The following is a 57,671-nucleotide window of genomic DNA, read 5'->3' as shown; positions in this document are numbered from 1 at the left end:
GGTCCACCCGGTGCCCGACGGAGACGAACACCGGCTTGACGCCGTGGCGGGTGCGGAGCACCCGGCCGACGACGTCGCCGTCCAGGGTCAGGTCGGTCCACGAGCCTCGTTCGGGAGCAGGGGCGGGATAGGAGCCGACGAACGTGGTCTTGCCGACGCCGATCGTGGGCAGGCCGGTCAGTACGCCCAGGTGGCAGGCGAGGCCGAAACGGCGGGGGTGGGCCAGGCCGTACCCGTCGCAGACGACCAGGTCGGGGGCGGCGCTCAGGCGCCCGAGGGCTTCGAGGAGGGCGGGGACCTCCCGGAAGGCCAGCAGGCCGGGAATGTAGTCGAAGGCCACCCGGCCGCCGACGGCGACCTGTTCGACGACCTCCAGCGTGGCCCCGTCCAGCACGGCGACCGCGGCCGCGAGCCGTTCCCCGTCGTAGGCCACGTCCACCCCCGCGACCCGCGCCGGACGGCGAGGCCCCGGGCCGGTCAGGTCCAGCAGGGACCGGAGCTCGTCCTGGACCGCCTCGGCTTCCTCGATGGTGCGTGGGCTCTGTACCTTCATAGACACATGATCGCTACTTTTGGAACATGACGAGACATGACGGAAGCCTGCGACGGCTGCTGAGGTGGCCGGTGAAGTCGTTGCGGGGTGAGGAGCTCCGGGAAGGACTGTTCGACGACCGGGGCATGGCGGGCGACCGCGCCTACTCGCTCATCGACGGACGGGACGCCCACGCGGGCAAGGTGCTGACCGTACGGCAGCGCCCCGGGATGCTCCACTGGCGCGGAGCCTACGGCGCGGGGAACGCGCCGGAGCTTACCGCTCCCGACGGAACCGTCTGGAAGTGGGACGAGCCCGGCCTGACCGACGCGCTGGCCCGATCACTTGGCACGCCGCTCAGCCTGCGCGCGGCCGACGGGCAGCAGGACCGGGGACCGACCGTGCTGGTCACCTTCCAGGCATCCCTGCTGGCGCTGGAGGAGGAGCTCGGCGCTCCGGTCGACCTGCTCAGGTTCCGGCCCAACCTGCACCTGGACCTCGACGCCCCCGCCTTCGCCGAGGAGCGCTGGGGGCCCGGCACCACGGTCACCGTGGGCGAGGTGGACCTCGCGGTGGCCGGGAACCACACAGGACCGTGCATCCGGTGTGCCGTGCCCAGCTGGGACCCCGGCGGGCGCGAGCGCTGGCCCGAACTGCAGAAATGGCTGATCCAGGAGCACGAGAACAAGTTCGGTGTGATCATGCGGGTGACCCGGCCCGGCGTCGTCAGGCTCGGGGACCGGTCGGTCGTGGAGGTGGCGAGCGGCTCGTAGGGCCCGTCCCCAAAGCCGACCGCGGGTCCCTCCCGGACGGACCGCTCCAGAGGACGGGCTCTCCGGTGGTACGGCGCGGGCGACCGTACCCGGGTCCACGCACGGCGAGCCGGGGAAACTAGGGTGCGGTGAGCAGACCTTCGGGGAAAGGGGCCGGACATGTCGGTGCTCGTGGCGTTCAGCGTGACTCCGATCGGGACGGGGGAGGACGTCGGCGAGCTCGTCGCCGAGGCGGTGCGGGTGGTCCGTGCGTCGGGGCTGCCGAATCGGACCGATGCCATGTTCACCACCGTGGAGGGCGAGACCTGGGACGAGGTCATGGCCGTGGTGAAGGACGCGGTCGCGGTGGTCGAGGCGCGGTGCGGCCGGGTCAGCCTGGTGCTGAAGGCCGACATCCGAGCCGGGCAGGACGGACGGCTGGACGCCAAGGTGGCCACCGTCGAACGGCATCTCGCCCCCTAGACTTCCGGACGCCGTCTTTCCGCAGGCCCCGCGGCCCGGATTCCCCAGTCCGTCGCCGGGTGGGGGACGGCCTTTCCGGTCGGTCGCGGGGCAGGTTCGAGACGGCCTTTCCGGTCGGCGGCCGGGCGGGTGCGGGACGGCCTTTCCAGGCTGTTGCCCGGCGGGTGCGGGACGGCCTTCACCGGCCCGCCGTCCGGCGGGCGCGGAAGGGTCTACTCCGCCGGGAACACCGGCGGGGGCGTGATCGGTTACAGGGGCAGGACTATTCGGGAGCGTGGGCGGGTGGCGGGAAAAGGATCTGTGGGACGTCTCGTTGTGGGCGGACTGGCGCTGGCCGCCGCGGGATGGGCGCTGAGGGACATTCCGGCGGAGCTCGGCGGCCGGGCCACAGGGGAGCGGCTCGCCCGGATGCTGCGCTCTCCGCGGTTCCGCGACGGCGTCTTCCACAACACCGTGCCGGGCTCCTACACGCCGCCGGTGAGCAACGTCCCGGGGATCCTCCGTGAGATGATCATCAACCGTGACGCCCGGCTGCCCGCCGGCCCGGTCCCGCTGGTGACCTCCCCGGCCACCCCGCAGTCCGCAGCCGGGCTGAGCGTCGTCTGGTACGGCCACGCCACCACGCTCGTGGAGATCGAGGGACGGCGCGTCCTGTTCGACCCGGTGTGGAGCGAGCGCGCCTCGCCCTCGCGGCTGGTGGGCCCCCGGCGGCTGCACCCGCTGCCGACCCCGCTGACCGCCCTTCCGGCACTCGACGCGATCGTGATCTCCCACGACCACTACGACCACCTCGACCGGGCCACGGTCCGCGCGCTCACCGCCGCCGGATCCGCGCCCTTCCTGGTCCCCCTGGGCATCGGCGCCCACCTGGAGCGCTGGGGCGTCCCCGCCTCGCGGATCATCGAGCTCGACTGGGAGGAGGAGGCGAGCGTCGCGGGTCTGCGGTTCGTCGCCACGGCCGCCAGGCACTTCTCCGGGCGCACCCTCACCCGCAACACCACCCTCTGGGGCTCATGGGTGGTCGCGGGAGCGACCAGGCGGGTCTTCTACGCCGGAGACTCCGGCTACTTCGACGGCTACGCCGGCATCGGCGCCGCGCACGGGCCGTTCGACCTCACCCTGATGCCGATCGGCGCCTACAGCCCCGCCTGGCCCGACATCCACATGGACCCCGAGGAGGCGGTCAACGCCCACCTCGACCTGGGCGGCAGGCTGCTCCTGCCCGTTCACTGGGCGACCTTCACCCTGGCCGTCCACCCGTGGGCCGAGCCCGCCGACCGGCTGTGGCACGAGGCCAAGGCCCGCGACGTCCGCCTGGCGATCCCCCGTCCCGGCGACCGCGTCGACGTCGACGACGTCCCCCTGCTGGACGGCTGGTGGGAGCTGCTCGGCGCCTGACGGGCGTTTCTAGACGGCCGCCAGGCGGGTGCGGACGACGAGGTCGTGCAGAGCATCGGCCGAGGTCGCGACGGCGGGGAGAGCGGAGGCGTCCCTGGCCTCCGCCAGCTCCGAGGTCAGCCGCGCCACGTCGCGTGCCAGCCGTACCGGATCGGGGGCGCCGGCGGGCAGCAGACCGTGCTCGGCCGATCGCTTGGCGGCCGTCAGGTCGGCGAGATACGGCGGTGCGCCGGCGGCGAGGCCGGTGAGCCGGGTCAGGTCGGCGACCAGGACTCCGGTGCGCATCAGGTGGACGCCGGTGAGCAGCACCCGGAAGGTGTAGAGCAGCGGCTTGAGCTCGCCCGAGCGCTCGAACAGCCGCCACTGGGTGCGGGCGAATCCCAGGTAGTGGTCGGCGTGGTGGCGGGTGAGGCAGCCGGGAGCGGCTGCGGCCATCTCCTGGTGAACCGGTGAGGTGGCCACCACCAGCGGGGAGAGCAACTGCTCCAGCACGTACCCGTTGCGGCGTAGCAGCAGGCGGCAGAACTTGGCCAGGTCATGGGTGACCAGGTCCACTTCGACGCCGTGCCGTACCCAGGAACGGGTGACGGTCTCCTCGCCGGTGCGCAGACCGACCACCTGCTCCAGGGGCAGCACATGCACGCCGCGCAGATCGACGTCGGAGTCGGCCGAGGGGAAGCCGTACAGATGCGCGCCGCTGACCGTCACGAAGGCCGGAGGGCTGGCCTGCTCGGCGGGGATCTCTTCCAGCCAGGCGGGCAGAGTGATGGTCACAGGGCGGCCTTCCTCGTGGTCGTCAGGTAGTCCTCGACGCGTCGCCGGTCCGGCTGGGCGGGGAGCACGCTCGTGCCGTCGAAGCGCGCGGTCAGCTCCGCGCGCCACCGCTGGACCTCGCTCCAGGAGACCTCGCCCCGCCGTACGGCGAGCAGCCGGTCCCGATGGTCGTCCATCCGGACCAGCGGCTCGCCGTGGCGGACCAGGTGCAGGCCGCTGAGCAGCAGCCGGATCATGTGCATCGCCTGCTTCCACCTGGGGCGCTCGGGGTCCAGACGGCGGAACTGGGCGTCGGCGTATCCGGTGAAGGTCTGGTGGGCGCGCCGGGACAGGAAGGCGCTCCGGATCGCCAGCAGGTCCTCACCCGCGGGGGCGGCGTGCTCGACGATCGGCGACCACAGGCACTCCAGGACCGTCGGGTTGGCCTCCAGCGCGAGCCCGCAGAACCGCTCGACCTCCCAGGAGAACTGCTCGGGCAGCGGCCCCTCGACGTGCGTGGGCGGCTTGGTCAGCCGCCAGAACAGCGGGGTCGGCGCCACGAAGACGCCGCGCCGGTCCACGTCGGACTCCTCGGTCTCCAGCCCGTAGGCGCGGGAGCCGACCACCACCGACAGCACCAGATGATCAGGGACGAACCGTGCTTCCATCCGGCAAGCCTGCCAGTCCGGCACCCGGAGCCGCCACGGCCTTTCGCCGGGCGACCGAGGCGGTCTGCCGGCGACGGGGACACGTGTCCCGGCCGCCCCCATGTCCACCGGGCGGCTGCGGCCCGTCGGCGGAGGACGCGTCCTCCGCCCCGGGCCCCCTCCACCTCGGTCGCGAACAGCCACCGGGGTCCCGTCGGAGCATTTTTTGAAAAATCCCCCGATCGCCGGTGTGCATGGGGAATCCGGGCTTACCGGTCCCAATATGATGTTGCACTGTTTACCGATTCATGGGCCGGGACTGACCGCGACTTTGCGCAAACGGCCGACGGGATCCGTCTGGGGGGACAGTGCCGGTCTTCGTTGTGCGTGGTGTGAGGTCGTCGGACCGATGAGCTCGCCGCCTGAGAAGTCGAAGATCATTCTCTATGACTACGAGCGCTTCAGCCAGCTTGCCGGGCCGCTGACCGAACCGGAGCCGGGTGTGCCGTACCGCGTCCGGTACCGCTCGATGCTGGCCAGCGAGCCGCACCGGGTGCGGGCGGTGCTGCTCATGACGGCCGCGCTCGTCGTGGAGTTCACCATGATGGGGTGGCTGCTGCTGCCCGCGCACTGGACGGTCCGCCCCGATCCCTACAACATGCTTCCCTGGCATCTCCTGGCCGCTGACAAGGTGATGCTCGTCTCGATCGCCCTGATCGAGATATTCCGCCTGGTCAGCGTGGTCTCCAATGTGCACGCCATGCTGGCGGCCAGGGATCCGGTCCCGGTGACGCCCGAGCGCGGCAGCCGGGTGGCCTTCATCACCACCTGCGTGCCCGGCAAGGAACCGCTGGAGATGGTCCGGGAGACCCTGTCGGCCGCCCTGCAGATCCGCCATGACGGTGTGCTCGACGTGTGGCTGCTGGACGAGGGAAACGACCCCGAGATCCGCGAACTCTGCGACTGGCTGGGCGTCCGCCATTTCAGCCGCAAGGGCGTGCCCGAATGGAACCAGCCCAAGGGTTCCTTCCGGGCCAAGACCAAGCACGGCAACTACAACAGCTGGCTCGATTCCCACGGCGACAAGTACGACTTCTTCGTCTCCGTCGACACCGACCACGTGCCGCTGCCGGAGTTCTGTGAGCGCATGCTCGGATACTTCCGCGACCCCCGGGTGGCGTTCGTGGTCGGCCCCCAGGTCTACGGCAACTACACCGCCGGGGTCACCAAGGCCGCCGAGAGCCAGCAGTTCCTCTTCCACTCGCTGATCCAGCGCGCCGGCAACCTGTACGGGGCGCCCATGTTCGTCGGCACCAACAACGCCGTGCGGATCCGGGCGCTCAAGCAGATCGGCGGCCTGTACGACTCGATCACCGAGGACATGGCAACCGGCATCGAGTTCCACCGCTCCCGCGACCCGCGGACCGGGGAGCGCTGGATGTCGGTCTACACCCCCGACGTGCTCGCCGTGGGGGAGGGCCCCTCGTCGTGGACGGACTTCTTCACCCAGCAGCTCCGCTGGAGCAGGGGCACCTACGAGACGCTGCTCACCCAGTTCTGGCGGGCCGCGCCGCGGCTGTCGCCCGGACGGTTCTTCAACTACAGCCTGATGGTGACCTTCTACCCGATGTCCGCGCTCAACTGGCTGCTGGCCGGCCTGAGCGCGACCCTCTTCATGGCGGTGGGCGGCTCCGGCGTCACCGTGCCCATGGACGTGTGGCTGATGCTGTACGGCGACGCGGCCCTGCTGCAGATCATGCTCTACACCTGGAACCGGCGGCACAACGTCAGCCCGCACGAGCCGGAGGGCTCCTCCGGGGTGGCCGGCATGGTCATGTCGGCGCTGTCGGCCCCCATCTACGTGGCGTCGCTGCTGGGGGCCGCGCTGCGGCGGCCCAGCAAGTTCGTCGTCACCCCGAAGGGGGACTCGGCCAGCCCCGACCAGATCGCCACCTTCCGCATTCACCTGTGGTGGGCCGTGCTCTTCGGCGGCGGGCTGCTGCTGAGCGTCTTCTGGAGCGGGCACGTCCACCTGGTCATGACCCTCTGGGCGATCCTCGCCCTCACGATCTGCCTGGGTCCGCTGGCGACCTGGGCATGGAACAACCGAGGTAACCGTTGAGCCGTCTACGGAAGAACCTGATCGCCGGAGCGGTGGTGGCCGCGATCGTCGGGGTCAACATGCCGGCTGTCGCCGGCTTCGCCGCCAGGGAGTGGCACAGCTACCAGATCAACCGGGATGACTACAAGGCCCGTTACGGGTCCTGGAGCTTCCTCGACGTCCCCGACGAGTTCAAGGTCAACGCCATCCACGCGGCGCTGCTGCGCACCGGCAAGGTGCTCATCGTCGCCGGCTCCGGCAACAACGCCGCCAACTTCGCCAAGGGCACCTTCAAGACCGTTCTGTGGGACCCGACCAAGCCGGGTCAGGCCGGCGAGTTCAAGACGATCGACACCCCCGTCGACTTCTTCTGCGCCGGACACGTGCTCCTGCCCAACGGCAACCTCCTCATCGCCGGTGGCACGCTCCGTTTCGAGGTGCTCAAGAACAAGGTGAAAAGGGCGGGAGGGGCCCTGACGATCAAGAACGAGAGCCCCCACCTCACCCGGCAACTGCACCCCGGCACCCTGCTGTCGGCCCCCAACGGGAAGCTCTACCGCACCACCGCCCACATCACGGTGCCTCCCGCCAAGAAGACCGAGACCGGCGTGCCGGGCAAGGTCCGGATCAAGCCCAGCGAGACGAAGGTCTTCGCAGAGTCCGTGATCGAGGGCGCTCCCGGCCTCTTCGCCTCACCCGGCGGCCGCTACGTCAAATACGAGATCCAGGGGCTGACCGGCAGGGAGAAGAAGAACCTCTACGCCATGGGCGCGAGCATGACGCTCGAGAAGCAGGACTACCAGGGCATCAGGGACGCCTACGAGTTCGATCCGATCGCCGAGCGTTACATCAAGGTCCAGGACATGTCCGAGGGACGCTGGTACCCGACGATGACCACGCTGCCCGACGGCAAGGTGATGACGGTCTCCGGTCTGGACACGGTGGGGCAGATCACCAGGGACAACGAGATCTACGACCCGGCGACCAGGACCTGGGAGCCCGGCCCCAAGCGGTTCTTCCCCAGCTACCCGGCGCTGTTCCTGCTGGCGAACGACACCCTGTTCTTCTCCGGGATGAACGCCGGGTACGGCCCGGGGCAGCTCGCGCTCCGGCCTCCCGGCATCTGGGACTACCGCCACGACACCGACCGCCTGGTGAAGTCCCCCGGCGGCATCGGCGGCCTGGCACCCGACGAGATGGAGGCGTTCACCCCGGTCCCCGGTCTGCCCGAGTCCGAGCTCAACGAGACCGGGGCCTCGGTGATGCTGCCCCCCGCGCAGGACCAGCGGATCATGGTGATGGGCGGCGGCCCGGTCGGGGAGCGCCAGCCGGGCCTGCCGAACGCCACCGACCGGACCGCCATCATCGACCTCAAGCAGCCCGCACCCCGTTACGTCCGCGGCCCGGACCTCTCCGACCCGGTGCGCTACCCGTCGGCGGTGCTGCTGCCCGACGACACGGTGCTCTCCTTCAACGGATCCAGCGACTACCGGGGCCGGGGCAACAGCGACGTCCTGCGCGCCGAGGTCTACCGCCCGCAGAGCAACAGCTTCCACGAGGCGGCGGCGCCCGCGGTGGGCCGCAACTACCACTCCGAGGGCCTGTTGCTGCCCGACGGCCGGGTGCTCAGCATGGGTTCCGACCCGCTCTTCGCCGACGAGGCGAACACGATCCCCGGCTCGTTCGAACAACGGATAGAGATCTACACCCCGACCTACCTGCACAACGGCGAGAAGCAGCCGATCATCACCGACGGGCGGCGGATGCTGACCCTGGGCTCCAGAGCCGGTTTCAAGACCGCCGACGCCGAGCGCATCAAGGAGGTCCGGCTGATGCGGCCGAGCGCGGTCACCCACGTCACGGACGTGGAGCAGCGCTCGATCAAGGTCGCGTTCACCCGGGTGCCCACCGGTATCGTCGTGACGGTCCCGACCAATCCCGCTCTGGTGCCGCCCGGCTGGTACATGCTGTTCGGCGTCACGGAGAAAGGAACCCCGTCCCCGGCCCGCTGGGTCCACATCGAAGGAGCTCGATGAACAGGTACGGTCGCGCGATCACCGCGCTGGCCTTCGCTTTCGCGGCGGCGGCCTGCGGCGACGACTCCTCGTCCGCCCCGGCCGCCTCCGGGGCGCCGCGGTTCTACGTCGACCCCGGCGGCGCCGCGGCCGGAGAGGTCCGCAAGCTGGAACAGGAGGGGAAGACCGAGGACGCGGCACTGATCCGCAAGATCGCCGACCGGCCGAACGCCATCTGGATCGGCGACGAGGACCCGCAGGGGCGGGTCGCCGACATCACCGCGAAGGCGCAGGAGAGCGGTCAGGTGCCGGTCCTGGTGGCCTACCGCATCCCCGATCGCGACTGCGGCCAGTTCTCGGCGGGCGGCGCCACGAGCGCCGAGGAGTACCGATCCTGGATCGGCCGGTTCGCCGAGGGCATCGGCGACCGGCCCGCCTGGGTCATCGTCGAACCGGACGCGCTGGCGCACATCCTCGACAGCTGCACCCAGGGCGGCAGGGCGGCCGAACGGCTCGACCTGCTCCGCGGAGCGGTGCAGACACTCAAGAAGAAGCCCAAGGCCAAGGTCTACCTGGACGCCGGGAACGCCGGCTGGATCCAGAACGCCGACGACTGGGCCGAGCCGATGCGGCAGGCCGGGGTGACCGAGGCGGACGGCTTCGCCTTCAACGTCAGCAACTTCTTCAGCACCGAGGACAGCGTGGCCGCGGCCCGGCGGCTCTCCGACGGGCTCGGCGGGGTGCACTACGTGATCGACACCTCACGCAACGGCAACGGCCCGCTGCGCGAGGGCGAGGGGACCGATTCGTGGTGCAACCCCCAGGGCAGGGCGCTGGGCGCCGAGCCGACGACCCGGACCGGTCACGAGCGGGTGGACGCCTTCCTGTGGGTCAAGCGGCCGGGAGAGTCCGACGGCGACTGCCACCGGGGGGAACCGAAACCCGGCGACTGGTTCCCGGCCTACGCCCTCGAACTCGCCCGCAACGCGAAGTGACGGTCTGATTCGTTATATCGCGGACCTTGCAGTCGGAGATCACTTGGCAGGAGATTGACCGGAGTCGTCAGATTTTCATCGACCCTTCCGGAGTCCTCCTCGATGAACAGATGGAAGACCGTCCTCATCGCCCTGGCGGTGGCCGTACCCTCCGGCGCACTGCCCGCGGCGGCCGCGCGATCCGCGGCCGCCCCGATCGAGAACAACGAGACCCAGCCCGTCTACTCGCGCGCCGACGCCCTGACCCAGACCGTGTTCGTCGAGGTCGCCGGGGTCGACAGCGACGGCGACGGCCACCCGGACCGGGTCGCGGTCGACATCATGCGGCCGAAGGAGACCGCGGCCGGGCTGAAGGTCCCCGTCATCATGGAGGCCAGCCCGTACTACGCGGGCGGCAACGACGTCCCCAACCACGTCGTGGACCTCGACGGCTCCGACCCGGCGGGCATGGAGTACCGGCGCAACAAGTTCAACGACCTGCGCGACGAGATGTTCGGCCTGGGGGAGGACGCGGCCACGTCCCGCGCGACCGCGCCGCCCTTCAGCGGTTACTACGACAACTACTTCGTCCCGCGCGGCTACGCGGTCGCCCTGGTGGAGAACCTCGGCTCCGGCCGGGCGACCGGCTGCCCGACGACCGGCCTGGACAACGAGACCGCCGGACCCAAGGCCGCCGTCGACTGGCTCAACGGCCGCGCCCGCGGGTTCGACGCCGCGGGCGCCGAGGTCCGGGCCGACTGGTCCACCGGAAACGTCGGCATGATCGGCGTCTCCTACAACGGCACCCTGCCCAACGCCGTCGCCGCGACCGGGGTCAAGGGGCTCAAGACGATCGTGCCGATCGCGGCCATCTCCTCCTGGTACGACTACTACCGGGCCAACGGCGGCGTGCTCGCCCCGGGCGGCTACCAGGGCGAGGACGCCGACGTGCTCGCCCGCTACGTCCTCACCCGCGAGAACGGCCAGCAGGCCTGCGGTGCGCTGATGGACCGGATCGAGCACGACCAGGACCGGGTGACCGGCGACTACTCCGAGTTCTGGGACGAGCGCAACTACCTCAACGACGTGCGCAAGGTCCGCGCCAGCGTGTTCCTGGTCCACGGCCTCAACGACTGGAACGTCAAGACCAAGCAGGCCGTCCAGTGGTGGGACGCGCTCGCCAAGCAGGGCGTGCCCCGCAAGATCTGGCTGCACCAGGGCGCCCACTTCAACCCCTTCTCCTTCGCCCAGCGCAACACCGAGTGGCTGCGCCAGCTCCACCGCTGGTTCGACTACAACCTGTACGGCCTGCGCAACGGCATCATGGACGAGCCGCAGGCGGACGTGGAGTCGGGACCGAACCAGTGGGCCCAGTACGCCTCGTGGCCGCTGCCCGGCACCCGTGACGTACGGCTGCGCCTGGCCGCCGGGACGGACGGCGGCAACGGCACACTGAGCGCGGACCGCCCGCACGGCCACGCCACGGAGACCTTCACCGACCAGAGCGCCCGCACCGCCGAGCAGCTCGCCGAGAACGTCACGGCCGCCGACCCCAACCGGCTGGCCTACCTCTCACCCGTCCTGACCAAGGACGCCCGGCTCTCCGGCACACCGGGCGTCTCGGTCAGGGCGGCGTTCGCCGGCGGGCGCTCGCCGTACCTGACGGCCCTGCTCGTCGACTACGGCACCGACACCCGCGCCTACGGCAGCGTCGTCTACGGCGCCGACCCGGTCTGCTACGGCGAGGGCGTGCCGGGTGACACCGGCTGCTCCCGCCTCGCCGAGCACGTCACGGCGACCGCCCCCTATAAGATCATCACCAGGGGCTGGCTCGACGTCCGCAACCGCCACTCCGCCTCCCGGACGGAACCGCTCCGCGAGGGCCGCTTCTACGACTTCGACCTCGACCTCCAGCCCAACGACTACATCGTCAAGGCCGGCCACCGGATCGGCGTCGTGCTCATCTCCACCGACCGCGACTACACGCTCCGCCTGCCCGCCGGGACCACCGTCTCGGTCGAGCCCGGCGCCAGCTCGGTCGACCTTCCCCTGGTCGGGGGCCGTTCCGCCCTCGGCTGACGGCGAGGACGCAGAGGGTGACGCCGTGGATGACCACGGCGTCACCCAGGCAGCCCGATCGCCGTGCCCGGTCGCCGTGCCGGGGCGTCCCTGAGGGGGTGACCCTGGCTTGTCCCTGACTTCGGCCCGTGACCCTGCCGCCGGGCCGCTCCGCCCCCTAGCGTTGGAGCCATGGGACGAATTCTGCTGATCGTGGCGGCCGTGGTGCTCGCCTTCCTCCTGCTCGGCCCGCTCCTGGGCTTTGTCTTCGGACTGCTCAAGTGGGCTCTGATCATCGGCCTGGTCGCCGTGGTGGTCATGTTCGGGGCCAGGTTGTTCCGCTCCTCCGGCGTCCGGGACTGAGCCGGCGGCCACCGGGCGGGCACCTGCTCCACCGGCCCGCCCGCTCCGGCCGGGGCGGCTCCGGGGACTACCAGCGGCGTTCCGCTCCGAGCCCGAGTGCCCTGGCGACCTCTCCGACGGTGTGGAACTCCGTGTCGGGCAGGTCGCGCAGAAGGGCGACGACGGAGTCGGGGGCGACCGCCGCCTCGGCGTGCGCGATGAGGCCGTCACGGTCCGACGGCCAGTGGGCGTCACTCAGCCATTTCGCGAGGGCACTGCGGCGCGCGACGTCGGCCGGGGTGATCCCGCGGGGAGTGCCGGGCTCGTGACCCGGTGGGTACTTTCGCGGAGCGGCTTCCTTCTCGGGGTCCACGACCGCCTCCGGGTCCGCCCACTCCTCGGCGTGGGTGGGGCCGCCGCCGCGCACGACCCCTTCGGTCTCGTGCTTCTGCTCCTCATCGACGCGTGGGCCGTGCTTGGCGCTGCCACGTTCAGCATCCATGACCTGACCTCCTGAAACGTGCTCGTGATATGTCACGTACCCACTGTCGGCATTCCCACCGCCCTTCCATCAGGTAGCCGTGTAAACGCCTGGGAAAGGGGCAGGTGGCCGGTACGGTCCCTGCCCGACAGCTCCCAAGCCGACCGGCCGCCGCCCGCGGGCGGCGGGCGCCGAGGAGGTAACGATGGCGATCGCGACGGTCAACCCCACCACGGGTGAGACGCTGAAGACTTTCGAGCCGCTGGACGAGCACGAGGTGGAGGAGCGGATCGCGCTCGCCGCCACGGAGTTCGCGACCTACCGGGCCACCGACGTCAAACAGCGCGCGGCCTGGATGCAGAGTGCCGCGAGCCTGCTCGAGTCCGAGCAGGAGCAGGTGGCCCGGCTGATGACCACGGAGATGGGGAAGACCCTGGTCTCGGCCCGCAGCGAGGTGGCCAAATGCGTGAAGGGGATGAGGTACTACGCCGAGCACGCCGAGGAGTTCCTGGCCGACGAGCCGGCGGACGGGCCCGCGGTGGGCGCGCGGCGGGCATACGCGCGGTACCAGCCGCTGGGGCCGGTGCTCGCGGTGATGCCGTGGAACTTCCCCCTGTGGCAGGCGATCAGGTTCGCCGCGCCGGCGCTGATGGCCGGCAACGTGGGGCTGCTCAAGCATGCCTCGAACGTGCCGCAGACCGCGCTCTACCTGGGTGAGCTGTTCGCCAGGGCGGGCTTCCCCGATGGCTGCTTCCAGACCCTGCTGATCGGGTCCGGCCAGGTCGAGGCGGTGCTCCGGGACCACCGGGTGGTGGCGGCGACCCTGACCGGATCCGAGCCGGCCGGCCGGTCGGTGGCGTCGATCGCCGGGAGCGAGGTCAAGAGGACCGTCCTGGAGCTGGGAGGCTCGGACCCTTACGTCGTGATGCCGTCCGCAGACCTGGACGCCGCCGTCGCCACCGCGGTCACCGCGCGGGTGCAGAACAACGGTCAGTCCTGCATAGCGGCCAAGCGGTTCATCGTGCACACCGACGTGTACGACGACTTCACCGCCCGGTTCGTGGCACGGATGGAGGCGCTGCGGGTCGGAGATCCGCAGGACGAGTCGACCGACGTGGGCCCCCTGGCCACCGAGCAGGGCCGCGACGATCTGGAGATGCTGGTGGCCGACGCGGTCGGGCGTGGCGCGCACGTGCTCTGCGGGGGATTCATCCCCGACCGGCCGGGCTGGTTCTACCAGCCGACCGTGATCACCGACATCACGCCGGAGATGCGGATCTTCATGGAGGAGGTGTTCGGCCCGGCGGCCTCGCTGTACCGGGTCGCCGACATCGACGAGGCGCTCGCGCTGGCCAACGTCACTGACTTCGGGCTCGGCTCCAACGCCTGGACCACCGACGAGATCGAGCAGGAGCGCTTCGTCGCCGACCTGGAGGCCGGGGCGGTCTTCATCAACGGCATGGTCACCTCCTCTCCCGAGCTGCCGTTCGGCGGCGTCAAGAACTCGGGCTACGGACGCGAGCTGTCCGCGCACGGCATCCGCGAGTTCTGCAACATCAAGACCGTCTGGATCGGCTGACCCGCTGCCCGCCGTACCGCGGCGGGGGCGCCCGGAGCGGTACGGCGAGCAGCCGAGGTCGAGCGGACCGGCCCGCCAGGGGAAGTGCCCAGGGGGTCGCGGGCCGGTCCGGGATCAGGGGGTGGAGCGGCGCAGCGCGACCGTGTCCTGAAGCACCTTGACCGGGTCCTGGCCGTCGATCAGCAGGCGGCGCATGAGCACCGCGACCTCGCGCATCCTCTCCGGACCGAGGCCGCGGCGGGTCGCCTCCTGGGTGCCGATCCGCAGACCCCGCATGGGCTCGCCCGGAGCTTGGTCGGGCAGGCCGATCGCGCTGAGGTAGACGCCGCCCTCGGCCAGCAGCCGGGCCGCGTCGTCCCCGCCGCCGAACGCGGCGGCGTCCACCGCCACGTGGTGGGAGGCCGTCCAGCCCAGGTGGGACGCCGCCACGGCGAAGCCCTCGCCCTCCAGAGCCGCGGCCAGCGCCTGGGCGCCGGCGATGCAGCGGTCGGCGTAGGCGGGACCGCCGGCGGCGTGCTCGGCGGCGGTGACGGCCAGCGGAGCCAGCCGGGAGGCGTCGTAGTTCGCGGTCAGCCCCGGATACGCGGCGGCGGACACCCGGCGCGCGAGGTCCTCGTCGCGGGTCACGATGGCCGCTCCGGGCGGTCCGCCGAAGGACTTGTAGGTCGACATGGTCAGCAGGTGCGCGCCCTCGTCCAGCGGCTGCTGGAACCGGCCGCCCGCGATCAGCCCGGCCATGTGGGAGGCGTCGTAGATCAGGATCGTCCCCACCTCGTCACACGCCGCCCGGACCCGGGCGACGTCGTGCGGGAAGAGCATCAGGCTCGCACCGATCACCACCAGGGCGGGCCGGTGCTCCCGCAGGAAGGACGGCAGCGCGTCGTCGTCGAGGGCGAACCGCCCGGCGTCGTAGGGCAGATCGACCACCCGCAGGCCCCGGATTCCGGCCGCGCCCTGGGAGTGGTGGCTGGCGTGGCCGCCGGCGGCCTCCGGCAGCACCGCGATCGTGTCGCCCGGCCGGGCGAAGGCGGTGTAGCAGGCGAGGTTGGCCAGTGTCGCACTCTGCAGTCTGACCTCGGCGAACGTGCCGCCCATCAGTGCCGCGACCTGAAGGGGGGCCAGCACCTCCAGCACGTCCAGCTCGTCCAGGCCGGTCTGGAACTTCTCGCCGGGCCAGCCCATGGACGGGCGGCTGCCCAGGGAGATCTCGTGCGCGGCGCGGGCCCGCTCGCTCATCGTGTTGGTGCCCGCGTACAGCACGATGCCGTCCTCGTCGAGGCGCCCCCGGTGCTCGGCCAGCACCGCGTCCACCAGGCGGGTGACCTCCGCAAGGCCCAGCCCACCCAGTTCCGACTCCAGTTCCATCAGGCGTCGCTGTGCCCGGGGCGGGGCCCAGGGGGCGACTCGGCTGCGCTCTTCCACGGCGGTTCCTTCCGGAATGGGGATGGGTGTGACGCTACGGCTCAGGTCGGCACCCGTCATCGGCGCCCAGGTGAAGACCCTTCCTACATCTGTAGGATTCCCGGGTGATCGTGCATGATGTCCAGAACCTCCTCGACTCGCTGGCCGTGACCGTCGGGCGTGGCATGGCCGTGGACGACCTCGAGGGCAGGGTCGTCGCGCACAGCGTCCACCACGGCGAGGTCGACCAGGTCCGGGCCCGGGCCATCCTGTCCAGGTCCGTCCCCGCCGAGGTCGCCGCCTGGCAGGAGGCGCACGGGGTGGCCACGGTCCATGAGCCGATCAGGGTTCCGGCCAACCCGGCGCTGGGGATGGCCGCCCGGCTCTGCGTGCCGCTGCTCCACCGGGGCAGGCGCGTCGGCTCCCTCTGGGTCATCGAAGGCCACGGCCCGCTGAGCCCGGAGGAGGAGACCAGGACCGTGCACGACGCCGTGGCCATCGCCGCCCTGCTCGACGGCGGCGGAGGCTCGCACACCCTGCACCGGCTGCTCGGCGGGGAGATCACCGTACGGCGGGCGGCCGACGTGCTCGGTGAGGGGGCGATACGCGTTCTGGCCGTGCGCGCCGGCCGGGCGGGCCTGGAGGAGGCGGTCGGCGACGAACTCGCCCGGATGCGACGTCCTCCGGCCTTCACCGTCCTGGAGCGGCATGCCGTGGTCCTGCTCAACGGCGGTGAGGACGCGCGGGCACTGGGGGAGTCGCTGGCCGCCAGGACCCATGGTCGGGTGGGGGCCAGCGCCCTGCACCCCGGCCTCGAGTCGGCCCGGGAGGCCCTTGGGGAAGCGGTCGCCTCAGCCCGGGCCGCCGCGGCCGAACCGGCGCTCGGGCCGGTCGCCTGCTGGCCCGACCTGGGCGTCTACCGGCTGCTCGCCGAGCCCGATGCCGCCCTGCTCGGCGCGTTGCGTGCGCATCCGGCGCTCGTGGACACGCTGGAGACCTATCTGGACCGCGGGGGAGACGCGCAGCAGACGGCGCGGCTGCTGCATCTGCATCGCACCAGCCTCTACTACCGGCTGGCCAGGATCGAGGAGCTGACCGGGCGAAGTCTGAAGGACGGATCCCACAGGTTAGAACTCCATCTCGCGTTGAAGCTCGCCCGCTGGAATGCGGTTAGAAACGGATAATTCGGGCACGGCTTCGCCGTGTTGCAGCTGATCAGCGGGATCGTCGCCATCGTGGTCGTTCTGGGGCTCGCCGGCCTGGCGATGCTCGTCATCTCCGTGGTCGTCCTCGTCGTGCTCGGCGCGTTGGCTCTGACGACCCTCCGGGAGCAGGATAGGAGCAGGACTTCCAGGAGGTAGACGGTGCGGCAGCTCAGTGCGGTGGACACGCAGTTCTTGAACTTCGAGACCTCGACGAACGTGGCCAACATCGGCGGGCTGGCCATCCTCGCCGGCCGGCTGACCCGTGCCGACCTGCTCTCCCTTCTGGCCAGGCGGCTGCACCTGGCGGCGCCCCTCCGGCGCCGGCTCGTCTCGGTGCCGTTCGGCCTGGACCACCCGTACTGGACCGAGGAGGGCAGGATCGACCTCGACTACCACGTGCGGGAGATCGCGTTGCCCGAGCCGGGGACCGACGACCAGCTCGGTGAGCAGGTGGCGCGGCTGCACGCCCGTCTCCTGGACCGGCGCCGCCCGCTCTGGGAGATGTATCTGGTCCACGGCCTGGCCGGCGGCCGGACGGCCCTCTACATGAAGGTCCACCACGCCGCGATCGACGGAGTCACCGGCGCCGGCGTTCTCGCCGCCCTGCTGGACACCTCTCCCGAGCCCGCCGAGGCCGCGATGGCGCCCGACGAGGAGCCCGAGGAGCGGATCGACATGCAGGAGATGATCGTCAGAGGTGTGGCCAACGTGGTCCTCAACCCGGCGAACACGGTGCGGTTCCTGGTCAACGCGGTCCCTCACCTTGACGAGATCCCGGTGCTCTCACAACTGCCCGGGGCCGGGACGGTCTCCCAGATCACCCGGGACCTGGCCAACCGCCTGTCGGGCGGTGCCGCGGTGCCCGCGATGCCCCGCATGGCCGTTCCCCGAACGCCGTTCAGCGGTCGCATCACCGGCCACCGCCGCTTCGCCTTCGTCGCGCTGCCGCTGGAGGACGTCAAACAGGTCAAGAACGCCTTCGGCGTCACGGTGAACGACGTGGTGATGACGGTGTGCGCGGGAGCGCTGCGGCAGTGGCTGCTCAAGCACGACGCACTGCCGGATCAGCCGCTCGTCGCGGGGGTCCCCTTCTCGCTGCGCACTCCCGGTGACGAGGACGAGGGCAACCAGGTCACCATGATGATCACCACTTTGGCCACCCAGATCGCCGATCCGGTGGAACGGCTGTTCGCGGTGCGGGACGCGATGGAGCTGATCAAAGACCGCTCCTCACTGGCCCCGGCGCGCTGGATCCAGGAGGTCAGCGACATGATGCCCTCGGCCCTGACCGGCCTGGCCGCCCGGGCGGCCTTCAACCTTCTCGCGGGCACCGCGGGACCGATCAATGTGGTGATCTCCAACGTCCCGGGCCCGCAGCTCCCGCTCTATGTGAGCGGCGCCCGGCTGCTCGCCTACCACCCGGTCTCGGTGATCAGCGACGTCAGCGGGGGGCTCAACATCACCGCCTTCTCCTACGACGGCTCACTTGACGTGGGCGTGATCGCCTGCAGAGAGATGGTCCCCGACGTGTGGATCGTCACCGACTATCTCCGGGAGGCCCTCTCCGAGCTCAAGCTCCTCATTGAGCAGGAGTGACATCCCCGGCGCGTTCTTGACGAAGCGCAGCTTCTTCTCCAGGCAGACGATCGAGCCCCGCTCATGCCGGTTGACGAAGCGGATGTCGTCGGCCAGGGCCTTCATGATGAGCAGGCCGCGACCGTGTTCGGAGGTCGAGGGAGGCGACGGACGTGCTCCCGCGAAGTCGAACCCGTTGCCCGCATCCACCACCTTGATGACGCAACGGTCCTGACTGAGCTCGGTGCGCACCATGTAGTCGTCGCTGGGGGTGGCGTGCTGTATCACGTTGGAACACGCCTCCGAGAGCATGAGCTGGATGTCCTCGCGGATCTGTGGTTCCACACCCAGGGCACCGAGCGACGCATCCAGTAGTTGCCTGATGACGGGAACACTCGCGGCGTCACGCGGCAGACGCAAGGCGATCGTGGCCTCCACAGCTCCTCCTTCGGCAGATGACCTCTAGAGCCCTGCCCCGCCCTGATGGTTCTAACCGAACGGCAGCAGCAGGAGCCCCCGGTGCCGTGTCAGGGGCCGGCCTGCGGCGGGACGGGTGCCGGACGGAGCAGATCCGCGAGATGTGACAGCCGGGAGTACGGCATGGGCCGCCGGCCGCTCATCCGGGCATGGCGGCGAGGTGGGCGACGGCGGCGGCGAAGGCATCGGGGTTGTCGAGCATGATGTTGTGGCCGGAGTCCGGAATCTCGACCACTTCGACGCCCGCCGCGCGCAGTCCCGCCGCGTCGTGCGGCGGAGCCGCGTCCGGGTGCAGGTAAGCCCGGGGGATGGACATCCGCACCAGCATCTCGCGCATGGTTGGCACCGTCGCCCTGGCCAGGCTCGCGGCGGTGCGGTACAGGCCTACCGGGTCGGCCAGGCGCATCGTGGACCACCAGTGTTCGCCCACGCGGTCGCGCACCTCCTGCCGGCCGTACGCCAGGAACTCCTCCTCGGTGTAACCGGCGATGCCGCTGCCGGCGGGGTTGCCGGGTAGGGGCGGGCGGGGGTCGAGGTTGCCGTCGACGATGATCAGGCGGGCCACCAGCCCGGGATGGCGGGCCGCGAGCACGATGGCGACCGCGCCGCCCATGCTGTGGCCGATCACGTCAACGCCGGCGACACCGGCCTGGCGGAGTGCGTCGGCGAGGGTGTCGGCGTGCTCCTCGAGCGTGTAGCCGAAGTCGGCGGGATGGTCGCTGACGCCGAACCCGAGCAGGTCGACCATGAGCGAGCGGCGCCCGGCCAGCAGCGGGCGGGTGGCGACGCCGGCGAAGTACGGCGCGGCGCAGGCGCCGAGGCCGTGGATGTAGACGCGGGCGGGGCCGACGCCGAACAGTTCGGTCCAACGGATCTTGGCGCCGCTCGGGTGGACGATCGCGGTGTGCATGACAGCCTCCTGATGTATCGAAGGCAAGGTATATCGTTGTCGATGTATATCGCAAGCGAGATATAGTGAGGCCATGCTGGAGCTGGCGATACTCGGATTCCTGTATGACCGGCCGTCGTACGGGTACGACCTGCGCGGACGGGCGGCGGCGTTGCTGGGACACGTGCGTCCGGTAGCGGACGGGACGCTCTATCCGGCCATCAAGCGGATGGAGTCGGCGGGGTGGCTGGTGCGCCAGGACGAGCCGGGCGTGGCCGCGGCACCCCGGCGGATGCTCCACCTGACCGATGCGGGGCGGGCGGAGCTGCGGCGGCGGCTGCGGGAGCCCGGAGACCTGGAGATCAGCGACGAGAACAAGTGGTTCGTGTTGCTGGCGTTCCTGCGCCACCTGGACGATCCCGCGGCGCAGGCGAAGGTGCTGCGGCGCCGGATGGAGTTCCTCGCCCAGCCGAGCAGCTTCTTCTACGAAGGGGATCGACCGGTGCGGGCCGAGGAGTTCGGCGATCCGTTCCGGCGGGGGCTGCTGTCCATCGCCAGGGCCACCAGCCTGGCGGAGCTGACATGGCTGCGGGAGACCCTCGGCTCGCTGGAGGCCTGGTCAGGCCGCACCCCGACCTGACACCTGGTGTCTCCTCGTTTTCTGCCCTCCGATGTTCCGCGAGTCCCGGCTAGCCGGCGAAGGCGTCCATGGCGGCCTGGCAGAAGGCCTTGAGGTCGTCGGGCTTGCGGCTGGTGACCAGGGTGTTCGGCCCCGAGGTGCAGATCACGACCTCCCGGTCCGCCCAGTCCGCCCCGGCGTTGCGCAGGTCGGTCCGGAGGCTGGGCCAGGAGGTGAGCTTCCTGCCGCGCACCACGTCGGCCTCGATCAGGGTCCAGGGCGCGTGGCAGATGGCCGCCACGGGCTTGCCCGCGTCGAAGAACTCCTTCGCGAACCGGACGGCGCCGGGCACGGTGCGCAGGAGGTCGGGGTTGGCGACCCCGCCGGGGAGCACGAGCCCGTCGAAGTCGGCCACCGACACCTCGTCCACCGTCGCGTCCACCGGGAACCGGTCGGCCTTGTCGAGGTGGTTGAACGCCTGGACCTCACCGGCCTTGGTGGAGACGAGCTTGGGCGTGCCCCCCGCCTGCTTGACGGCCTGCCATGGTTCGGTGAGCTCGACCTGCTCGATGCCCTCCGGGGCGACGAGGAACGCGATCGTCTTGTCGTTGAGCATGGCTTCCCCTTCCGACGTGCGGCGATGGCTTCAAGGGGGGCTGATGCCCGGAGCATCCGCATCTATGCGAAGGCAGCCGATTCCAGGACGAACCTATGCCAGTGGCGGCCGTTCAAGAACGAACCTTGCGCCTCCGCAGACCTGCCGCGATGAGCCGGGCGAGGAGCTCGCGCGACGACACGGCCTCGGCGCCCAGCGCGACCGCCCGGTCATAGACGGTCTCGGGGACGTCGTAGTGGTCGCGGTCGAACGCCCGGGGCGGCACCCCCAGCAGCGCGGCGAAGGCGTGCAGCTCCTCCGTCGAGCTGTCGCTGACCAGATGCGACCAGAGCAGGCCACGGGGACCCGGCCAGTTCGGCGGGTCGATGAGGACGCTCACCGCTGGGCGAGTTCGAGCGCGACCTCCAGGGCCGCCGCCCTGCGCTCGTCGTCGGTGATCGTGTCGTCTCTGAGCATGAACCAGCTCACGTGCAGGGCGAACAGGGCCATCGAGTTCTTCAGCCGGAGGGCCGCGGGGTCGTCCGGGTCGACCAGGAAGGCGAACAGGTCCAACATCCGGTCGCGGTTCTTCTCCATCGCCGGATGGTGTTTCAGCGCGGCCTGGTTGCGCTCGAAGAACCTCATGATCTCGTGGTGCCGCCCCCGGTGCAGGTCGTCGGAGTAGCGGCGGATCAGCTCGCGGCGGGTCTCGTCGGTGCGCGGCTGGGCCTGGGCCCAGGTGATCAGCTCCTCGATGGCGTGCACCCGGTTCTCCGTCAGGCTGGTGACGATCTCCTCTTTGCTCTTGAAGTGGTAGTAGAGGGCGGCTTTGGTCACGCCGAGGGCCTCCGCTATCTCCCGGAGCGAGGTCCCCTCGTAGCCCTGCTCGATGAAGAGCTTCAGGGCGATCTCCTGGATGCGGGTCCGAGTGTCGGCGTTTTCCCTCATGGTTCCCTTTGCAGCGAAATCAACTTGACGGCCGGTAAGTGATCGGCCTACATTCCCAGCATATCCGACACTAGCCGGTCGGCAAGTAAGCAAGATTTCTCAAGGGGGATACGGAAGTGAAGGAGACCGCAGTCGCACCGGGGCGGCGGCGTGAGGTCATGGTAGTGCTACCGGGGCTGATGCTCGCGATGGTGCTCGCCATGCTCGACAACATGATCGTCGGTACGGCGATGCCCCGCATCGTCGGTGAGCTCGGCGGGCTGACCCACCTGTCCTGGGTGGTGACCGCCTACGTGCTCGGCACCACTGTTTCCACCCCGATCTGGGGCAAGATCGGAGACCTGTACGGCAGGAAGAACATCTTCCTCGCTTCCATCGTCATCTTCATGATCGGGTCCGTGCTCTGCGGCATGGCCGGGTCCGAGATGCTGGGCGGTCCCAGCGACGGCATGACCCAGCTCATCGCCTTCCGCGCTCTCCAGGGGCTCGGCGCCGGCGGCCTGATGGTCAACGCGATGGCGATCATCGGTGACCTCGTCCCGCCCCGCGAGCGCGGCCAGTACCAGGGCATCATGGCCGCCGTGATGTCGCTGGCCATGATCGCCGGTCCCCTCGTCGGTGGCTTCATCACCGACCACCTCGACTGGCGCTGGGCCTTCTATGTGAACCTGCCCGTCGGCTTCCTCGCGCTGGCCCTGCTGGCGGTCAAGCTGAAGCTGCCCAAGTACCGCACCGAGCACCGCATCGACTGGCTCGGCGCCGCCCTGCTCTCCGTCGGCATCACCGCGCTCGTCCTCATCACGACCTGGGGCGGTAACGACTACGAATGGGGCTCCTGGCAGATCCTCGGCCTGGCCGCGCTCGCCGTCGTCACGCTGGCGCTGTTCATCCCGGTGGAGCGCCGCGCCGCCGAGCCGATCATGCCGCTCAACGTGTTCCGCAACCGCAACTTCAGCCTGATCTCGGGCGTCGGCTTCCTGCTGGGCTTCGCGATGTTCGGCGCGATCAACTTCCTGCCGCTGTTCCAGCAGACCGTCCAGGGGGCCTCGGCCACCAACTCCGGTCTGCTGCTGCTGCCGATGATGGGCGCGGCCATGGTCGTCTCGCTCTTCGTCGGTCAGGCCATCACCAAGACCGGCAAGTACAAGCTCTACCCGGTCCTCGGTGGCGTGATCATGGCGGTCGGCATGTGGCTGCTGTCCACGATGGACGTCAACACACCCTCCTGGCAGACCGGCGTGTTCATCGCGGTGCTCGGTCTCGGCATGGGCTTCCTGATGCAGACCACCATGCTGATCGCGCAGAACAGCGTGGAGCAGAAGGACCTGGGCGTCGCCAGCAGCGCCTCCACCTTCTTCCGTTCCATCGGAGGATCGTTCGGCGTCTCGCTGTTCGGCGCGATCTTCAACAACCAGCTCACCGCCAACCTGACCAGCAAGCTCGGGGCACAGGGAGAGAAGCTCGCCTCCAGCGGCGGCCAGTTCAACCCGGCGGCCCTGCACGAGCTGCCCCCCCAGGTGCGTACCGGCTTCCTGGAGTCACTGGCCTCGTCCATCTCCGGCGTGTTCTGGTGGGCGATCCTGTTCGCCGTCCTGGTGCCGCTGCTGGCCGCCTTCGTCCAGGAGATCCCGCTGCGCGGCGCTCCCGAGCAGAGCGGTGACGCCGACACCCCGGCCCCGGCCCCGGTCTTCGACTGAACCGCAAGTAATGCACTGGCGAGATCCAAGTCCCGCCGGACAGACTTGGTCCATGGAGCCAACCGCCACCGCCGCCGGGTACACCACCCGGCGGCCTCTGGCCGACGACGCGCATGACATCCACGGGCTGATCTCCCTCTGTGACACGCAGGTGATCGGCAAGGCGGACATGACCCTGGACGACGTCGCCGACGAGTTGGGCGATCCCTCCTTCGACAGGGAGACCGACGGCTGGGTGGTCCACGACGGGGCCGGGCGCCTGGTCGCCTGGGCCTGGGCCTGCCGCAAGGGCAGCAGCGACAACGTGGACATCGACGTGGTCGTGCACCCCGACGCCCCCGAACTGATCGGCCCGCTCTGGGACACCGTGACCGAGCGGGCCGGCCTGCTCGCCGCCGGGCTCGGCCACGACAGGGCCGTGGTGGACATCGGCCTGTACCGGCAGGACAGCGGCAAGCGCGCCGTCGCCGCCGCCCGCGGGTTCACCGCGGCGACGAGCTTCGTCCGCCTCCTCGCCGACCACGAGGCTCCGCTCTCCGAGCCCGTCCCGCCACCCGGCGTCTCGCTCCACCAGGGGCTCACCGAGGAGGTGCGCCGCCAGGGGCACGCCGTCCAGCAGGCCGGGTTCGCCGAGCACTTCGGCTTCACCCCCAAGGACTACGACGAGTGGTACGGGGAGCTGGACGCCTCCGCCAGCGGCGACTGGTCGCAGCTGGCGGTCGCCCGGATCGACGGCGAGCCGGCGGCGATGCTGCTGGGCACCAACGCCTTCGCCAAGGACGAGAACTGCGGCTACGTCCGCCAGTTGGCCGTGCTGCCGGCCTTCCGGGGGCAGGGGCTCGGCCGGTTCATGCTGCGCAGGGCCTTCGCCGACGACGCCCGGCGCGGCCGGGTGGGCACCTACCTCCACGTGGACGCCAACAACAGCACGCCCGCGCTGGACCTGTACCTGTCGGTGGGCATGCGCCAGGTGCTGGCCATCGACGTCTGGCGCCGGACCATCTGACCCCTTCCCGGTACGGCCGCACGCCGGCCGTACCGGGAAAACTCATCTCCGGCGCAGCAGCGGCAACGCGCACGCCCCGGTGGCCAGCGCCGTGACCGCCAGCGCCAGGCCGGTGCCGGTGGCCGAACCCAGCTCCAGGTACAGCGTGCCGAACGTGGCGACCCCCACGACCTGACCGAGCTGGGTCACCATGACGAACAGTCCGCTGGTGTCGGCGGCGTCCTCAGGCACGACATGGGTGAGCGCCACCGCGAGCACCGGGCTGAACGCCCCACCCAGGCCGAACCCGATCACCACCAGGGAGACCGTGAGAAACGGCTGGCCGTGCCCGCCGCCGCCCAGCGCCAGTGACAGGCCCAGATAACCCAGGGCGGCCACTCCGTAAGAGGCGACGATCATACGGCGGTGCAGGCGCGCGGGGATCCGACGCCAGTTGAGACTGGCCACGGCGAACGCCGCCGCACTCGGGACGAACGTCAGACCCGCCCGCAGGGGACTGTCGCCCAGTGCGCCCTGCAGGTGCAGGGCGAGAGCGAACAGGAATCCGCCATAGGTCGTCATCACTCCGAAGACGGCCAGCGCGGACGGGACCACCCCCGGAGCCCGCAGCACCCGCGCGGGCACCAGCGGTGCGACGGCCCTCCGCTGGACCAGCACGAAGACCCCCGCCAACGCCGCGCTCGCGGCCATCGCGGCCCAGCCCCACAGCGGCCAGTCCTGCTCATGGCCCAGCACCAGCGGCACCACCAGCAGACTGACGGCCAGTGAGAGTGTGACCAGGCCCGGCAGGTCCAGCGGGCGGTGGCGTGGGGGACCGCCGGCCGGCAGCAGCTTCGCGCCCACAACGAGCAGGCCGAGCCCGATCGGCACGTTCACCAGGAACACCGGCCGCCATGCCGTGCCGTACAGGTCGGCGGAGACCAGCACGCCGCCCAGCACCTGGCCGGCCACCGCCCCTCCCGAGATCACCGTCGCGTAGAGACTGAGCGCGCGGGCCCGCGCGGCCCCCTCGAAGTTCGTCTGGATCATGCTCAGCACCTGCGGCACCATCAGAGCCGCTCCCGCGCCCTGGAGCAGCCGGAAGGCGATGAGCTGCCCGGAGGAGGCGGCCAGGCCACAGGCGAGGGACGCGGCGGTGAAGCCCGCCAGGCCGTACAGGAACAGGCGGCGGCCGCCGTACCGGCCACCCAGCCGGGCACCGGTGACCAGCAGCATGGCGTAGACGATGGTGTAACCAGAGACGATCATCTGGAGCCCCGAGCCGGACGCGCCGAGGTCGGAACGGATCACGGGGGAGGCGACGTTGACGATGGAGACGTCGAGGATCGCCATGAACTGTCCGGTCAGGATCACCGTCAGCAGCCATGGGGTGCGGAGGGCGGCCGGAGCCGGAGGGGATGTCACGGTCATGGAGCCGACTGTGGGGCCGGGCCGATACCGGTAACGAGAGCCTGCCGATCCTGGTACCGACAGCACCTGGCAGAAGGTCCGCCGGTAGACCAGCATGGAAAGGTGACCATGACCCACCCGCGTGCCCGCCGTGCCGAGCTCGCGTCCTTCCTCCGCAGCCGCCGGGACCGCATCACCCCGGCCGACGTGGGCCTGCCACCGGGGCTGCGCCGCCGCACCCCCGGCCTGCGACGCGAGGAGGTCGCCCTGCTCGCCGGGGTCGGCGTCACCTGGTACACCTGGCTGGAGCAGGGACGGCCGATCAACGCCAGCGTGCAGGTGCTCGACGCGATCTCCCGGACGCTCGGGCTGGACGAGGCCGAGCGCGAGCACCTCTACCGGCTCGCCGACGTGCCGGCGGTGACCGACTCCGAGACCTGCGGCGTGCTGGAGCCCGAGACCCGGCTCATCCTGGACCAGCTCGGCCCGCTGCCCGCCGCCGTCTACAACGGCCGCTACGACCTGCTGGCCTGGAACGACACCTATGCCGCACTGTTTCCGGTCCTGGTGGCGCAGCCCCGGGCCACCCGCAACGCCCTCTGGCAGCTCTTCCTCGCGAAAGACTGCTGCACCCCGATGCTCAACCGCGCCGAGGAACTGCCGCAGATGGTGGCCACCCTCCGGGCCGGCTTCGGACGGCATCTGCGCGAGCCCGTCTGGACCGACTTCGTCCGGCGGCTGTCGGCCGTCAGCCCGGAGTTCGCGCGCCTGTGGGCCACCCACGACGTGGCCAGGCCCGGGAGCCGCATGAAGATCTTCCAGCACTCCGCCGCCGGGCAGGTCCGCATGGTCTCCACCAGCATGGCGCTGTCCTCTCCGGCGGAGACCCGGATGGTGGTCTACACGCCGATGGACGAGGAGAGCCGCGAGCGCATCGTCTGGATCAGGGCCCACCCGGAGGCGCCGGCGGTGCGCGTCCACACCCACTGAGCGGGCCGCCCGGGGAGCGGGCTCAGTGGTCCGGCGCCACCCGGTGCTTGGCGAGGTGGGACAGCACGGCCTGGTTGGCCTCCCAGCCGTCGGGAAACTTCACCGGCACGCCGAGCTGGACCGGCTCGGCCGACGGATGGGCGTCCAGCAGTTCGGGGATGCCCGCTCTGGCGACCACGACGCAGGCGTGCCGGTGCCGCGAGGCGAGCACGCACAGGCGCCCCGACTCCAGGTGGAACGCCGTGGCGTCGCGGCGGCCGGACAGCGGATGGAGCACGATGGTCACGTCGTACTCCCGGCCCTGGAGGCGGTTGGCGGTGTCCACCGTGATCTCCTCGGGCACCCCGGCGGCACGGATCGCGGCGACCTGGTCGCGGTGCGCGGCGCCGATGGCGATCCGGTCGGCGGTGACCCGGTGGCTGCCGCGCTCGGAGTGCGCGACCGGCGCCCGCTGCAGCAGCCGTACGGCCAGCACCGCCACCGCCTGCACCGCCTCGGCGTCGGTGCGCACGGTGTGACGGCTCGGCAGTTCGTACAGCGCCCAGCCCGAGGTGGCCGCCTCCTCCAGCGCGCGGTCGTAGGAGGTGCGCATGCCGTTCACGGTCAGCTCCAGTGACCGGTCCCCGTGGCTTGTCCCCGCTCGGAAACCGGTGAACGGGTAGAAGGCCTCGGAGACCACCGGGGCCGCCGAGGCGGGCAGCCGCCAGGAGACGGGCAGCCGGTGCACCGGCAGGTCGGGGTTGTGCCGCAGCAGCACCGAGACCGCGCTCTGCACCGGATCCCACGACAACCCGGCCCAGCGGTCGCCGTCCACGATCGAGAACGGGTCGAGCTGGCCCGGGTCGCCCACGAACAGCGACCTCTCGAACCGTGAGGCGATGCGCAGCAGCTTGTCCGAACGCATCTGGTAGGCCTCGTCCACGATCGCCCAGGGCCAGGTCCGGTCGCCGATCCAGGCCCACTTGTCCGCGGTGGCGATCACCACGGCGGGGTCGCCCAGATCGGGCAGCTTGCCGGCGACCGAGACGTTGGGGAGGGCGAGGACCCGGCCGGGGGTGATGTAACCACTCGCCGACAGCCGGCCGACGGTGAGGTCCGGATGCTCGGTCGCGAGCCGTTCCACCAGGTCGTCGACCTGCTCGTTGGTCTGCGCGACGATCATCAGCGGTTCGCCGGTCTCCGCGATGTGCCCGGCCGCCTTCACCACCAGGGTGGACTTCCCGGCCCCGGGGGGAGAGTCGACCACCACGCCCCGGTGACGGGGCAGGTCCGCCAGGACCGCGTCGACGACGGCCGCCGCCTCCTGCTGGGGCGTCATGACCACTCCTCCTGCGCATCGTCGTCGCCGGGCACGTACTCCTCCGGCGGGCCGCCGTGGGTCCACGGCGTCCGCTCGGGGTCGGGGAGCGCCGCGGAGCTCTGGAAGTCGTCGGTCAGAGAGGTGTAGGAGACCCGCTCGCCCGGCTCGGGCACCGCCCCCGGGACGGGCACCTTGCCCCGGCCCATCCCCTTGGTGATCTTCAGGGTGATCTCCCCGTCCGTGCTCTCGACGATCTCGGCGGCATGGCCTCGCCGTTCGGGGCTGCCGACCGCGGTGCCGGGGGTGAGCCGTACCGGGTCGCCGGTCAGGACCGTGATCAGCGGTCGCAGCTTGCGTGAGCGGCCCTCGCCCTCGGTGTGCTCCGGGTCCGCGGCCGTCACCGTCCCGGAGAACGCCTCGCCGGTCAGCCGGTACTCGGCCATGATCAGCGGGTCGTCGTAGGCCCGCTGCACGTCGTAGCTCGCCCGTGCCCGCTCCAGCCCCGCCAGCCGCGCGGCGGCGGAGACCGCCCCGTCCCTGCGCGCCTGCGGCGGACCGCCCTCGGCGATCCGCTCGACGAACCTGGTGAACGATCCGCGGTCGGCGTCCCAGCGATCCTTGACCCGCCCGCCCTCGGGCAGTGCGCACAGCAGGTCGGCCGCCCGCCACATCAGCCGCCAGGTCGGTTCGAGCTGGGGCCGCAGCGCTTGGACGACGCGTTCCACGGCACGGTCGGTCGGCGCCTCCTCGTAGGCGCGTACGGCGGGGCCGAGCACCTCGTTGTCGAAGCCCGGGTCGGTGGTGGGACCGGCCGGCGGCCAGAGCAGCGGGTCCTCGGCCTCCTCGGCGGCCCGCCGGCCGGTCATCCCCTCGGGTGGGTCGATCCAGCCGAGCAGCGCCGCCAGGTTGGCGTCCTCCAGGCCGCTCTGCCCGGTGGCCCAGTGCGCGCTCAGCGCCTCGGTCGCCACGAGCATCAGGCAGGAGCCCGGCTGGTGCGCCCGGTCGGCGAAATAGGTCAGCCACCGGCCGAGCAGCGGCACCGACGGATGCACCGGGTAGGGCCCGTCGGCCCGGCGGAACCGCGTGGAGCGGCCCAGCAGCCCGACGAACGCCGCCGCCGACCGGTTCGGCACGAGAATCTGCGGCGCGTCCAGGCACCGCTCGTACGGCTCGCCGCCCTTCTTCTCGACCGTCTCCGTGGTCTTCTCGAACCCCTCGACGTACGGCAGGAGCACCTCGGCCAGGTCGGCGGCGAAGGAGAACCGCAGGTCCCGGTTGCGCGGCTGGGGGACCACCAGCAGCCGGGGGTGGTCCGGATCGGTGCCCACCATGGCGGCCAGGGGCGCGGCGGCCTCGCCGGCGAGCTTGAGCGGGATGAACACCATCGGGCGTGGGGCGATGTGGCAGTGCCGGACCGTGGTGATCCGTTGCGCGATCCCGTCCCGGACGGCGCGCAGCTGCGCCAGTGCCGTGAGGGCGCTCAACGCAGGCACTCCTCGCGCAGGCGTTCCGCCAGACGGAGCAGGCCGGCGATCTCCTCCTGCCCTTCGGCGGGCTCGATGGTGCCCTCGGCCAGGCCGAGCGCCTCGGACATCCCGGAGACACCGCCGAGCTGGTCGCGGACCTGGCGGCCGAGCAGGTCGGTGGAGCCGCGGTCAAGGGCCTCGTGGCGGCAGAACATGCACATGTCGCAGGTGGACAGGCAGTCGGGTGCGTAGCGGGCGGGCACCTGGTACAGCGCCTCGGTCAGCTCCTGCGCCGACCGGGTGGGCACGCCGTCGGGATCGGGGGCCAGGTCGAAGCTCAGCTCCTGCGGAAGCCCTTCGAGCAGGCGGTCCACCGAGGTCATCCGGGCCAGCTGCCGCTTGAGCACGGCGAGCTGCTTGCGCACGTCCACCAGCGTCGCGGTCGGCCGGTTGGCGAAGTTCTCCGGGCAGACGAGCACCACGTCGTGGGAGACGCGCCCGGGATCGTGCCCGAGGTCGGCCAGGAGCGTGCGCAGGGCCAGCACGTAGACGGCGGCCTGCCGGGCCGCCGCCGCGACCTTCTCGGGCTCGGCCTGGCCGTCGATCACGCTGAAGGACTTGATCTCCACGATGTGGAAGCGCCCGCCGAGCTGGAAGGCCACCACGTCGGGCTCCAGATAGGAGGTGTGCCCGGCGATCCGGAGGCTGAACAGCGGGTGGTCGTAGAAGACCGCCGTGTCGTCGCCTTCGTGCGCCGCCCGGTCGATCAGCGTGCGGGTGTGGGAGTGGCGCAGGTGGGCGCCGACGTTCTCCACGTCCTGGTAGCCCACCTGGGCGATGGGCAGGCCGAGCAGCTCACGCAGCAGCCGCAGCAGTTCGGCGCAGCCGTTCTCCTTCACCAGCGCCTCGAACACGTTTCCGCGGGTGATCGCGAACTGCGACTGGCCGAACGGGGCCGGGAATCCGAGGTGGCGGGCCGTGCGGTCCTTGTCCACCCCGGCCGCGTCCATCAGCGCACGGCGGGCGCAGCCGGGGTTGGCGGCCAGCGCCGCGATGGCCCGGGCGTCGTGGGCACGAGGGGGCACCGGCCCGCGCAGCTCGTCCAGCCTGTTCACCGGCCACCCCCGTGGTCGCCGTGCCGCCGGGGGTTCCGCCCGGCCACCGGCCGCCGCCGCGCGCACGGCGTCCCCGGAGGGCCGCACATCCCCGCCATGTCCTGCCCGTCCATCAACAGACCCCCCTCAAGGTGCTCATCACCGCGGCGCCGAACAGGCGCTCCACATCCGGTAGTTGACTGCTCGCCCGGGCCGCCACCTCGGCCCGCTGCGCGGCGTCGGTGGCCCGGTGCACCTCCAGTTCGGCCCGGGCCGCACGGGTCGCGGTCGCCGGGTCGGCGGGGGCGAAGCCCTCGACGGCGCCGGGGATGTTCTGCGCCATCCGGGACAGCAGGCGCAGCGCGCCCGGCGGTGGCTCGGCCAGCCGGCCGAGGTGCTCGGCGATCCGCAGGGTGGCGGTGAGGAAGTGGACCCGCGGACTCAGCGGTCCCAGCATCCGCAGCTCGAGTGCCCAGGTGCTGTCGGCAAGCAGCCCGCGGGCGGGGGAGAGGCGGTCGGTCAGCGCGGCGCACAGGTAGTACGGCCGGGCGTAGGGATCACTGCGGAAGGAGCGTTCCTCGTCCCTGCGCAGGCTGGTGAGCTGGGAGCCGCGCAGTGCGCGGGAGAAGAACGCGTCGTTCACCGCCACGATCAGCTTGGCGGAGGTGGGGACACCCAGCAGGGCCAGTGCCTGGTGCACCTGCTCTCTGATGGGCAGCAGCGAGATCTCGGGCTCGGGGGCCGGCGGTTCTTCGGCGATGACCGCCTCGTCCCAGGCCTGCTCGGCCCGGCGGAGGTCTCCGCGCAGTGTCCGGGCGAGTGAGTTCTCCTTCGCCTTGACCGCCCGCCGCACCTCGGCGCGGAGCTCGGTTATCCGCCGCTCCAGCGCGTCCAATGATCCACTCACGGCACGGAGCGTAACAGGAGTTCCACCAGCCTCCCTGGAATTCCAGCGAATTCCAGCATTGAGGCGCGGCCCATCCTGCGGCGATATCTAGACAAAAGGGGCAAATAGCGCGAAACATGTCTGGCTCGTCTTGAGCGTCTACCGTACGGCCTTCAGTGGTTCATCACGGTCTGGCCAGGGTGGTACCGGGGGCGGACCGTCCACATCCACGTGATGGTGCACATCGGCAAGGCGCGGGTGCTGACCACGCAGTTGATGTTCGACGAGAGCCTTGACACGGAGGTGTTCGCAGCGGAGCCGTACGCCGGGCACACCGGCCGGGACACTCACGGTCACGACCCGCCTGCGACGGTCTCCACCAGGAGGCCGGCGGGCAGGCCGGTCACACCGGCCGTGCCGTCCAGGTTCACCGTCGCGCTCACCTCGGTGCCGGCGAGCCGGAACCCATGCGCGGCGACCGCGCCCAGCGGGGCGCCCGCGAGGGGGCGGAGCAGCACCCGGCCGGCGGGCACGTCCGGGTAGAGGCCCACCGCCGCGTGCGTGATCGTCACCGCGGCCGCCGCCGACCACGCCTGCGGCAGGCAGGCCGCGGGGTAGGGCACGGGTCGCCCGAGCACGGCCCGATCGTCGCCGCCGAACAGCTCGGGCAGCCGGTAGCCGAAGGCCTCACCGGCGGCGAGCAGCCCTTCGGCGAGTCTCGCCGCCTGCGTGCCGAACCCGGCCCGGGCCAGGCCGGCGACCACGATCGCCGTGTCGTGCGTCCAGATCGATCCGCAGTGGTAGGACAGCGGGCTGAATCCGCCGTCCTGCGCCGACATGGTCCGCAGCCCGAAGCCGCCGGCCATCGCGGGTGAGGCCAGCAGGGCGGCGACCTCGGCCTCCTCCCCGGTGCTGAGCAGGCCGGTGCCCAGCAGATGCCCGATGTTGCTGGTCAGCGCGTCCACCGGTCGCTTGTCGCGGTCCAGGGCCAGCGCGGGAAACCTGCCCTGCGGGCCGTCCACCCAGAAGCGGGCCCGGAACCGTTCCGCGAGCACCCCGGCGTGGTCGCGCCAGCGCGCCGCTCCGGGGCGGCCGAACGCCTCCAGCAGGTCCGCCGCCTGCCGGGCCGCCTGGTAGGCGTAGCCCTGCACCTCGACCAGGGCGATCGGCGGCTCGGCCTGGCGGCCGTCGTGGAAGCGCACCGCGTCGCCGGAGTCCTTCCAGCCCTGGTTGGCCAGCCCCCGGCCACTGGTGTCGACGTATTCGAGGAAGCCGTCGCCGTCGGGGTCGCCGTGCTCGCCGAGCCAGCCGAGGGCGGCATCCAGGTGCGGCAGGAGTGCGGCCAGTTCCTGCTCGGGCGCGCCCCAGCGCCAGGCGTCGTGCAGCAGGCTGATCCAGAGCGGGGTGGCGTCGACCGTGCCGTAGTAGGCGGCCGGCAGACGCAGGTCGTCGCCTTTCACGGCGAACTCGTGCCGTCGCAACTCATGCATGATCTTTCCAGGCGCCTCGCCGGAACCGGGGTCGAGCCGACAGCCCTGCCGCCGGGCCAGCACCCGGAGGGTGCCCAGGGCCAGCTCGGTGCCGAGCGGCAGCAGCATCCGGGCGGCCCAGATGCTGTCGCGCCCGAAGAGGGTGAGGAACCAGGGCACGCCGGCACCGAGGAAGACGTCGCCGGGGGCGTCTGCCCCGGCCAGCCGCAGCGACCGCAGGTCGTCCAGCGACCGCTCGAAGAGCCGGGTCAGCCGGTGGTCGGTGGCGGTGAGCCGGGGCCCGCCCCGCTCGGTCACCCATTCGGCCGGGCATGCGGGGGCGATCACCACTGCCTCCTGATCGTGCACCGCGACGTCCCAGCGGAGCGTGACCCGGCTCCTGGGCTCCAGCGTGACCGACCAGCACAGCCGTGCCGCATGCGCCGACTCCAGGGTCTCGGCCCGAGCATCGGTGCCGGTCACCGTGACCCTGATACCGCCCGAACTCCACGACAGCTCGCCGGGCGCGCCGTACGCGGCGACGGCCGGTCTGGTCTCACCACCTGATTTGACCACCTCGATCGGGGCGAAGTCGCAGCCCAGGTCGACGGTGACGGTGGTGATGACCGGCAGGGAGGCGGTGGAGACGACCTCGATGTGCTCGCTCATGCCGCCCGGCACGACCTGCCGGACCCGGTTGATCCGTACCGTGGGGTCGGCGGAGGGGTCTCCCAGCCAGCGCGCCAGTGCGACGAACCGGGCGCCGCCAGGCCCCTGCGGGGCATGGCCGACGGTCTCGGGCTCCCGGCCGTCGACCTCCAGCCTGGCCTGTGACAGCGCGCGGGAGTCGGCGTGGAACAGGCCCTGAACGCCGATCGGCCTGATCTGCCCGTCATCGCCGCTCAGCGCGGTCGTCGGCGCCATGACGGCGCTGACAAGATCGTGCAGCAGCGGCTGAAGGCGATGGGCGGGGAGAGGTTCGGTCACCGTGGCGGCCGGGGACGGGGGGTTTGCTCCGTCGAGCACGGATGGCTCCCTGGGTCATGTCGAGCCGGTGAAGTCTTGACAGACCGGGTCCGGCAGGTACAGATTGCGACACGCTCTCTTTATTTGAACGATCCAATCATCACGCTCAGTTTACTTGAACGATCCAATCGTGCTGGACCTGACTTTGCATGCCTGGGCGCTAGAAGGACGCAGATGGCCGAAAAGGTGACGATCATCGACGTTGCGCGGTACGCCAACGTGTCACGCCAGACGGTGTCGAACGTATTGAACAGTCCCGAACTGGTCCGGGAGGAGACCCGCAACCGGGTCAGGGAAGCCGTTCGGACACTCGGATACCGCGTCAACCAGGCGGCGCGGCAGATGCGCACCGGCCGGTCCCGGCTCATCGCCACGCGCATCGAGGCCGACCGGAACGGCGTCAACGGCTCGGTCCTCGACCGCTTCCTGCACGGGCTCACCGCGTCGGCCGCCCAGGCCGGATACCGGATCCTGCTCTACACGGCCGATGACGAGCGTTCGGAGGCCGACACCTTCGACGACCTCATCGGCGCCCACGAGCCGGAAGCCTTCGTGCTCACCGGCACCTGCCGCGGCGACGGCCGGCCCTCCCGGCTGGGTGAGCGCGGCGTCCCCTTCGTCACCTTCGGCCGGCCGTGGGACGGCACCGGAGGCGTGCGCGACACCGGTCACTCCTGGGTCGACGTCGACGGCGCGGCGGGAACCGCAGAGGCCACCCGCTACCTGCTCGACACCGGCCACCGGCGGATCGGTTTCCTCGGCTGGCCACCCGGATCCGGGGTGGGAGACGACCGCAGGTCCGGCTGGGCCCGGACCCTCGCCGCCGCCGGGGTGGACCCGGCCGGCCTTGACCGCGCCACCGACGACGGCGTGGCCGACGGCGAGGCGGCGGCCCGCGGTCTGCTGGAGACCGGGCACCCGGTGACCGCGCTGGTCTGCGCGAGCGACTCGCTCGCCCTCGGAGCGCTGAACACCGTCCGACTCCTGAAGGCCGGAGCACGGGCGGACGGTCCGGACGCCCCGCCGCCGGCCGTGATCGGCTTCGACGACACGCCGGTGGCCAAGGCGGTGGGGCTCAGCAGCGTCAGTCAGCCGCTGGCCGAGGCCGCGGCCGGCTGCGTCAGCCTGCTCACCCGGCTGCTCGACCCGCGGTCCGGTCCGCCGGAGCCGGTCGCGCACCTGCTGCGGCCCTCCCTGGTCATCCGGGGGCGGCCTGACCGGCGAGGCGGCCCTGCCGCGGTGGCGTAGCGGTCCGCCGGGGCCGGTGGACACCCGCCACCGGTCCCGGCGGAGCGGTCTCAGGCCCCGATCTCCGTACGGTCACCGGACCACAGCGTGTGGAAGGACCCTTCCCGGTCCACCCGCTGGTAGGTGTGCGCGCCGAAGAAGTCCCGCTGGCCCTGGATCAGGGCCGCAGGCAGGCGCTCGGCCCGAAGCGAGTCGTAGTAGGCCAGCGCGGTCGAGAAACCGGGGGTGGGAATGCCCAGTTCGGCGGCCTTCGCCACCACCCGCCGCCACGACTCCTGTGCCAGGCCCAGGGCCTCGGCGAAGAGCGGGGCGGTCAGCAGGGTCACCGGCGGGGTCTCCTCCTCGTAGGCCTCGCGGATCCGGTCCAGGAAGACGGCACGGATGATGCAGCCGCCGCGCCAGATCGTGGCCAGCGTGCCCGGATCGACATCCCAGCCGTACTCGGTGCTCCCGGCCCTGATCTGGTCGAACCCCTGCGCATAAGCGATGATCTTCGAGGCGTACAGCGCCTGCCGTACGTCCTCCGCGAAGCCCTCGCCGATCGATCCGGCCGGCACTCCCGAGGGACCGGGCAGGCCGCGGGCCGCCTCCCGCAGATCCGCGTGGCCGGAGACCGAGCGGGCGAACACCGCCTCGGCGATGCCGCTCACCGGGACACCCAGATCCAGCGCGATCTGCACCGTCCACCGGCCGGTGCCCTTCTGCTCGGCCCGGTCGGCGATGACGTCCACGAGCGGTCTGCCGGTGGCGGCGTCGACCTGCCGGAGCACCTCGGCGGTGATCTCGATGAGGTAGGAGGACAGCTCGCCCCCGTTCCACTCCTCGAAGATGTCCGCGAGCTCCGCCGGACCCAGGCCGAGACCCTGTCTGAGCAGGTCGTAGGCCTCGGCGATGAGCTGCATGTCGGCGTACTCGATGCCGTTGTGCACCATCTTGACGAAGTGCCCGGCGCCGTCGGGGCCGATGTGCGCGCAGCAGGGCACACCGTCCACCTTGGCGGCGATGTCCTCCAGCAGGGGCCCCAGCGCTTCGTAGGACTCCCGCGAGCCCCCCGGCATGATGCTCGGCCCGAGCAGCGCGCCCTCCTCGCCACCGGAGACCCCGGCCCCGACGAAGTGGATGCCCTGCTCACGCAGTGCCGCCTCCCGCCTGCGGGTGTCGAGGAAATGCGCGTTCCCACCGTCCACGAGCATGTCGCCCGGCTCCAGCAGAGGAGCGAACTCCTCGATCACCGCATCGGTCGGCGCGCCGGCTTTGACCATGATGATGACGCGCCGAGGGCGTTCCAGCGCCGCGACGAACTCCTCCGGAGTGTCGCAGGCGATGAAGGTGCCCTCGCTCCCGTGCTCCTCTACCAGTGCCTTGGTCCGGTAGCCGGACCTGTTGTGTACGGCTACCGCGTGCCCGTGCCTTGCCAGGTTGCGGGCGAGGTTCGCTCCCATGACCGCAAGTCCGGTCACGCCGATCTGTGCTTGAGTCATCTGTTGGCACCTCCTATGCGTTCCAGGATGCCAGTCCGTCGCAGGAACGATCGGAGACGGGGTGGCGGTGCGCTGCCCGTCCGCGGACTCGGCGGCGGGACGGATTCAGCGACTGGTTCGACGCGTCTGCCGCAGGGTCGGCCGCGGCGGGTGCCCGTCACGCGGTGCCGTCGATGACGGAGGCCGCTTCGTAGAAACGGAGTTGATTTGACGAGGTGGGCCGGGGTCCATAAAGTTCACCAGGCCTGAGGGAGTCGGCGGCATCGCCGAGATCTCAGGAACTCTCTCTGATCAAATCCACTCATTGAGATTTCCATGTCTCGATGAGGTCCGATTCGACACGAAGCGGATGCCGGACTAAATTAGAAGGGTTGCTCCGGAAACGGGGCGGCCGGAATTCCGGTAAGGCAGGCGAGATCAAGTCAAGTGGTTCGAAACGGGCCGGTTTGACACGAAAACGCGGGCCTGAAAGAATAAAGGCACAACGGAACGAACGAAACGCCCCCGACACCGGGCCTACTGGCCGGGAAGACGGAGAACGCGTCCGTTTCTTGAGAACTCAACAGTGTGTTAAAAGCCAGTGCATGAAGCACAACTCCCGTCCCACCCACCATGGTGGGAGGACGGATTCCTTTGGTTGAACATCCGGCATTCGGTGCCGGGTGCTTTCAGCCGGGAGAACTTCTCAAACATTGTTTGGAGAGTTTGATCCTGGCTCAGGACGAACGCTGGCGGCGTGCTTAACACATGCAAGTCGAGCGGAAAGGCCCTTCGGGGTACTCGAGCGGCGAACGGGTGAGTAACACGTGAGTAACCTGCCCCTGACTCTGGGATAAGCCCGGGAAACTGGGTCTAATACCGGATACGACCACTTCTCGCATGGGATGGTGGTGGAAAGTTTTTCGGTTGGGGATGGACTCGCGGCCTATCAGCTTGTTGGTGGGGTAACGGCCTACCAAGGCGACGACGGGTAGCCGGCCTGAGAGGGCGACCGGCCACACTGGGACTGAGACACGGCCCAGACTCCTACGGGAGGCAGCAGTGGGGAATATTGCGCAATGGGCGAAAGCCTGACGCAGCGACGCCGCGTGGGGGATGACGGCCTTCGGGTTGTAAACCTCTTTCAGCAGGGACGAAGTTGACGTGTACCTGCAGAAGAAGCGCCGGCTAACTACGTGCCAGCAGCCGCGGTAATACGTAGGGCGCAAGCGTTGTCCGGAATTATTGGGCGTAAAGAGCTCGTAGGTGGCTTGTCACGTCGGGTGTGAAAGCTTGGGGCTTAACTCCAGGTCTGCATTCGATACGGGCTGGCTAGAGGTAGGTAGGGGAGAACGGAATTCCTGGTGTAGCGGTGAAATGCGCAGATATCAGGAGGAACACCGGTGGCGAAGGCGGTTCTCTGGGCCTTACCTGACGCTGAGGAGCGAAAGCGTGGGGAGCGAACAGGATTAGATACCCTGGTAGTCCACGCTGTAAACGTTGGGCGCTAGGTGTGGGGACCTTCCACGGTTTCCGCGCCGTAGCTAACGCATTAAGCGCCCCGCCTGGGGAGTACGGCCGCAAGGCTAAAACTCAAAGGAATTGACGGGGGCCCGCACAAGCGGCGGAGCATGTTGCTTAATTCGACGCAACGCGAAGAACCTTACCAAGGCTTGACATCGCCCGGAAACACTCAGAGATGGGTGCCTCTTCGGATCGGGTGACAGGTGGTGCATGGCTGTCGTCAGCTCGTGTCGTGAGATGTTGGGTTAAGTCCCGCAACGAGCGCAACCCTTGTTCAATGTTGCCAGCACGCTCTTCGGGGTGGTGGGGACTCATTGGAGACTGCCGGGGTCAACTCGGAGGAAGGTGGGGATGACGTCAAGTCATCATGCCCCTTATGTCTTGGGCTGCAAACATGCTACAATGGCCGGTACAGAGGGCTGCGATACCGTAAGGTGGAGCGAATCCCAAAAAGCCGGTCTCAGTTCGGATTGGGGTCTGCAACTCGACCCCATGAAGTCGGAGTCGCTAGTAATCGCAGATCAGCAACGCTGCGGTGAATACGTTCCCGGGCCTTGTACACACCGCCCGTCACGTCACGAAAGTCGGCAACACCCGAAGCCCGTGGCCCAACCAGCTTGCTGGGGGGAGCGGTCGAAGGTGGGGCTGGCGATTGGGACGAAGTCGTAACAAGGTAGCCGTACCGGAAGGTGCGGCTGGATCACCTCCTTTCTAAGGAGCATCGACTGCGGCCACCTGGTGGTTCGTGGTCCAGCCGTGTCCGTGGGCGAATGTCTCACGCTCGGCGCGCTCATTAGTGGAGCACTGGTTAATCGGATGATCTGGGTCTGCCCGGGTCGGTTGGTACCGCCTGAACCCTTCGCGGGGGACGGGAGTGGGAACGCCGGCTGGGGGGCGCGGATGGGTTCGGACACACTGTTGGGTCCTGAGGAAACGGACATTGGTGGGCCCGCTGTGGCGGGCTTGCTGTCTGTTTGACCTCGTGCGGGACCAGCCTCCTGTCATACCAGCTTGGCCAGGGTTGAGGGTTTTCCTCGGCTGTGGTGCCGGGTGTTGGTGGTGGGGTGGGTGTGGTTGCTGTTTGTTGTTTGAGATTTGCATAGTGGACGCGAGCATCTTTGTGGCCAAGTTTTTTAGGGCACACGGTGGATGCCTTGGCATCAGGAGCCGATGAAGGACGTGGGAGGCTGCGTTAAGCCCCGGGGAGTCGCCAACCTGACTTTGATCCGGGGATGTCCGAATGGGGAAACCTAGCACCAGTCATGTGGTGTTGCCTCCGCCTGAATGTATAGGGCGGTTGGTGGTAACGCGGGGAAGTGAAACATCTCAGTACCCGTAGGAAGAGAAAACAAATAGTGATTCCGTGAGTAGTGGTGAGCGAAAGCGGAAGAGGCTAAACCGTATGCGTGTGATAGCCGGCAGGCGTTGCGTGTGCGGGGTTGTGGGACCCTCTGGGAGGAACTGCCGTTTTTCCAGACAGTGAGAAATCGATGGGATAGTCGAAGTTTCTGGGAAGTTGCGCCGTAGACCGTGAGAGCCGGGTAGGCGAAATCTTGTCGACTGTTTGAGGGGATCCCAAGTAGCACGGGGCCCGAGAAATCCTGTGTGAATCTGCCAGGACCACCTGGTAAGCCTAAATACTCCCTGATGACCGATAGTGAACAAGTACCGTGAGGGAAAGGTGAAAAGCGCCCCGGTGAGGGGTCGTGAAATAGTACCTGAAACCGTGTGCCTACAAGCCGTAGGAGCGTAGACGTTTTCGGATGTCTGTGATGTGACTGCGTGCCTTTTGAAGAATGAGCCTGCGAGTTATGGTGTGTGGCGAGGTTAACCCGTGTGGGGTAGCCGTAGCGAAAGCGAGTCTGAATAGGGCGTTGTTAGTCGCATGCTGTAGACCCGAAGCGGAGTGATCTAGGCATGGGCAGGTTGAAGCGCGGGTAAGACCGCGTGGAGGACCGAACCCACCAGGGTTGAAAACCTGGGGGATGACCTGTGTTTAGGGGTGAAAGGCCAATCAAACTCCGTGATAGCTGGTTCTCCCCGAAATGCATTTAGGTGCAGCGTTACGTGTTTCTTGCCGGAGGTAGAGCACTGGATGGCTAATGGGCCCGACAAGGTTACTGACGTCAGCCAAACTCCGAATGCCGGTAAGTGAGAGCGTAGCAGTGAGACTGCGGGGGATAAGCTCCGTAGTCGAGAGGGAAACAGCCCAGACCACCGACTAAGGCCCCTAAGCGTGTGCTAAGTGGGAAAGGATGTGGAGTCGCAGTGACAACCAGGAGGTTGGCTTAGAAGCAGCCACCCTTGAAAGAGTGCGTAATAGCTCACTGGTCAAGTGATTCCGCGCCGACAATGTAGCGGGGCTCAAGTACACCGCCGAAGTCGTGGCATTCACACGTTAGCTTGGCAGCTTGTCTGTCTAGGTGTGTGGATGGGTAGGGGAGCGTCGTGCAGCCGGCGAAGCAGCAGAGTGATCTAGTTGTGGAGGCTGTGCGAGTGAGAATGCAGGCATGAGTAGCGAATCAGAAGTGAGAAACTTCTGCGCCGGATGACCAAGGGTTCCTGGGCCAGGCTAATCCGCCCAGGGTAAGTCGGGACCTAAGGCGAGGCCGACAGGCGTAGTCGATGGACAACGGGTTGATATTCCCGTACCCGCTATGGTGCGCCAATACTGAATCCAGTGATACTAAGGGTCCTTAACCCCCTAAAGCCTTCGGGCTTGGGGTGAGGGTGAACGCCTGGCCTGATCTGGTAGTAGGTAAGCGATGGGGTGACGCAGGAAGGTAGTCCAGCCCAGGCGATGGTAGTCCTGGGGTAAGCGTGTAGGGCGTGTCGTAGGCAAATCCGCGGCACATTGAGCCTGAGACGTGATGCCGAGCCGATTGTGGCGAAGTGGGTGATCCTATGCTGCCGAGAAAAGCCTCTAGTGAGTGCCGTGGCGGCCCGTACCCCAAACCGACTCAGGTGGTCAGGTAGAGAATACTAAGGCGATCGGGTGAACTGTGGTTAAGGAACTCGGCAAATTGCCCCCGTAACTTCGGGAGAAGGGGGGCCTTCGCTGGTGATCAGACTTGCTCTGTGAGCTGGTGGGGGTCGCAGAGGCCAGGGGGAAGCGACTGTTTACTAAAAACACAGGTCCGTGCGAAGTCGTAAGACGATGTATACGGACTGACGCCTGCCCGGTGCTGGAACGTTAAGGGGACCGGTTAGTCGCACGTGTGTGGCGAAGCTGAGAACTTAAGCGCCAGTAAACGGCGGTGGTAACTATAACCATCCTAAGGTAGCGAAATTCCTTGTCGGGTAAGTTCCGACCTGCACGAATGGCGTAACGACTTCCCCGCTGTCTCAACCGCAGACCCGGCGAAATTGCACTACGAGTAAAGATGCTCGTTACGCGCAGCAGGACGGAAAGACCCCGGGACCTTCACTATAGCTTGACATTGGCGTTTGGAACGTCTTGTGTAGGATAGGTGGGAGACGGTGAAGCTGTCACGCTAGTGGTGGTGGAGTCATTGGTGAAATACCACTCTGGTCGTTTTGAACGTCTAACTTCGGTCCGTGATCCGGATCAGGGACAGTGTCTGGTGGGTAGTTTAACTGGGGCGGTTGCCTCCTAAAGAGTAACGGAGGCGCCCAAAGGTTCCCTCAGCCTGGTTGGTAATCAGGTGTCGAGTGTAAGTGCACAAGGGAGCTTGACTGTGAGACCGACGGGTCGAGCAGGAGCGAAAGCTGGGACTAGTGATCCGGCGGTGGCTTGTGGAAGCGCCGTCGCTCAACGGCTAAAAGGTACCCCGGGGATAACAGGCTGATCTTCCCCAAGAGTCCATATCGACGGGATGGTTTGGCACCTCGATGTCGGCTCGTCGCATCCTGGGGCTGGAGTAGGTCCCAAGGGTTGGGCTGTTCGCCCATTAAAGCGGTACGCGAGCTGGGTTTAGAACGTCGCGAGACAGTTCGGTCCCTATCCGCTGCGCGCGCAGGAGACTTGAAAGGAGCTGTCCCTAGTACGAGAGGACCGGGACGGACGAACCTCTGGTGTGCCAGTTGTTCCGCCAGGAGCACGGCTGGTTGGCTACGTTCGGAAGGGATAACCGCTGAAAGCATCTAAGCGGGAAGCTCGCCTTGAGATGAGGTCTCCCACCACGAGAGTGGGTAAGGCTCCCAATAGACGATTGGGTTGATAGGCCGGAGGTGGAAGCACGGTAACGTGTGGAGCTGACCGGTACTAATAGGCCGAGGACTTGACCACAAAGCATTCTTGCTCGCGTCCACTATGTAATTCTGAGACAGCAGACACGTTCTCGTGTTTGACAGTTTCATAGGGTTACGGCGGTTATGGCGAAGGGGAAACACCCGGTTACATTCCGAACCCGGAAGTTAAGCTCTTCAGCGCCGATGGTACTGCACCGGGGACGGTGTGGGAGAGTAGGTCGCCGCCGGACAATTTTTTGTCGCAGTTGAGGCCATCCCGGTTGGGGTGGCCTTTTCTGTTTTCCGGAGCGGATTCGGTTCAGGGAAGCGTGACGAACTTACCGAGGAACCGCCGGGCCGACGGAGTGTCCAGACGGTAGTCGACGTTGGTCGTCTTACAGGCGTCGTCGTTTCCGGTGATCGTCGTGGCCACGAGCAGGTGTGAGGTGCGCCCTCCCAGGAAGTTCGGGCCGCCTGAGTCGCCGAAGCAGGTTCCACCGTCGCCTTTGGAGTTGGGAGACAGTTCGAGCCATCTGCGGGTGAGGGTATCGAAGGAGATCGACGCCTGGTTGCGTGTGTCGGTGTAGTGGAACCGGCTTCCGTGCGCTCCCTTGCGCGGGTTCAGCGAGCCGTATCCGACCGGGGTGAACCGCGTCGTCTTCAGGCTGTTGTCGGCTTCGAGGCCGTCGAGCATGCCCGCCGGAGGCAAGGTGGCGGGCTTGATGTTCGGAATGGCAGCGTCGAAGGTGACGACGGCCATGTCATGGAGTTCGGACTCGTCTCTGTAGCGCGCGTCAGGGATGAAGCGACCGGTGTAGACCTGAGCTCCAGGCTGGTAGCGACCGGCGAACGAGACCCGGGCGGTCTTCTGTCCTCGTTCCCCGCAGTGCGCGGCGGTGAGGAAGACCGTCGGTGAGATGAGTGTGCCGGTGCAGTACGACCAGGTGCCGTCGGGGTGCGGTTTGTCGGCGATGAGCGCCCCCACCTCCGGATGATCGCTCAGGTCGGCGGAGCCGTTGGTGATGGCCAACGCCGGTGAGGCGACACCCAAGGTCAGTGTGGCGCAAATTGCTACAAAAGGGACAAAACGCATGTAAGGACTTTAGCCGCCCGCGGGTTCCGTATGACAGCGGTGCAGAAAAGATCTAACCGTGTAGGAAAAGATCTACCGGAGGGCGGTTTCTCCGTGCTGCCGGTCGGCCGCGGAAGGGAGCGGGCCCTCAGGTGGTGGCGAGTGCTGAGGGCGAGAGGTATGCGGAGGCGTCGCCGGACAGTACGACGCTCGGGCGGCCGTCCACGCCGACCGGGATGTCCCCGGCGACGGTGACCCGGTGGAGCCGGCGTGGCCGGCCGTCGAAGTCGTGCACGACCCGGTGCTGAGTGGCCCGGTTGTCCCAGATCGCGACATCGCCGGGGGACCAGCGCCAGCGGACGGTGTTCTCGACCCGGGTGACCTGGTCCTGGATCAGGCGGATCACGGTGGCTGAGACGTCGGCGGACAGTCCGACGATGCGCTTGGCGAAGTCACCGAGCAGGATCGACCGCTCACCCGTCTCAGGGTGGACGCGTACGACGGGATGCTCCGTCTCGAAGACGGTGGAGGCGAAGACCTCGGCGTACTTGCGGGTCCACTCGGGATCGGCGGAGGTGGTGATCCTGGCGTAGTCGAACTGGTTGGTGTGTACGGCGCGCAGGCTTTTAACCAGGTCGGCCAGTTCCTCCGGCAGATTCTCGTATGCGGTCACCGTGTTGGCCCACAGGGTGTCGCCGCCTGCGGGAGGGACGGTCACGGCTCGCAGCACGGAGGCCAGCGGAGGACGGTCGACGAAGGTCACGTCGGTGTGCCATCGGTCGACCTTCTGACCGCTGCGGTAGTCCAGGTCCAGGACGAGAGGGTTGGCGTTCAGCGCGGGCACGGTCGGATGGGCCGTGGTCAGCTCGCCGAGCAGCCTGGCGAAGGCCACCTGGCCGTGCTCGTCGAGGTGCTCCTGGCCGCGGAAGAAGATCACTTTGTGGCGGAGCAGCGCCGCTCGGATCTCCTCGACGATCTCGGCGGGCAGGTCTCCACCGAGCCTGATGCCGCTTACCTCGGCGCCGATGTGCCCGGCTACCTGGCTGATGACGGGGTGGGGCATGGTGCTCTTCCCTTCAGACGGAGATCTTCAAGGGACCGGGCAGCGAGGAACACGATGCGCCGGCCGCGGGCAGAAGCCCACGTGGCGGCCGGTGGTGGGATATGGCCCGGAGGATACGCATTCAACGTAGGCTTCTGCGGCGGATATTGTCAACTAATAATGTAGGTAATACATGATTTAGGTCGAAGTTTCGCCGCGTTCCGTTCAGGCCACCGACCTGCGGGTCGATCAAGCTGGAGGCGTGGTACGGCTCGCTCCCGCCGGCGGGAGCGAGCCGTACCACGCCTCAGTGGGCGGGATCCAGGTCGAGGTCCTTGACGCGGGAGTCGCCCTCGTCGGCGAAGTACTGGTCGGGCCGGGTGGCGTCGTTGCCCCGGGATCCGCTGAGGCTCCGGGCGATGACCGTGCCAAGGACGGCGACGATCAGGTTGACGGCCAGGGCCAGGATGCCCGCATAGACGGTCATCTTGGTGTCCAGGCCCAGCTTCTCCAGCGAGAACGCCGACCCGGCGAAGTGCAGCTTGCCGGTGGCCGGGTTGCCGACGTTGTAGAGCATGAGCATTCCCGCCCCCATACCCGCGATCCATCCGGCGATGAGGCCGCCCGGGTGGAACCAACGGGTGTAGAGGCCGAGCCCCACCGACGGGAGCGTCTGCAGGATGATGACACCGCCGATGAGCTGGAGATCGATGGAGAAACCGGTGTCCAGGAACAGGATGCACAGCACGGCGCCGACCTTGACCAGCAGCGAGGTGATCTTCGAGACGCGGGCCTCGTCGGCGTCGCTGGCGTTCGGCTTCAGATACTCCTTGTAGATGTTGCGGGTGAACAGGTTCGCCGCGGCGATCGACATGATCGCGGCGGGGACCAGTGCGCCGATGCCGATCGCCGCGTAGGCGACGCCGGTGAACCAGTCGGGGAACATCTGGTTCAACAGCTGCGGCACGATCGTGTTGTTGTCCGTGCCGATGGGCTTGACCCCGGCTGCGATGGCCATGAAGCCGAGGAGCGCGATCAGACCGAGCAGCAGGCTGTAGGCGGGGAGTGCGGCCATGTTCCGCTTGATCACGTCACGGTTCTTCGAGGCCAGCACACCGGTGATGCTGTGCGGGTAGAGGAAGAGCGCGAGCGCCGACCCCAGGGCCAGCGTGACGTACTGCAGCTGGTTGTTCGCGTTGAGCAGGATGCCGTCGCTCGCCACCGGCGTGGCGGCGAACTTGGCCTGGGCCGCGTCGAAGACCGAGCCCCAGCCGCCCAGCTTGGCCGGGATCACGACGATCGCGACCAGGATCACGATGTAGATCAGCGTGTCCTTGACGAAGGCGATCAGCGCCGGGGCGCGCAGCCCCGACTGGTAGGTGTAGGCGGCCAGGATGGCGAACGCGATGATGATCGGCAGGTGGCCGGTCACGCCCATCGACTTCAGTACGGCCTCGATGCCGACGAGCTGCAGTGCGATGTAGGGCATCGTCGCGACGATGCCGGTGATCGCGATCAGCAGTGCCAGCAGAGGGGAGCCGAAGCGGGCCCGGACGAAGTCGGCCGGTGTCACGAAACCGTGCACGTGCGAGATCGACCAGAGCCGCAGGAGCACCAGGAACACGAGCGGATAGACCACGATCGTGTACGGCACGGCGTAGAAGCCCATGGCACCCGCACCCCAGACCAGGGCGGGCACGGCCACGAAGGTGTAGGCGGTGTAGAGGTCGCCGCCGACGAGGAACCAGGTGATCCACGAGCCGAAGCTCCGGCCGCCCAGTCCCCACTCGTCCAAGGTGGCCAGGTTGTCCGGGCGGCGCCAGCGCGCGGCCACGAACCCCATGCCGCTGACGAGCAGGAACAGCACGGAGAATACGATGATCTCGGTAATGTGCTCGCTCACGGGGTCACCGCCTCCGCTTGGTCATCTGGTAGACGAGCGTGGTGGAGGTGACGCCGACCGCGATGAAGGCGAGCTGGAGCCAGTAGAACCTCGGGAAACCGAAGAGCCGGGGCCCGTCGAAATTGAAGAGAAACGGCAGCAAAGGTAGGATGATCGGTATGATCAGCAGCCAGTGCCATGGGCTGCGATCACTCCGATCCCGGTCTGGTGTGGTCAACACGGTCTCCTCGATACGGAGAGGGCAGCCGGCCGTGGCTGCCCCTTTCAACTGACCGGCAGCGTAATTATGTGAAGGTTTCATTGCGATCACCAAGCGCCAAACGGAGTGGTTGGCGCGGCGAACGGTAGATCGGTTTCCCCCGAGCACGATAGGAGCGTCCGGGCACCCGTCCGAGATGGAGAAACCCCGAGTCCCATGCCGTCCCCACCTCATGGCGCCGATCAGCCGGCCGGGTGGGCGAGAACGAGGATGACGGCGTCGAGCAGTCGTTGCCAGTCGCGTTCGTGAAGGTCGCGCCCGAGCGTGTGGCCGACCGCTGCCAGCGCGTCCAGCAACCGGGTGCGGATATCCCGCAGTTCGTTTCCGCCAAGGGCTTCCAGCCTGCTCACCTCCCGGCGGAAGTAATGGGTCTGGGCGAACCGGGTGAGCGAGGCCGGTGGAATCACGTCTGGGCGGACGGTGTCCGGGCCGCTGAAAGTGACGGTCAGCTGTGTGCCGAGTGCGGCGGCGAGCCGATCAAGGGCCGAGATGGTGGGGTTGCCCCGGCCGTTCTCCAGGTTGGCCACATAGGGCATCGACAGTCCGGCGTCGGCGGCGACCGTGGCGACGGTCCTGCTAAGCGCCGCCCTGCGAGACCGGAGGAGCCGGCCCAGTTCGACATGATCCATGAGTCTATCTTGACAGAATATAAGCGATGCTGTTCTCTCCTGAAAGAATAGTTCAAGGAGGGGTCGTGCTGGAGGCGCTGCGCATCAGGGACTTCCGTCTGCTGTGGGCGGCCAGGCTGGTCAGCACCTTCGGCACCTGGCTTCTGGTGGTCGCGGTTCCCGCCCACGTCTACGCCCTGACCGGCTCGGTCCTCGCCACCGGATCGACGCTCGCCGCCGAGTACCTGCCGATGCTGCTGGCGGGGCCGTTCGCCGGTGTGCTGGCCGATCGGTGGGATCGGCGAAGGCTGATGATCGTCACTGACCTCATCCGTGCGGCGGTCATCGCTCTCGTGCTCCTGGCGCGCACCCCGGAAACTCTCTGGATCGTTTACCTGGCGCTGATCGGGGAGAGTCTGGCGACGGTGTTGTTCAATCCGGCGGCCCAGGCGCACACCCCTTCCGTCGTGGGCAGGGGGCCGTTGCTGACGGGCGCGAACGCTCTCAATGCACTGACCGGCGGCGTCGTCGGCCTGGTGGCCGCGCCTCTCGGTGGTTTGCTGTTCGCGACCTCCGGCATCGGCGCGGTCATCGCCGTCGACATCGCCAGCTATCTCGCATCCGCCGTGGCGATCGCGTTCACCCGGCCGCGGCCCCGTGAACAGCGGGCTCCCGGGCCGGAGCGGCGCGTACTCCGCGAGCTCCACGAAGGGCTGGACTCTGTCCGGCGTTCCCCTGTCCTCCGTGGTTTGATCGCCGCCGGAGGCGGCTACTTCTTCGCGAACGCGGCGCTCACCGCCCTGCTCGTGCCGTTCGGGATGGCCCGTCTCGGTGGGAGCACCCAGGTCGGGTACCTGCTGTCCGCACTGGGGAGCGGCTACCTGCTGGGGGCGCCGCTGAGCCGGTGGATCGTCGAACGGGTCGCCCCCAGAACGGCGATCGGGGCCGGGCAGGCACTGGTCGGAGTCGGCTTCCTCGTGATGTTCAACGCCGCTTCGCTGCCCGTGATCCTGGCCGCCACGGCTCTGACGGGTATCCCGGGGGTCACGGTGGCGGTCGCGTTCCAGACCTGGCGGCAGCGTGCGACGCCGGAGCCGTTCCTTGGCCGGGTCACTGCCGCCTTTCTGGCCGCCGAGGCTGCGGTGACGCTGGCCGGATCGTTCGCCGGACCGGTTCTCAGTGAGATGGCGAGCCTTTCCGTCGCGCTCAACGCGGCATGTGCGGCCGTTGTCGTCGCGGCGGCTGCCGCCTTCTGGCTGATGCCGGGTCCTTCTCCCGTCGACGATCGGCGGCCGGGGTGACCCGGCGCCCTTGACCGGCTCCCCGACCAGGCGTGACGGATGGGCCGTGGAACCGGCGGGCCGCCCGTCAGTCTGCGGACCGCCCGGCTGACGGGCTCCGGTGCTGCGGGTCCGGCCGATTCATGACCGGCTCTCTCCGGGGGCATCGCTCAGCATCGCCCGGGTCGCCTCGTCGACGATGTCGCGCATACTGCGTTCGGCCTCCGCGGCGTCTCCCGACTGCACCGCCTGGGCGACCTCCGCATGCCACCGGATCGCCGTCGGCTCGGGGTGTGCCGGCATCAGGTGATGATGCGTCCGGCCGGTCAGCACCTCGGTGACCACGCCGATGAGCGAGGCCAGCATCTCGTTGCCGGAAGCCTCGAGTAACGTGCGATGAAAAAGGACATCCGCCGCCAGGTAGGCCTCCAGGTCTCCGGACCTGCCGTGCACGGCCATCTGCATGACGGCGCCGGTCAGCGCGCCACACTGCTCCGGAGTCGCATGGCGTGCGGCGAGGGCCGCGGCCACCGGCTCGATGCCGCGGCGCAGCTCGCCGAGCGACCTGAGCTGCCTGTCCCGCTCCTGTCCGGCGAGCCGCCACCGGATGATCCGCGGGTCGAACAGGTTCCACTCCGCGCGTGCGGCCACGGTGACACCGACGCGACGCCGGCTGCTCACCAGCCCCATCGACTCCAGGACGCGGATCGTCTCGCGGATCACCGACCGCGACACCCCGAAGCGGACCTCCAGCTCCTCGATTTTCAACACCTGGCCGATGCCGAGGCCGCCTGAGGCGATGAGCATGCCGAGCTCTTCGAGAACGCTGTGATGCAGGCCCCGATTGGTCTGGCCATTGTCTCCCACGCCGACCAATCCTTGCATGGATCTTCATCGAGCTATTCAACGAGCGTTAAAGATATGATTTATTGAAGTTAACTCTTGATTAAATATTACCAATCATGGCAAGCTTTCGCCAGGCTCGACACGAGAGGCTTTCCGATGGATCCCGATCAAAACCCCGTAGGGCCGGTCTCCACGGCCCCGTTGCTCGTCGTCATGGGCGTCACGGGCTCGGGCAAGACCACAGTGGGCGCCGCGCTCGGACAACGGCTGCGGGTGCCGTACGCGGATGCCGACGACTTCCACAGCGAGGCCAACGTCGCCAAGATGTCGGCCGGCACCCCGCTCGACGACGGCGATCGGCTGCCCTGGCTGCGGGCGATCGGCTCCTGGCTCGCCGACCACGCCGTCACCGGGGGTGTGGTGAGCTGCTCCGCGCTCAGGCGCGCCTACCGCGACGTTCTGCGGCAGTCGGCGCCCACGGTGAGCTTCGTCCATCTCGACGGTCCCGAGGAGGTCGTGCGCCGGCGGGTGGCCGGCCGGCCGGGGCACTTCATGCCGGAATCGCTGGTCGCCTCGCAGTTCGCCACCCTGGAGCCCCTCGAACCCGACGAGCACGGGATCGTCCTCGACCTCGACAGGTCGGTCGATGACCTCGTGGAGGCCTATCTCGCCTCGGCGCCGTCTCTCCGGCCGCGGTCCCAGCTCGCACCTCCCACGGCTCCGGAACCAGACCCCGGACCCGGCCCGAACCCAGGAGAGTGACATGAGCACCGCCCTGATCGCCCTCGCCGCCCCCCACGCGATCCCAGCCGACCGGCTGATCCCCGCGGCGCTCGTCGGCATCGCGCTGATCGTCCTGCTGATCACCTATTTCAGACTGCACCCCTTCCTGAGCCTGACACTGGGCTCGTTGGCCGTCGGGGCCGTCGCCGGCTTGCCGATGGCCGACACCATCGCCAGCTTCACCGACGGGTTCGGCAGTACGGCGGCCGGCGTCGGCACCCTCATCGCGCTCGGCGCCATGTTCGGCAAACTGCTCGCCGACTCCGGCGGAGCCGACGAGATCGTCGACACGATCGTCGGCCGGTCGAGCCCCCGCTCCCTGCCCTGGGCGATGGCCGCGGTGGGTGCGCTGATCGGTCTGCCGATGTTCTTCGAGATCGGCCTCGTCCTGCTGATGCCGGTCATCTTCCTGGTCGCCCGCCGTTCCGGCCTGTCGCTGGTCCGGGTGGGGATCCCCGCGCTGGCCGGCCTGTCGGTGATGCACGGGCTGGTGCCTCCCCACCCCGGACCTCTGGTCGCCATTGACGCGTTGAAGGCCGACCTGGGCGTCACCCTGGCTCTCGGCGTGCTCGTCGCCATCCCGACGGTGGCGATCGCCGGGCCGTTGTTCGCCAAGTACGCCGCCCGGTGGGTGGACGTCCCGGCACCGGAACTCTTCGAAGGCAGGGCCGAGACGGAGGGCTCACGCCGGCCGTCCTTCGGCGTCACCCTGGTCACCGTGCTGCTGCCGGTCGTGTTGATGATGGGCAAGGCGCTCGCCGACATCTTCGCCGCCGAGGGCGCTGCCGTCCGCGGCGTCCTCGACTTCCTGGGCACACCGCTGGTGGCCCTGCTGATCGCCGTCATCGTCGCGATGTTCACCCTCGGTCGCGGCGCCGCCATGGACAAGAAGGCGCTGGCGAAGTCCCTGGAGCAGTCGCTGCCGCCGATCGCGGGCATCCTGCTGATCGTGGCCGCCGGTGGCGGCTTCAAGCAGACGCTGGTCGACACGGGGATCGGCGATCTCATCGCCGGCTGGGTGGAGAACAGCGGAATCTCCGTGCTGCTGCTGGCCTGGGTGGTCGCCGTGCTCATCCGGCTCGCCACGGGATCGGCGACCGTCGCGACCGTCACCGCCTCCGGAATCCTGGCCCCGCTCGTCGCCAACCTCGACACGGGGCAGACCTCGCTGCTCGTCCTGGCCATCGGCGCCGGTTCGCTGTTCTTCTCCCATGTCAACGACGCGGGTTTCTGGCTGGTCAAGGAGTACTTCGGGCTCACCGTGGGGCAGAACATCAAGACCTGGTCCCTGATGGAGACGATCATCTCGGTCACCGGCCTGGTGCTGGTCCTGCTGTTGAGCCTGGTCGTCTAGGCCGGGTCCGCCGGCCGGCTGCCCCGGCCCGCCGGCGCCAACAAGATCAAAGGTCATGACGTGGACCATCGGCCGCAGTGGGGACGTCCCCGCCGCGGCCGATGTCGGCACTCAGGCGCCGGTGAAAAGTTCAGGACGCCGAAGAAAATATGACATGAGATGTCCTCTTTCTTCGTCAGGATCGTCCCTATGCAGAACACGTTGAAGGGGAAGGTCGCCCTGGTCGCCGGGGCGACACGGGGGACGGGCCGGGCGATCGCGGTGGCACTGGGCGGTGCGGGGGCCACGGTCTACTGCACCGGAAGGAGCACACGGGAACGGCGCTCGGAGATGAACCGGCCGGAGACCATTGAGGAGACGGCCGAACTGGTGACCCGCGCGGGCGGAGAGGGCGTCGCGCTCCAGGTCGACCACCTGGAATCCGACCAGGTGCGGCGACTGGTGGAGCGGATCGACCGCGAGCGGGGAAGGCTCGACCTGCTCGTCAACGACATCTGGGGCGGCGAGGCGCTGGCCGCCTGGAACACCCCACTCTGGGAGCACTCCCTGGACGACGGCCTGCGCCTGCTCCGGCTGGCCGTCGACACCCACGTCATCACCAGCCACCACGCGCTGCCGCTGCTGGGCAGGAACCCCGGCGGCATGGTCGTCGAGATGACCGACGGCACGACGGAGTACAACGCGGCCAACTACCGGGTCTCCTTCTTCTACGACCTGGCCAAGGTCTCGGTGAACCGCCTGGCGTTCTCCCAGGCCCACGAGCTGCGCCCGTACGGCTGCGCCGCCGTCTCGCTGACACCCGGCTGGCTCCGCTCGGAGACGATGCTGGAACACTTCGGCGTCACCGAGGAGAACTGGCGGGACGCCACAGCCAAAGAACCGCACTTCGTGATCTCGGAGTCACCCGCCTACGTCGGCCGCGCGATCGTCGCGCTGGCGGCCGACGAGGACCGGGGCCGCTGGTCCGGACAGTCCCTCTCCAGCGGGCAGCTCGCCCAGGTGTACGGCTTCACCGACGCCGACGGCACCAGGCCGGACGCGTGGCGTTACATGGTGGAGGTCCAGGACAGAGGCCGGCCCGCCGACGCGACCGGTTATCGCTGACGGGGCGCCGCCGTACGGACGTCGCGAGCCTCGCGCGCCGGGCCGGGCCGTACGGCGGCGAAGGGGTCCGGACGGGACACCGGTTGGGGCGGGTCCGGAGTCAGGCCGGGCGGTACAGGGTGTGCAGTCTCGCGGCGGCCTCGGCCAGCCGGGCACGTAGTTCGAGAGGGTCGATGACCTCGGCCTCCGGGCCGAACCGCAGGAGTTGATCGTAGGCGACGTCCAGGGACTCGACGGGCAGTGACACGGTGACCCAGCCCTGGGCGTCGGACTCTCCGGCCGACGCCAGGGCGTCGTCGAGAGCCGCGGGGTCGGCAACGTGGGGCAGGCTGCGGCGGCCGGCGGGGCTGAGCCGTACCGTGACGCGCGTGGTGAGGAGGGAACGGGCGAACTCGGTGGCCCGCCTGCCCCAGAAGGCCGCCAGGTCGAAATCCTGATCCCGCTCGAAACGCCGGCCGGTATGGATCTCGGTGTCGGTGAAGCGGTCCACCCGGTAGATCGCAGACCGGGTCGCCAGATACCAGACACCCGCCTTGAGCACGAGCCCGTACGGCTCCAGCGTCCGTTCCGTCCCCCGGTAGAGAGCAATGACCGGATGGTCGCCCCACACGGCCCTGGCCAGCGGCGCCAGCGGCTCGGGTGCGGGTCTTCCGCTCGCGAACCAGCCGGGGGCGTCGAGATGGAAGCGCTGTGCGGCGGTCGCCGGCGCGTCGCGTACGCCGGGGGAGAGCGCGGCCGATGCCTTCAGCCGCGCGGTGGCCGCCACCTCGCCCAACCCCATCTCCCGCAGCGCCTCCGGGACACCGGACAGGAACAGCGCCTCGGCCTCCGCCCGGTCCAGCCCGGTGAGGCGGGTGCGGTATCCCTCCAGCAGGCGATACCCCCCGCCCCGGCCGCGATCGGCGTAGACCGGCACCCCGGCCTGCGCCAGAGCCAGCACATCCCGGTGGACGGTCCGTTCGGAGACCTCCAACTCCTTTGAGAGCTCCGCGGCGGTCATGCCTCCCCGCGCCTGGAGCAGCAGCACCATCGACATCAACCTGGCCGCACGCACCCGTCGACCCTAACCCGGGGGCCGGACCCGTCGGTCCGGAGCGGAGAGATCGCGGGGAATCGCCGCCTCACCAGTCACGTTGCATGATCACGGTGGTCGCCGGTACTCTTTGCACCATGCGAAACCAGGACGCCCTTCAGTGGTGGCGCCGCTTCTAGGCGGCGCAGGTTTCGCATTCGCGAGCAGACAGACGGCCGCCCGGAGAGGCGGCCTTTTCTGTGTCCGTCCCCTCTGGGCATAAGGGAAATAAAGGGGCGAGGCTGTAGTGGAGACAAGTCGATATACCACCGCCGGTGGTGTCGAAGTCGAGGTCACGGCGTCCGATGTGCCGGAGACGGTGCTCGAAGACGTCGTCACGACGCTCGGCGAGCGCCGGGGAGGCGTGCTCTCCTCCGGGATGGAGTATCCCGGTCGCTACAGCCGGTGGCATCTGGCCTACGTCGACCCCTGCCTGGAGATCGTGGCCAGGGGCCGCCGGATCGCCGCCCGCGCGTTGAACGCACGGGGCAGGATCGTGTTACCGGTCGTCGCGTCCTGCCTGCTCGCCGCCGGCAAGCCCACCGAGGAGCCGACCGCCGACCACGTCGAGGTCTACGTCGCCGAGTCCGAGGAGATCCTCCCCGAGGAGATGCGCAGCCGCCGCCCCACGGTCTTCACCGCGATCCGCGAGATCATCGCGGCGTTCGGTGGCGGGGACGAGCACCTGGGACTGTACGGCTCCTTCGGGTACGACCTGGCCTTCCAGTTCGAGCCGATCCGGCAGGCCCTCACCCGGGCCGCCGACCAGCGCGACCTCGTGTTGCACCTGCCCGACCGGGTCATGGTGATCGACCGCAAGCGGGAGACCAGCAAGGAGTATCGCTACGAGTTCACCGTGGACGGTGCCTCCACGCACGGCCTCGCCCGCGAGGGGGAGAGCGTCCCGCTGCCCGCCGCCCCCGCAGAGCTGCCCGCCGACCCGGAGAAGGGCGCCTACGCGCAGGTCGTCGCCGCGGCCAAGGAGAAGTTCGTCCGCGGCGACCTGTTCGAGGTCGTCCCCGGCCAGGTCTTCCACGCTGCCTGCACCGACCCCGCCGCCTTCTACCGGGGGCTGCGCAAGGCCAACCCCGCCCCGTACGAGTTCCTGTTCAACCTCGGTGAGGGCGAGCACCTGGTCGGCGCCTCCCCGGAGATGTACGTCCGGGTCAGCGGCGACCGTGTCGAGACCTGTCCCATCTCCGGCACCATCGCCCGCGGGGGCAACCCGATCGAGGACGCCGAGGCGATCCGCACCCTCCTGTCCAGCGTGAAGGAGGAGTCGGAGCTGACCATGTGCACCGACGTGGACCGCAACGACAAGTCCCGCATCTGCGTGCCGGGCACCGTTCAGGTCATCGGGCGGCGCCAGATCGAGATGTACTCCCGGCTGATCCACACCGTCGACCACATCGAGGGCCGGCTGCGGCCGGAGTTCGACGCACTGGACGCCTTCCTCACCCACATGTGGGCCGTCACCGTCACCGGCGCCCCCAAGGCCTGGGCGATGCAGTTCATCGAGGACCACGAGGCCACCACCCGGCGCTGGTACGGCGGAGCGGTCGGCTACATCGGGTTCGACGGCTCCATGAACACCGGTCTGACCCTGCGCACCGCGCAGATCCGCGGTGGCGTCGCCACCGTCAGGGCCGGCGCCACGCTGCTGTTCGACTCCGATCCCGAAGCCGAGGAGCGCGAGACCGAGCTCAAGGCCAGCGCCCTGCTGGACGCCCTGGCGGCGGTCGGCGCCGCGCCACAGGAGCAGGCCGTGCCCCGGACGCCCGCCGAACGGCCGGGCGAGGGGATGAAGGTGCTGCTCGTGGACCACGAGGACTCCTTCGTCAACACCCTGGCCGACTACTTCCGCCAGCAGGGCGCGGAGGTCGTCACGCTCCGGCACGGTTTCCCGGTGGACATGATCGAGGAGATCGCGCCGTCACTCGTGGTGCTGTCGCCCGGTCCCGGCTGGCCGTCGGACTTCGGTCTGCCGGGGCTGGTCGGGGCGCTCTACGAGCGGGACCTGCCGGTGTTCGGCGTCTGCCTCGGCCTGCAGGGCATGGTGGAGCAGGCGGGCGGCACGCTTGAGCTGCTGTCCTACCCCGAGCACGGCAAGCGCGGCCGGGTGCGGCGGATCGGCGCCAGCGCGCTGCTGGACGGGCTCCCGGAGGAGTTCACCGCCGCCCGTTACCACTCCCTCCATGCCAAGCAGCCGGGGGTCACCGGCTTCGCCGCCACCGCTCTCACCCCTGACGGCGCGGTGATGGCGATCGAGGACGTGGCCAGGAGGCGGTTCGCGGTGCAGTTCCATCCCGAGTCGATCCTCACCGCCGAGGGTGACGCCGGAGCGAAGATCATCGCCAACGTTCTCCGGCTCTGCCGTACCCCCGCGTAGTTCACGCTCCGTGCTCGTAGCGGGCCACTGACACAGGACCGCGGGCGGGGCCCGCCCGCGGTTTCGGGAGAAACCGGCTGAAGCCGCGACGCTTCCCGTCGCGCCCCGCCGCGTCCCACCGCGCGGCAACGGGTGCCGCCGGGAGCGGCGATAAGCTTGCCCCCATCCCGTCCCTGTCACCGGAAGGTCTCCGCATGGATCGAAGCCAGCCGCGCTTTCTCGACGACGTCACCGTCGAACTGGTCAAACACAGCGCTTCGGACTCCGACGTGCTCTGGGCGGCGCGAGTGTCGACCGCGGGGGAGCAGTCCCTGGAGGAACTGCACAAAGATCCCGAGCGGTCCAAAGGGCTGATCAACTTTCTGATGCGCGACCGGCACGGCAGCCCCTTCGAGCACAACTCGATGACGTTCTTCGTCAGTGCTCCGATCTTCGTCTTCCGTGAGTTCCATCGCCACCGGGTCGGCTGGTCGTACAACGAAGAGAGCGGAAGATATCGGGAGCTTCAGCCCAACTTTTACGTTCCGGGCGCAGAGCGGAAGCTGATCCAGGAGGGCCGCCCCGGGAAGTACGTCTTCGTCGAGGGCAGTGAGGAGCAGCACAAACTGGTGAGTGAGGCGATGGAGGCGGCCTATCGGCAGTCCTACGCCGCCTACCAGGAGATGCTGGAGGCCGGGATCGCCCGCGAGGTGGCCCGGGCCGTGCTGCCCGTCGGCCTGTTCTCCTCCATGTACGCCACCTGCAACGCCCGCTCTCTGATGCACTTCCTCTCCCTGCGCACCAAGAACGAGCAGGCCAAGGTGCCCTCCTTCCCGCAGCGGGAGATCGAGATGGTGGCGGAGAAGATGGAGGCCGCCTGGGCCGGACTCATGCCTCTCACCCACGCCGCCTTCGTGGCCAACGGCCGGAGCGCCCCCTAGGAACGCCCTGCGCCCCGCCGCGACAAGCTTCCGCAGGGCAGGGCAGGGCAGGGCAGGGCAGGGCAGGGCAGGGCAGGGCAGGGCAGGAGGAGGACGGCCGGCGCGAACGTGTGGCGGCGGCCGGGCGAATGACGGCCACCCGCCGCGGCGGGTGGCCGTCATTCCGTATTCGGCCATGGCCGCGAGCCGGTCCCCCTGCCGTCGTCGATACGGGTGTCGTGTGACGCCGTGTGACGCAGGGCGGAGGGGAGCACGGACGTCACGGGCGTGACGGGCGGGCCACCGGCTCAGAGCACCGCCGCACGCACGGTCAGGACGTCCGGCAGGTGCCCGGCGACGGAGAACCAGCTCTCTCCGTCGTCGTGGGAGCCGTACACCTCGCCGTCGCGGGTGCCGAAGAAGATCCCCGCGCTCGACGCGCACAGGGCGTCGCGCAGCACGGCCGCGTGGACCGGACCCTCGGGCAGCC

General features: G+C 69.1%; 48 protein-coding genes and 3 rRNA genes (2 of these 51 only partly in view). 26 read left to right on the top strand and 25 right to left on the bottom strand.

What is annotated here, in order from left to right; genetic code table 11:
- Positions 1-553, bottom strand: partial view of an endonuclease V gene (locus OHA77_RS01880; protein ID WP_406315649.1) — the 5' portion only. It extends 119 nt beyond the left edge of the window; the window shows 553 of its 672 coding nt (coding positions 1-553); the start codon lies at positions 551-553; its stop codon lies off the left edge, out of view.
- A gap of 26 nt (positions 554-579) precedes the next feature.
- Between OHA77_RS01880 and OHA77_RS01875 the strand changes: the two genes are divergently transcribed.
- The 3 genes from OHA77_RS01875 (at position 580) to OHA77_RS01865 (ending at position 3,165) form a co-directional block, all read left to right on the top strand.
- Positions 580-1,305 carry an MOSC domain-containing protein gene (locus OHA77_RS01875; RefSeq protein WP_406315648.1) on the top strand — a complete coding sequence of 242 codons (726 nt, stop codon included), beginning with the start codon at positions 580-582 and terminating at the stop codon, positions 1,303-1,305.
- Between the two features lie 165 nt (positions 1,306-1,470).
- Positions 1,471-1,767 carry an MTH1187 family thiamine-binding protein gene (locus OHA77_RS01870; protein ID WP_326827073.1) on the top strand — a complete coding sequence of 99 codons (297 nt, stop codon included), beginning with the start codon at positions 1,471-1,473 and terminating at the stop codon, positions 1,765-1,767.
- Between the two features lie 300 nt (positions 1,768-2,067).
- Positions 2,068-3,165, top strand: coding sequence for an MBL fold metallo-hydrolase (locus OHA77_RS01865; RefSeq protein ID WP_406315646.1), 1,098 nt, complete (start codon positions 2,068-2,070; stop codon positions 3,163-3,165).
- A 9-nt stretch (positions 3,166-3,174) separates the two neighbouring features.
- Here the strand turns inward: OHA77_RS01865 and OHA77_RS01860 are convergent, their stop codons facing one another.
- Both OHA77_RS01860 and OHA77_RS01855 read right to left on the bottom strand, forming a co-directional pair.
- Positions 3,175-3,939 carry a DNA polymerase beta superfamily protein gene (locus tag OHA77_RS01860; RefSeq protein WP_406315645.1) on the bottom strand — a complete coding sequence of 255 codons (765 nt, stop codon included), beginning with the start codon at positions 3,937-3,939 and terminating at the stop codon, positions 3,175-3,177.
- Positions 3,936-4,586 carry a DNA polymerase beta superfamily protein gene (locus OHA77_RS01855; RefSeq protein WP_326822414.1) on the bottom strand — a complete coding sequence of 217 codons (651 nt, stop codon included), beginning with the start codon at positions 4,584-4,586 and terminating at the stop codon, positions 3,936-3,938. Before OHA77_RS01855 ends, OHA77_RS01860 begins: the two co-directional genes overlap by 4 nt.
- 388 nt (positions 4,587-4,974) lie before the next feature.
- Here OHA77_RS01855 and OHA77_RS01850 point away from each other — a divergent pair, with 388 nt between their 5' ends.
- The 5 genes from OHA77_RS01850 to OHA77_RS01830 all read left to right on the top strand — a co-directional run bounded on the left by OHA77_RS01850 (position 4,975) and on the right by OHA77_RS01830 (position 12,076).
- A complete protein-coding gene (locus OHA77_RS01850; protein ID WP_406315643.1) occupies positions 4,975-6,687 on the top strand; it encodes a glycosyltransferase family 2 protein in 1,713 nt (570 codons plus the stop codon).
- Positions 6,684-8,702: a galactose oxidase-like domain-containing protein gene (locus OHA77_RS01845; protein ID WP_406315641.1), complete on the top strand. Its 2,019-nt coding sequence runs from the start codon at positions 6,684-6,686 to the stop codon at positions 8,700-8,702. Before OHA77_RS01850 ends, OHA77_RS01845 begins: the two co-directional genes overlap by 4 nt.
- Complete coding sequence (locus OHA77_RS01840) at positions 8,699-9,676, top strand: glycoside hydrolase family 6 protein (protein ID WP_406315639.1); 978 nt, start codon at positions 8,699-8,701, stop codon at positions 9,674-9,676. Before OHA77_RS01845 ends, OHA77_RS01840 begins: the two co-directional genes overlap by 4 nt.
- A gap of 102 nt (positions 9,677-9,778) precedes the next feature.
- Positions 9,779-11,734 (top strand): Xaa-Pro dipeptidyl-peptidase, encoded by a 1,956-nt coding sequence (locus OHA77_RS01835; RefSeq protein WP_406315637.1) that lies wholly within the window; start codon positions 9,779-9,781, stop codon positions 11,732-11,734.
- A gap of 171 nt (positions 11,735-11,905) precedes the next feature.
- Positions 11,906-12,076, top strand: coding sequence for a hypothetical protein (locus OHA77_RS01830; protein ID WP_406315635.1), 171 nt, complete (start codon positions 11,906-11,908; stop codon positions 12,074-12,076).
- A 67-nt stretch (positions 12,077-12,143) separates the two neighbouring features.
- On the opposite strand, the gene OHA77_RS01825 is transcribed toward OHA77_RS01830, so the two are convergent.
- Positions 12,144-12,557, bottom strand: coding sequence for a DUF2795 domain-containing protein (locus OHA77_RS01825; RefSeq protein ID WP_406315633.1), 414 nt, complete (start codon positions 12,555-12,557; stop codon positions 12,144-12,146).
- A 184-nt stretch (positions 12,558-12,741) separates the two neighbouring features.
- On the opposite strand from OHA77_RS01825, the gene OHA77_RS01820 reads away from it, so the two are divergent.
- The gene (locus OHA77_RS01820) at positions 12,742-14,115 is read left to right on the top strand and encodes an NADP-dependent succinic semialdehyde dehydrogenase (RefSeq protein WP_406315632.1); all 1,374 of its coding nucleotides are present in this window, start codon (positions 12,742-12,744) and stop codon (positions 14,113-14,115) included.
- A gap of 114 nt (positions 14,116-14,229) precedes the next feature.
- Here OHA77_RS01820 and glyA read toward each other — a convergent pair whose 3' ends face one another.
- Positions 14,230-15,537: a serine hydroxymethyltransferase gene (gene glyA, locus OHA77_RS01815; protein ID WP_406315630.1), complete on the bottom strand. Its 1,308-nt coding sequence runs from the start codon at positions 15,535-15,537 to the stop codon at positions 14,230-14,232.
- A 104-nt stretch (positions 15,538-15,641) separates the two neighbouring features.
- Here glyA and OHA77_RS01810 point away from each other — a divergent pair, with 104 nt between their 5' ends.
- From OHA77_RS01810 to OHA77_RS01800, 3 genes are read left to right on the top strand one after another with little or no spacing between them, the layout of a single operon-like run.
- Positions 15,642-16,700: a PucR family transcriptional regulator gene (locus OHA77_RS01810; RefSeq protein ID WP_406315628.1), complete on the top strand. Its 1,059-nt coding sequence runs from the start codon at positions 15,642-15,644 to the stop codon at positions 16,698-16,700.
- Between the two features lie 18 nt (positions 16,701-16,718).
- Positions 16,719-16,877, top strand: a complete 159-nt coding sequence (locus tag OHA77_RS01805; protein WP_406315627.1) for a hypothetical protein — start codon at positions 16,719-16,721, stop codon at positions 16,875-16,877.
- A 3-nt stretch (positions 16,878-16,880) separates the two neighbouring features.
- A complete protein-coding gene (locus OHA77_RS01800; RefSeq protein WP_406315625.1) occupies positions 16,881-18,317 on the top strand; it encodes a WS/DGAT/MGAT family O-acyltransferase in 1,437 nt (478 codons plus the stop codon).
- Here OHA77_RS01800 and OHA77_RS01795 read toward each other — a convergent pair.
- Together OHA77_RS01795 and OHA77_RS01790 are read right to left on the bottom strand one after the other, a co-directional pair.
- Entirely contained in the window at positions 18,204-18,734 is a 531-nt protein-coding gene (locus OHA77_RS01795) for an ATP-binding protein (RefSeq protein ID WP_406315623.1), read from the bottom strand. The genes OHA77_RS01800 and OHA77_RS01795 overlap by 114 nt on opposite strands.
- Positions 18,735-18,912: 178 nt before the next feature.
- The gene (locus OHA77_RS01790) at positions 18,913-19,683 is read right to left on the bottom strand and encodes an alpha/beta fold hydrolase (RefSeq protein WP_406315621.1); all 771 of its coding nucleotides are present in this window, start codon (positions 19,681-19,683) and stop codon (positions 18,913-18,915) included.
- A gap of 73 nt (positions 19,684-19,756) precedes the next feature.
- Between OHA77_RS01790 and OHA77_RS01785 the strand changes: the two genes are divergently transcribed.
- On the top strand, positions 19,757-20,302 hold the full coding sequence (locus OHA77_RS01785) for a PadR family transcriptional regulator (RefSeq protein WP_406315619.1): 546 nt from the start codon (positions 19,757-19,759) through the stop codon (positions 20,300-20,302).
- Positions 20,303-20,351: 49 nt separating this feature from the next.
- On the opposite strand, the gene OHA77_RS01780 is transcribed toward OHA77_RS01785, so the two are convergent.
- The 3 genes from OHA77_RS01780 to OHA77_RS01770 all read right to left on the bottom strand — a co-directional run bounded on the left by OHA77_RS01780 (position 20,352) and on the right by OHA77_RS01770 (position 21,824).
- Positions 20,352-20,897 carry a type 1 glutamine amidotransferase domain-containing protein gene (locus OHA77_RS01780; protein WP_406315618.1) on the bottom strand — a complete coding sequence of 182 codons (546 nt, stop codon included), beginning with the start codon at positions 20,895-20,897 and terminating at the stop codon, positions 20,352-20,354.
- A gap of 112 nt (positions 20,898-21,009) precedes the next feature.
- Positions 21,010-21,276, bottom strand: a complete 267-nt coding sequence (locus OHA77_RS01775) for a DUF4031 domain-containing protein (RefSeq protein WP_406315616.1) — start codon at positions 21,274-21,276, stop codon at positions 21,010-21,012.
- A complete protein-coding gene (locus OHA77_RS01770; RefSeq protein ID WP_326822431.1) occupies positions 21,273-21,824 on the bottom strand; it encodes a helix-turn-helix domain-containing protein in 552 nt (183 codons plus the stop codon). The genes OHA77_RS01775 and OHA77_RS01770 overlap by 4 nt, the downstream gene beginning before the upstream one ends.
- Before the next feature lie 116 nt (positions 21,825-21,940).
- On the opposite strand from OHA77_RS01770, the gene OHA77_RS01765 reads away from it, so the two are divergent.
- Positions 21,941-23,521, top strand: a complete 1,581-nt coding sequence (locus OHA77_RS01765; RefSeq protein WP_326822432.1) for an MDR family MFS transporter — start codon at positions 21,941-21,943, stop codon at positions 23,519-23,521.
- Between the two features lie 52 nt (positions 23,522-23,573).
- On the top strand, positions 23,574-24,527 hold the full coding sequence (locus OHA77_RS01760; RefSeq protein ID WP_406315613.1) for a GNAT family N-acetyltransferase: 954 nt from the start codon (positions 23,574-23,576) through the stop codon (positions 24,525-24,527).
- A gap of 42 nt (positions 24,528-24,569) precedes the next feature.
- On the opposite strand, the gene OHA77_RS01755 is transcribed toward OHA77_RS01760, so the two are convergent.
- Entirely contained in the window at positions 24,570-25,937 is a 1,368-nt protein-coding gene (locus OHA77_RS01755; RefSeq protein ID WP_406315611.1) for an MFS transporter, read from the bottom strand.
- 108 nt (positions 25,938-26,045) lie between these two features.
- On the opposite strand from OHA77_RS01755, the gene OHA77_RS01750 reads away from it, so the two are divergent.
- A complete protein-coding gene (locus tag OHA77_RS01750) occupies positions 26,046-26,906 on the top strand; it encodes a helix-turn-helix transcriptional regulator (RefSeq protein ID WP_406319748.1) in 861 nt (286 codons plus the stop codon).
- A 22-nt stretch (positions 26,907-26,928) separates the two neighbouring features.
- Here the strand turns inward: OHA77_RS01750 and OHA77_RS01745 are convergent, their stop codons facing one another.
- From OHA77_RS01745 to OHA77_RS01725, 5 genes are all read right to left on the bottom strand, one after another.
- Positions 26,929-28,224, bottom strand: coding sequence for an AAA family ATPase (locus OHA77_RS01745; protein ID WP_406315609.1), 1,296 nt, complete (start codon positions 28,222-28,224; stop codon positions 26,929-26,931).
- Positions 28,221-29,699 (bottom strand): hypothetical protein, encoded by a 1,479-nt coding sequence (locus OHA77_RS01740; protein ID WP_406315607.1) that lies wholly within the window; start codon positions 29,697-29,699, stop codon positions 28,221-28,223. Before OHA77_RS01740 ends, OHA77_RS01745 begins: the two co-directional genes overlap by 4 nt.
- Positions 29,687-30,787, bottom strand: coding sequence for a hypothetical protein (locus OHA77_RS01735; RefSeq protein WP_406315605.1), 1,101 nt, complete (start codon positions 30,785-30,787; stop codon positions 29,687-29,689). Before OHA77_RS01735 ends, OHA77_RS01740 begins: the two co-directional genes overlap by 13 nt.
- Positions 30,788-30,899: 112 nt before the next feature.
- Positions 30,900-31,673 carry a hypothetical protein gene (locus OHA77_RS01730; protein WP_406315603.1) on the bottom strand — a complete coding sequence of 258 codons (774 nt, stop codon included), beginning with the start codon at positions 31,671-31,673 and terminating at the stop codon, positions 30,900-30,902.
- 332 nt (positions 31,674-32,005) lie between these two features.
- The gene (locus OHA77_RS01725) at positions 32,006-34,147 is read right to left on the bottom strand and encodes a glycogen debranching N-terminal domain-containing protein (RefSeq protein WP_406315601.1); all 2,142 of its coding nucleotides are present in this window, start codon (positions 34,145-34,147) and stop codon (positions 32,006-32,008) included.
- Positions 34,148-34,321: 174 nt separating this feature from the next.
- Between OHA77_RS01725 and OHA77_RS01720 the strand changes: the two genes are divergently transcribed.
- Complete coding sequence (locus OHA77_RS01720; RefSeq protein ID WP_406315599.1) at positions 34,322-35,395, top strand: LacI family DNA-binding transcriptional regulator; 1,074 nt, start codon at positions 34,322-34,324, stop codon at positions 35,393-35,395.
- Positions 35,396-35,445: 50 nt separating this feature from the next.
- Here the strand turns inward: OHA77_RS01720 and gndA are convergent, their stop codons facing one another.
- Complete coding sequence (gene gndA / locus OHA77_RS01715; RefSeq protein ID WP_406315597.1) at positions 35,446-36,876, bottom strand: NADP-dependent phosphogluconate dehydrogenase; 1,431 nt, start codon at positions 36,874-36,876, stop codon at positions 35,446-35,448.
- Positions 36,877-37,569: 693 nt separating this feature from the next.
- Here gndA and OHA77_RS01710 point away from each other — a divergent pair.
- The 3 genes from OHA77_RS01710 (at position 37,570) to rrf (ending at position 42,821) form a co-directional block, all read left to right on the top strand.
- Positions 37,570-39,090: ribosomal RNA gene (locus tag OHA77_RS01710) — 16S ribosomal RNA — on the top strand.
- A gap of 411 nt (positions 39,091-39,501) precedes the next feature.
- A 23S ribosomal RNA gene (locus OHA77_RS01705) occupies positions 39,502-42,628 on the top strand.
- 76 nt (positions 42,629-42,704) lie between these two features.
- Positions 42,705-42,821, top strand: a 5S ribosomal RNA gene (rrf, locus tag OHA77_RS01700).
- The 16S, 23S and 5S rRNA genes sit together here, the layout of an rRNA operon.
- A gap of 68 nt (positions 42,822-42,889) precedes the next feature.
- Here rrf and OHA77_RS01695 read toward each other — a convergent pair.
- From OHA77_RS01695 to OHA77_RS01675, 5 genes are all read right to left on the bottom strand, one after another.
- Positions 42,890-43,663, bottom strand: coding sequence for a S1 family peptidase (locus tag OHA77_RS01695; RefSeq protein WP_406315595.1), 774 nt, complete (start codon positions 43,661-43,663; stop codon positions 42,890-42,892).
- A gap of 127 nt (positions 43,664-43,790) precedes the next feature.
- A complete protein-coding gene (locus tag OHA77_RS01690; RefSeq protein ID WP_406315593.1) occupies positions 43,791-44,705 on the bottom strand; it encodes a TauD/TfdA dioxygenase family protein in 915 nt (304 codons plus the stop codon).
- Between the two features lie 286 nt (positions 44,706-44,991).
- Entirely contained in the window at positions 44,992-46,587 is a 1,596-nt protein-coding gene (mctP, locus tag OHA77_RS01685; protein WP_406315591.1) for a monocarboxylate uptake permease MctP, read from the bottom strand.
- Positions 46,588-46,591: 4 nt separating this feature from the next.
- Positions 46,592-46,729, bottom strand: a complete 138-nt coding sequence (locus OHA77_RS01680; protein WP_326822445.1) for a DUF3311 domain-containing protein — start codon at positions 46,727-46,729, stop codon at positions 46,592-46,594.
- Between the two features lie 299 nt (positions 46,730-47,028).
- The gene (locus OHA77_RS01675) at positions 47,029-47,475 is read right to left on the bottom strand and encodes a helix-turn-helix domain-containing protein (RefSeq protein WP_406315589.1); all 447 of its coding nucleotides are present in this window, start codon (positions 47,473-47,475) and stop codon (positions 47,029-47,031) included.
- Positions 47,476-47,540: 65 nt separating this feature from the next.
- Here OHA77_RS01675 and OHA77_RS01670 point away from each other — a divergent pair, with 65 nt between their 5' ends.
- A complete protein-coding gene (locus OHA77_RS01670; RefSeq protein WP_406315588.1) occupies positions 47,541-48,755 on the top strand; it encodes an MFS transporter in 1,215 nt (404 codons plus the stop codon).
- A gap of 120 nt (positions 48,756-48,875) precedes the next feature.
- On the opposite strand, the gene OHA77_RS01665 is transcribed toward OHA77_RS01670, so the two are convergent.
- Positions 48,876-49,601 (bottom strand): FadR/GntR family transcriptional regulator, encoded by a 726-nt coding sequence (locus tag OHA77_RS01665; protein WP_406315586.1) that lies wholly within the window; start codon positions 49,599-49,601, stop codon positions 48,876-48,878.
- A gap of 135 nt (positions 49,602-49,736) precedes the next feature.
- Here OHA77_RS01665 and OHA77_RS01660 point away from each other — a divergent pair, with 135 nt between their 5' ends.
- The 3 genes from OHA77_RS01660 to OHA77_RS01650 all read left to right on the top strand — a co-directional run bounded on the left by OHA77_RS01660 (position 49,737) and on the right by OHA77_RS01650 (position 52,821).
- Complete coding sequence (locus tag OHA77_RS01660) at positions 49,737-50,342, top strand: gluconokinase (protein ID WP_406315584.1); 606 nt, start codon at positions 49,737-49,739, stop codon at positions 50,340-50,342.
- Between the two features lies 1 nt (position 50,343).
- Positions 50,344-51,717: a GntP family permease gene (locus OHA77_RS01655; protein ID WP_406315582.1), complete on the top strand. Its 1,374-nt coding sequence runs from the start codon at positions 50,344-50,346 to the stop codon at positions 51,715-51,717.
- Between the two features lie 189 nt (positions 51,718-51,906).
- A complete protein-coding gene (locus OHA77_RS01650) occupies positions 51,907-52,821 on the top strand; it encodes an SDR family oxidoreductase (RefSeq protein WP_406315580.1) in 915 nt (304 codons plus the stop codon).
- Positions 52,822-52,921: 100 nt separating this feature from the next.
- Here OHA77_RS01650 and OHA77_RS01645 read toward each other — a convergent pair whose 3' ends face one another.
- Complete coding sequence (locus OHA77_RS01645) at positions 52,922-53,875, bottom strand: helix-turn-helix transcriptional regulator (RefSeq protein ID WP_406315578.1); 954 nt, start codon at positions 53,873-53,875, stop codon at positions 52,922-52,924.
- Between the two features lie 265 nt (positions 53,876-54,140).
- Between OHA77_RS01645 and OHA77_RS01640 the strand changes: the two genes are divergently transcribed.
- Both OHA77_RS01640 and thyX read left to right on the top strand, forming a co-directional pair.
- Positions 54,141-56,282, top strand: a complete 2,142-nt coding sequence (locus OHA77_RS01640; RefSeq protein WP_406315576.1) for an anthranilate synthase component I — start codon at positions 54,141-54,143, stop codon at positions 56,280-56,282.
- A gap of 194 nt (positions 56,283-56,476) precedes the next feature.
- Positions 56,477-57,202, top strand: coding sequence for an FAD-dependent thymidylate synthase (gene thyX, locus OHA77_RS01635; protein WP_326822454.1), 726 nt, complete (start codon positions 56,477-56,479; stop codon positions 57,200-57,202).
- A 287-nt stretch (positions 57,203-57,489) separates the two neighbouring features.
- On the opposite strand, the gene OHA77_RS01630 is transcribed toward thyX, so the two are convergent.
- On the bottom strand, positions 57,490-57,671 hold the 3' end of the coding sequence (locus OHA77_RS01630; RefSeq protein ID WP_406315575.1) for a WD40/YVTN/BNR-like repeat-containing protein. The gene runs 898 nt beyond the window's last position; only the last 182 of its 1,080 coding nucleotides appear in the window; its start codon lies off the right edge, out of view; the stop codon is at positions 57,490-57,492.

This window comes from Streptosporangium sp. NBC_01639, from assembly GCF_045209755.1.
Lineage (GTDB): Bacteria > Actinomycetota > Actinomycetes > Streptosporangiales > Streptosporangiaceae > Streptosporangium.
This window is presented reverse-complemented; position numbering and strand designations above follow the sequence as displayed.

What these genes read in the sequence shown, in the direction of transcription:
- OHA77_RS01825 (WP_406315633.1), bottom strand. Translation starts at nt 12,557, where the DNA reads ATGGATGCTGAACGTGGCAGCGCCAAGCACGGCCCACGCGTCGATGAG.
- OHA77_RS01675 (WP_406315589.1), bottom strand. Translation starts at nt 47,475, where the DNA reads ATGGATCATGTCGAACTGGGCCGGCTCCTCCGGTCTCGCAGGGCGGCG.
- OHA77_RS01770 (WP_326822431.1), bottom strand. Translation starts at nt 21,824, where the DNA reads ATGAGGGAAAACGCCGACACTCGGACCCGCATCCAGGAGATCGCCCTG.
- OHA77_RS01785 (WP_406315619.1), top strand. Translation starts at nt 19,757, where the DNA reads ATGCTGGAGCTGGCGATACTCGGATTCCTGTATGACCGGCCGTCGTAC.
- OHA77_RS01760 (WP_406315613.1), top strand. Translation starts at nt 23,574, where the DNA reads ATGGAGCCAACCGCCACCGCCGCCGGGTACACCACCCGGCGGCCTCTG.
- OHA77_RS01650 (WP_406315580.1), top strand. Translation starts at nt 51,907, where the DNA reads ATGCAGAACACGTTGAAGGGGAAGGTCGCCCTGGTCGCCGGGGCGACA.
- OHA77_RS01850 (WP_406315643.1), top strand. Translation starts at nt 4,975, where the DNA reads ATGAGCTCGCCGCCTGAGAAGTCGAAGATCATTCTCTATGACTACGAG.
- thyX (WP_326822454.1), top strand. Translation starts at nt 56,477, where the DNA reads ATGGATCGAAGCCAGCCGCGCTTTCTCGACGACGTCACCGTCGAACTG.
- OHA77_RS01790 (WP_406315621.1), bottom strand. Translation starts at nt 19,683, where the DNA reads ATGCACACCGCGATCGTCCACCCGAGCGGCGCCAAGATCCGTTGGACC.
- OHA77_RS01840 (WP_406315639.1), top strand. Translation starts at nt 8,699, where the DNA reads ATGAACAGGTACGGTCGCGCGATCACCGCGCTGGCCTTCGCTTTCGCG.
- OHA77_RS01780 (WP_406315618.1), bottom strand. Translation starts at nt 20,897, where the DNA reads ATGCTCAACGACAAGACGATCGCGTTCCTCGTCGCCCCGGAGGGCATC.
- OHA77_RS01655 (WP_406315582.1), top strand. Translation starts at nt 50,344, where the DNA reads ATGAGCACCGCCCTGATCGCCCTCGCCGCCCCCCACGCGATCCCAGCC.
- OHA77_RS01855 (WP_326822414.1), bottom strand. Translation starts at nt 4,586, where the DNA reads ATGGAAGCACGGTTCGTCCCTGATCATCTGGTGCTGTCGGTGGTGGTC.
- OHA77_RS01875 (WP_406315648.1), top strand. Translation starts at nt 580, where the DNA reads ATGACGAGACATGACGGAAGCCTGCGACGGCTGCTGAGGTGGCCGGTG.
- OHA77_RS01745 (WP_406315609.1), bottom strand. Translation starts at nt 28,224, where the DNA reads ATGACGCCCCAGCAGGAGGCGGCGGCCGTCGTCGACGCGGTCCTGGCG.
- OHA77_RS01820 (WP_406315632.1), top strand. Translation starts at nt 12,742, where the DNA reads ATGGCGATCGCGACGGTCAACCCCACCACGGGTGAGACGCTGAAGACT.
- OHA77_RS01695 (WP_406315595.1), bottom strand. Translation starts at nt 43,663, where the DNA reads ATGCGTTTTGTCCCTTTTGTAGCAATTTGCGCCACACTGACCTTGGGT.
- gndA (WP_406315597.1), bottom strand. Translation starts at nt 36,876, where the DNA reads ATGACTCAAGCACAGATCGGCGTGACCGGACTTGCGGTCATGGGAGCG.
- OHA77_RS01830 (WP_406315635.1), top strand. Translation starts at nt 11,906, where the DNA reads ATGGGACGAATTCTGCTGATCGTGGCGGCCGTGGTGCTCGCCTTCCTC.
- OHA77_RS01690 (WP_406315593.1), bottom strand. Translation starts at nt 44,705, where the DNA reads ATGCCCCACCCCGTCATCAGCCAGGTAGCCGGGCACATCGGCGCCGAG.
- OHA77_RS01720 (WP_406315599.1), top strand. Translation starts at nt 34,322, where the DNA reads ATGGCCGAAAAGGTGACGATCATCGACGTTGCGCGGTACGCCAACGTG.
- OHA77_RS01835 (WP_406315637.1), top strand. Translation starts at nt 9,779, where the DNA reads ATGAACAGATGGAAGACCGTCCTCATCGCCCTGGCGGTGGCCGTACCC.
- OHA77_RS01750 (WP_406319748.1), top strand. Translation starts at nt 26,046, where the DNA reads ATGACCCACCCGCGTGCCCGCCGTGCCGAGCTCGCGTCCTTCCTCCGC.
- OHA77_RS01755 (WP_406315611.1), bottom strand. Translation starts at nt 25,937, where the DNA reads ATGACCGTGACATCCCCTCCGGCTCCGGCCGCCCTCCGCACCCCATGG.
- OHA77_RS01660 (WP_406315584.1), top strand. Translation starts at nt 49,737, where the DNA reads ATGGATCCCGATCAAAACCCCGTAGGGCCGGTCTCCACGGCCCCGTTG.